The 57671-nt window shown below is 67.2% G+C and carries 44 protein-coding genes, 4 tRNA genes and 1 riboswitch (1 of these 49 running past the window's edge); of the genes, 25 read left to right on the top strand and 23 right to left on the bottom strand.

Translation table 11 applies throughout. The features are described from left to right. The 3 genes from ASE86_RS09730 to ASE86_RS09720 all read left to right on the top strand — a co-directional run. On the top strand, window positions 1-391 hold the end of the coding sequence (locus ASE86_RS09730; RefSeq protein WP_056425253.1) for a glycosidase. Its footprint begins 728 nt before the window's first position; only the last 391 of its 1119 coding nucleotides appear in the window; the start codon falls outside the window, past its left edge; it ends in the stop codon at window positions 389-391. Then, window positions 384-887 (top strand): 2'-5' RNA ligase family protein, encoded by a 504-nt coding sequence (locus tag ASE86_RS09725; RefSeq protein ID WP_056426975.1) that lies wholly within the window; start codon window positions 384-386, stop codon window positions 885-887. Before ASE86_RS09730 ends, ASE86_RS09725 begins: the two co-directional genes overlap by 8 nt. A gap of 43 nt (window positions 888-930) precedes the next feature. Next, a tRNA-Met gene (locus ASE86_RS09720) sits at window positions 931-1007 on the top strand. A 23-nt stretch (window positions 1008-1030) separates the two neighbouring features. Here the strand turns inward: ASE86_RS09720 and ASE86_RS09715 are convergent. Continuing rightward, window positions 1031-1495, bottom strand: coding sequence for an Lrp/AsnC family transcriptional regulator (locus ASE86_RS09715; protein WP_056425248.1), 465 nt, complete (start codon window positions 1493-1495; stop codon window positions 1031-1033). 181 nt (window positions 1496-1676) lie between these two features. On the opposite strand from ASE86_RS09715, the gene ASE86_RS09710 reads away from it, so the two are divergent. After that, window positions 1677-3398, top strand: coding sequence for a sensor histidine kinase (locus ASE86_RS09710; RefSeq protein ID WP_056425246.1), 1722 nt, complete (start codon window positions 1677-1679; stop codon window positions 3396-3398). A 20-nt stretch (window positions 3399-3418) separates the two neighbouring features. Beyond that, window positions 3419-4414, top strand: a complete 996-nt coding sequence (locus tag ASE86_RS09705; protein ID WP_056425244.1) for a hypothetical protein — start codon at window positions 3419-3421, stop codon at window positions 4412-4414. Between the two features lie 101 nt (window positions 4415-4515). Here ASE86_RS09705 and ASE86_RS09700 read toward each other — a convergent pair. Next, window positions 4516-4591: transfer RNA gene (locus tag ASE86_RS09700), tRNA-Ile, on the bottom strand. Window positions 4592-5131: 540 nt separating this feature from the next. On the opposite strand from ASE86_RS09700, the gene ASE86_RS09695 reads away from it, so the two are divergent. After that, entirely contained in the window at window positions 5132-5791 is a 660-nt protein-coding gene (locus ASE86_RS09695) for a hypothetical protein (RefSeq protein WP_056425241.1), read from the top strand. A gap of 66 nt (window positions 5792-5857) precedes the next feature. On the opposite strand, the gene ASE86_RS09690 is transcribed toward ASE86_RS09695, so the two are convergent. The 3 genes from ASE86_RS09690 to ASE86_RS15980 form a co-directional block, all read right to left on the bottom strand. Further along, window positions 5858-8467, bottom strand: coding sequence for a S8 family peptidase (locus tag ASE86_RS09690; protein ID WP_156347088.1), 2610 nt, complete (start codon window positions 8465-8467; stop codon window positions 5858-5860). Continuing rightward, window positions 8436-9581 carry an AAA family ATPase gene (locus ASE86_RS09685; protein WP_235524036.1) on the bottom strand — a complete coding sequence of 382 codons (1146 nt, stop codon included), beginning with the start codon at window positions 9579-9581 and terminating at the stop codon, window positions 8436-8438. The genes ASE86_RS09690 and ASE86_RS09685 overlap by 32 nt, the downstream gene beginning before the upstream one ends. 513 nt (window positions 9582-10094) lie before the next feature. Then, entirely contained in the window at window positions 10095-10343 is a 249-nt protein-coding gene (locus tag ASE86_RS15980; protein WP_156347087.1) for a hypothetical protein, read from the bottom strand. Window positions 10344-10715: 372 nt separating this feature from the next. On the opposite strand from ASE86_RS15980, the gene ASE86_RS09680 reads away from it, so the two are divergent. From ASE86_RS09680 to ASE86_RS09675, 4 genes are read left to right on the top strand one after another with little or no spacing between them, the layout of a single operon-like run. Continuing rightward, window positions 10716-13448 (top strand): DEAD/DEAH box helicase family protein, encoded by a 2733-nt coding sequence (locus tag ASE86_RS09680; RefSeq protein ID WP_056425231.1) that lies wholly within the window; start codon window positions 10716-10718, stop codon window positions 13446-13448. Between the two features lie 15 nt (window positions 13449-13463). After that, window positions 13464-14147, top strand: coding sequence for a restriction endonuclease subunit S (locus tag ASE86_RS15680; protein WP_082441772.1), 684 nt, complete (start codon window positions 13464-13466; stop codon window positions 14145-14147). Then, on the top strand, window positions 14144-14788 hold the full coding sequence (locus ASE86_RS15975) for an NYN domain-containing protein (protein WP_156347086.1): 645 nt from the start codon (window positions 14144-14146) through the stop codon (window positions 14786-14788). The genes ASE86_RS15680 and ASE86_RS15975 overlap by 4 nt, the downstream gene beginning before the upstream one ends. Continuing rightward, window positions 14785-16233 carry a class I SAM-dependent DNA methyltransferase gene (locus ASE86_RS09675; RefSeq protein WP_056425228.1) on the top strand — a complete coding sequence of 483 codons (1449 nt, stop codon included), beginning with the start codon at window positions 14785-14787 and terminating at the stop codon, window positions 16231-16233. The genes ASE86_RS15975 and ASE86_RS09675 overlap by 4 nt, the downstream gene beginning before the upstream one ends. A gap of 73 nt (window positions 16234-16306) precedes the next feature. On the opposite strand, the gene ASE86_RS09670 is transcribed toward ASE86_RS09675, so the two are convergent. Next, on the bottom strand, window positions 16307-17230 hold the full coding sequence (locus ASE86_RS09670; protein ID WP_156347085.1) for a hypothetical protein: 924 nt from the start codon (window positions 17228-17230) through the stop codon (window positions 16307-16309). Between the two features lie 430 nt (window positions 17231-17660). Between ASE86_RS09670 and ASE86_RS09665 the strand changes: the two genes are divergently transcribed. The 3 genes from ASE86_RS09665 (at window position 17661) to ASE86_RS09655 (ending at window position 20020) form a co-directional block, all read left to right on the top strand. After that, a complete protein-coding gene (locus ASE86_RS09665; RefSeq protein WP_056425220.1) occupies window positions 17661-18545 on the top strand; it encodes an exonuclease domain-containing protein in 885 nt (294 codons plus the stop codon). Window positions 18546-18749: 204 nt separating this feature from the next. Then, window positions 18750-19238 carry a hypothetical protein gene (locus ASE86_RS09660; RefSeq protein ID WP_235524035.1) on the top strand — a complete coding sequence of 163 codons (489 nt, stop codon included), beginning with the start codon at window positions 18750-18752 and terminating at the stop codon, window positions 19236-19238. A 122-nt stretch (window positions 19239-19360) separates the two neighbouring features. Beyond that, window positions 19361-20020 (top strand): MobA/MobL family protein, encoded by a 660-nt coding sequence (locus tag ASE86_RS09655; RefSeq protein ID WP_056425213.1) that lies wholly within the window; start codon window positions 19361-19363, stop codon window positions 20018-20020. Window positions 20021-20110: 90 nt separating this feature from the next. Here the strand turns inward: ASE86_RS09655 and ASE86_RS09650 are convergent, their stop codons facing one another. The 5 genes from ASE86_RS09650 to ASE86_RS09630 all read right to left on the bottom strand — a co-directional run bounded on the left by ASE86_RS09650 (window position 20111) and on the right by ASE86_RS09630 (window position 27035). Next, window positions 20111-22147 carry a hypothetical protein gene (locus tag ASE86_RS09650; RefSeq protein WP_056425210.1) on the bottom strand — a complete coding sequence of 679 codons (2037 nt, stop codon included), beginning with the start codon at window positions 22145-22147 and terminating at the stop codon, window positions 20111-20113. Window positions 22148-22255: 108 nt separating this feature from the next. Then, window positions 22256-22332 (bottom strand) — tRNA-Pro (locus ASE86_RS09645). A gap of 69 nt (window positions 22333-22401) precedes the next feature. Then, window positions 22402-24840: a zinc-dependent metalloprotease gene (locus ASE86_RS09640; RefSeq protein WP_056425208.1), complete on the bottom strand. Its 2439-nt coding sequence runs from the start codon at window positions 24838-24840 to the stop codon at window positions 22402-22404. Window positions 24841-24914: 74 nt separating this feature from the next. Then, entirely contained in the window at window positions 24915-26102 is a 1188-nt protein-coding gene (locus ASE86_RS09635; RefSeq protein WP_056425205.1) for a cation:proton antiporter, read from the bottom strand. A 42-nt stretch (window positions 26103-26144) separates the two neighbouring features. Further along, complete coding sequence (locus ASE86_RS09630) at window positions 26145-27035, bottom strand: LysR family transcriptional regulator (RefSeq protein ID WP_056425203.1); 891 nt, start codon at window positions 27033-27035, stop codon at window positions 26145-26147. Between the two features lie 89 nt (window positions 27036-27124). Here ASE86_RS09630 and ASE86_RS09625 point away from each other — a divergent pair, with 89 nt between their 5' ends. Both ASE86_RS09625 and ASE86_RS09620 read left to right on the top strand, forming a co-directional pair. Beyond that, the gene (locus ASE86_RS09625) at window positions 27125-29215 is read left to right on the top strand and encodes a malate synthase G (protein ID WP_056425200.1); all 2091 of its coding nucleotides are present in this window, start codon (window positions 27125-27127) and stop codon (window positions 29213-29215) included. Window positions 29216-29247: 32 nt separating this feature from the next. Further along, entirely contained in the window at window positions 29248-30264 is a 1017-nt protein-coding gene (locus tag ASE86_RS09620; protein WP_056425197.1) for a LacI family DNA-binding transcriptional regulator, read from the top strand. 16 nt (window positions 30265-30280) lie between these two features. Here ASE86_RS09620 and ASE86_RS09615 read toward each other — a convergent pair whose 3' ends face one another. After that, window positions 30281-31684, bottom strand: a complete 1404-nt coding sequence (locus tag ASE86_RS09615; protein WP_056425189.1) for a mannitol dehydrogenase family protein — start codon at window positions 31682-31684, stop codon at window positions 30281-30283. Further along, window positions 31681-33102, bottom strand: a complete 1422-nt coding sequence (gene uxaC, locus ASE86_RS09610) for a glucuronate isomerase (RefSeq protein ID WP_056426969.1) — start codon at window positions 33100-33102, stop codon at window positions 31681-31683. The genes ASE86_RS09615 and uxaC overlap by 4 nt, the downstream gene beginning before the upstream one ends. A 65-nt stretch (window positions 33103-33167) precedes the next feature. On the opposite strand from uxaC, the gene ASE86_RS09605 reads away from it, so the two are divergent. Together ASE86_RS09605 and ASE86_RS09600 are read left to right on the top strand one after the other, a co-directional pair. Continuing rightward, on the top strand, window positions 33168-34670 hold the full coding sequence (locus tag ASE86_RS09605; RefSeq protein WP_056426966.1) for a UxaA family hydrolase: 1503 nt from the start codon (window positions 33168-33170) through the stop codon (window positions 34668-34670). Between the two features lie 72 nt (window positions 34671-34742). Beyond that, a complete protein-coding gene (locus tag ASE86_RS09600; protein WP_056425183.1) occupies window positions 34743-36323 on the top strand; it encodes an aldehyde dehydrogenase (NADP(+)) in 1581 nt (526 codons plus the stop codon). Window positions 36324-36586: 263 nt separating this feature from the next. On the opposite strand, the gene ASE86_RS09595 is transcribed toward ASE86_RS09600, so the two are convergent. The 5 genes from ASE86_RS09595 to ASE86_RS09575 all read right to left on the bottom strand — a co-directional run bounded on the left by ASE86_RS09595 (window position 36587) and on the right by ASE86_RS09575 (window position 40941). After that, a tRNA-Glu gene (locus tag ASE86_RS09595) sits at window positions 36587-36661 on the bottom strand. A gap of 108 nt (window positions 36662-36769) precedes the next feature. Then, window positions 36770-38524 carry a single-stranded-DNA-specific exonuclease RecJ gene (recJ, locus tag ASE86_RS09590; protein WP_056425180.1) on the bottom strand — a complete coding sequence of 585 codons (1755 nt, stop codon included), beginning with the start codon at window positions 38522-38524 and terminating at the stop codon, window positions 36770-36772. A gap of 13 nt (window positions 38525-38537) precedes the next feature. After that, the gene (locus ASE86_RS09585; protein ID WP_056425178.1) at window positions 38538-39218 is read right to left on the bottom strand and encodes a prolyl hydroxylase family protein; all 681 of its coding nucleotides are present in this window, start codon (window positions 39216-39218) and stop codon (window positions 38538-38540) included. 74 nt (window positions 39219-39292) lie between these two features. Then, the gene (locus tag ASE86_RS09580; protein WP_056425175.1) at window positions 39293-40279 is read right to left on the bottom strand and encodes an RcnB family protein; all 987 of its coding nucleotides are present in this window, start codon (window positions 40277-40279) and stop codon (window positions 39293-39295) included. A 119-nt stretch (window positions 40280-40398) separates the two neighbouring features. Further along, window positions 40399-40941 carry a (2Fe-2S)-binding protein gene (locus ASE86_RS09575; protein WP_056425172.1) on the bottom strand — a complete coding sequence of 181 codons (543 nt, stop codon included), beginning with the start codon at window positions 40939-40941 and terminating at the stop codon, window positions 40399-40401. Window positions 40942-41051: 110 nt separating this feature from the next. Here ASE86_RS09575 and ASE86_RS09570 point away from each other — a divergent pair, with 110 nt between their 5' ends. Next, window positions 41052-41267, top strand: coding sequence for a hypothetical protein (locus ASE86_RS09570; protein ID WP_056425169.1), 216 nt, complete (start codon window positions 41052-41054; stop codon window positions 41265-41267). A gap of 86 nt (window positions 41268-41353) precedes the next feature. On the opposite strand, the gene ASE86_RS09565 is transcribed toward ASE86_RS09570, so the two are convergent. From ASE86_RS09565 to ASE86_RS09555, 3 genes are read right to left on the bottom strand one after another with little or no spacing between them, the layout of a single operon-like run. Then, the gene (locus ASE86_RS09565; RefSeq protein WP_056425167.1) at window positions 41354-42841 is read right to left on the bottom strand and encodes an efflux transporter outer membrane subunit; all 1488 of its coding nucleotides are present in this window, start codon (window positions 42839-42841) and stop codon (window positions 41354-41356) included. Further along, on the bottom strand, window positions 42841-46053 hold the full coding sequence (locus tag ASE86_RS09560; protein ID WP_056425165.1) for an efflux RND transporter permease subunit: 3213 nt from the start codon (window positions 46051-46053) through the stop codon (window positions 42841-42843). The genes ASE86_RS09565 and ASE86_RS09560 overlap by 1 nt, the downstream gene beginning before the upstream one ends. Continuing rightward, window positions 46050-47258 carry an efflux RND transporter periplasmic adaptor subunit gene (locus ASE86_RS09555; RefSeq protein ID WP_235524034.1) on the bottom strand — a complete coding sequence of 403 codons (1209 nt, stop codon included), beginning with the start codon at window positions 47256-47258 and terminating at the stop codon, window positions 46050-46052. Before ASE86_RS09555 ends, ASE86_RS09560 begins: the two co-directional genes overlap by 4 nt. A 99-nt stretch (window positions 47259-47357) precedes the next feature. Between ASE86_RS09555 and maiA the strand changes: the two genes are divergently transcribed. The 5 genes from maiA (at window position 47358) to ASE86_RS09530 (ending at window position 52837) form a co-directional block, all read left to right on the top strand. Then, a complete protein-coding gene (gene maiA, locus ASE86_RS09550; protein WP_321162986.1) occupies window positions 47358-47993 on the top strand; it encodes a maleylacetoacetate isomerase in 636 nt (211 codons plus the stop codon). Window positions 47994-48011: 18 nt separating this feature from the next. Further along, a riboswitch (cobalamin riboswitch) is annotated at window positions 48012-48198 on the top strand. A gap of 262 nt (window positions 48199-48460) precedes the next feature. Further along, window positions 48461-50314, top strand: a complete 1854-nt coding sequence (locus ASE86_RS09545; RefSeq protein ID WP_235524085.1) for a TonB-dependent receptor plug domain-containing protein — start codon at window positions 48461-48463, stop codon at window positions 50312-50314. Further along, the gene (locus ASE86_RS09540; protein WP_235524033.1) at window positions 50311-51129 is read left to right on the top strand and encodes an ABC transporter substrate-binding protein; all 819 of its coding nucleotides are present in this window, start codon (window positions 50311-50313) and stop codon (window positions 51127-51129) included. The genes ASE86_RS09545 and ASE86_RS09540 overlap by 4 nt, the downstream gene beginning before the upstream one ends. Then, window positions 51126-52100: a FecCD family ABC transporter permease gene (locus ASE86_RS09535; RefSeq protein WP_056425162.1), complete on the top strand. Its 975-nt coding sequence runs from the start codon at window positions 51126-51128 to the stop codon at window positions 52098-52100. The genes ASE86_RS09540 and ASE86_RS09535 overlap by 4 nt, the downstream gene beginning before the upstream one ends. Next, complete coding sequence (locus ASE86_RS09530) at window positions 52097-52837, top strand: ABC transporter ATP-binding protein (protein WP_056425159.1); 741 nt, start codon at window positions 52097-52099, stop codon at window positions 52835-52837. The genes ASE86_RS09535 and ASE86_RS09530 overlap by 4 nt, the downstream gene beginning before the upstream one ends. Here ASE86_RS09530 and hutC read toward each other — a convergent pair. Beyond that, a complete protein-coding gene (gene hutC, locus ASE86_RS09525; RefSeq protein ID WP_056425156.1) occupies window positions 52834-53541 on the bottom strand; it encodes a histidine utilization repressor in 708 nt (235 codons plus the stop codon). The genes ASE86_RS09530 and hutC overlap by 4 nt on opposite strands. After that, window positions 53538-54869: a formimidoylglutamate deiminase gene (locus ASE86_RS09520; protein WP_056425154.1), complete on the bottom strand. Its 1332-nt coding sequence runs from the start codon at window positions 54867-54869 to the stop codon at window positions 53538-53540. The genes hutC and ASE86_RS09520 overlap by 4 nt, the downstream gene beginning before the upstream one ends. Before the next feature lie 47 nt (window positions 54870-54916). Here ASE86_RS09520 and hutI point away from each other — a divergent pair, with 47 nt between their 5' ends. Beyond that, a complete protein-coding gene (gene hutI / locus ASE86_RS09515) occupies window positions 54917-56113 on the top strand; it encodes an imidazolonepropionase (protein ID WP_056425152.1) in 1197 nt (398 codons plus the stop codon). Next, window positions 56110-57636, top strand: a complete 1527-nt coding sequence (gene hutH / locus ASE86_RS09510) for a histidine ammonia-lyase (protein WP_056425149.1) — start codon at window positions 56110-56112, stop codon at window positions 57634-57636. The genes hutI and hutH overlap by 4 nt, the downstream gene beginning before the upstream one ends. Window positions 57637-57671 lie beyond the last annotated feature (35 nt).

Here is a 57671-nt window from a genome sequence, read left to right as displayed (position 1 = left end):
CTGGAAGCCGCACGACGCGCCGGGCATCCGCCCCCATGCCGCCACGCTGGCGACGGCGCGAATGGGCGGGGGCACGCCGCCGGTCCTGACCGATCGCGGCTGGCTGACGCTATGGCACGGGGTCGAGCCGTCGGGCGTCGTCGGCATCTACCGCACCTATTGGTCGATCCTAGACCGGGACGACCCATCGAAAACCGTCGCGAACGAACACAGCCCGCTGCTCGAACCCGCGCCCGCGCTGACCGACCCGATCCGCGACCTGATGTACCTCGACGGTGTCGTCTTCACGACCGGCATCGCCGATGGGGGCGCTCACTACGTCGTCGCAAGCGGCGAGGCGGACCTCGCCTGCCGGATCACGCATATCCCGAAGGAGGTTTTCGCTGTCTGATCCCATCATCGTCAGCGCCGTGTTCGGGCATGAGGACGCCGCCGCGCTCGACGGCCTGCGCCGCGCGCACTTCCCGCCGGAGCGCAATCATCTGGCTGCGCATCTGACGCTCTTCCACCATCTGCCCCCGTCGGTCGGTGACGAGCTGAAGCATCGGCTGTCGCAGCTTACCCGTGGTGTGGACTCTCCCCAGGCGTGGCTCGGCAGCGTGATGTCGCTTGGCCGCGGCACCGCGTTCCGGGTCGAATCACCCGAATTGGAGGCGATCCGTGCCGATCTGGCCGATGCCTTCGCCCCACTGCTGACGCCGCAGGATCGCGCCGGCTGGCGTCCGCACGTGACGATCCAGAACAAGGTCGCGCCGGCCGAGGCCAAGGCGTTGCAGGCCAAACTCTCGGCCGATTTCCGTCGCCGGCCTCTCCGGATCAAGGGGCTCGCCAGCTGGTGGTATCGCGGTGGCCCGTGGGAGCAACATTCGTTGCACAACTTCGCTTGACCGCTGCGTCTGCCCGACCTATTTGGCGCGCCTCACGGGGTTGGGCGAAGTAGCTCAGCTGGTTAGAGCAGCGGAATCATAATCCGCGTGTCGGGGGTTCAAGTCCCTCCTTCGCTACCACCGACCCCGTGATTTCTCCCCCGTCATCCACCCACCGGTATTCCCGGCAGCGACTTCGACGTGCGGATCGTCAGCGACGTCTTAACATGGCTGACATTGGGTGCCGGCGTCAGCTGTGTCGTCAGCAATTCCTGGAAGCTGCGCAGGTCGGTCGCGACGATTTTCAGGATGAAGTCGATCTCGCCGTTCAGCATGTGGCATTCGCGGACCTCGGGGATCGTCGCGACATGCTGTTCGAACGCGGTCAGGTCCGCTTCCGCCTGGCTTTTCAGGCTGACCATAGCAAAGACGGTGATCGTGTAGCCCAGGCTCGCCGGATCGAGGCTGGCGTGATATCCCTGAATCGCGCCCGCTTCCTCGAGCGCGCGCACGCGGCGCAGGCACGGTGGGGCCGTCAGCCCGACGCGTTCGGCGAGATCGACGTTCGTCATCCGCCCGTCGTCCTGAAGAAGACCCAAAATCTGCCGATCAATGCGATCGAACGCCATAGCCGCCCCATTTATTCTATCATTCGTTCCCGCCACGATAAGAATATTACGCCGGAACGCAATTGTCTCACATTCGGACGACCGCAAAATGTGCCCGATTTCGCTGTTTCCATTCGCGAGTCCGGGGGGTTAAAGATTCCTTACTGCCGACGCCGTCGCGCCGGGACCGGGATGTACCTCTTTGCGCTTCGACGACGTTCTCGGCACGGTTCGGACCATCGACCTCGCGAGCCCCTCGGCCGCCCAGGCGGCATGGCGGCAGATCGTCGATCTGGTCGGGCGGGGCCGGGTGCCGGCCGACGACTGGGCCCTGACGACCCTGCGCGACATTCGCGAGCGGGTGCCGGTGGCGGCGCGCGCGGCGAGTGCGCGGGCGCTGTATGGAGCGGCCACGCCGGCCGCGCTCGTCCGGTTGCTGGCAACCGACGACCTGGCGGTCGCGGCGCCGATCCTGCGGTTCGCCGTGCTGGACGATGCCGAATGGACCGATCTGCTGCCCGCGTTGTCGCCGGCTGGGCGCGCCGTTCTGCGTCATCGCCGCGACCTGAGCGCGTCGGTAATCCGCGCGCTGGAAAGCTTCGGGTCGGTCGATTTCGTGCTGTCGGGGGACGTCGCGTCGACCGACGAGCCGGCAGCAGCGCAACCCGCGCCCGAACCGGAGCCCGCGGCCACGATCCCGCCCGAGAGCGGCCCTTTCGTCTCGCTGGGCGCCATCGCTAAATCGCTGCCGATCGTCGCCGAGGCGCGCCGCCGCCGCGAGAACGACAACGAAGCGCCGGTCGCTGAAGGTGGGGTGTTCCGCATCGCCGATGTTGTCGCGCGGATCGAGGCGTTCCAGAAGCGCAAGGACGAGGCGCCGAACGTCGCACCGACCGCACGCGTGCCCGTGCGCGAAGGCTTCCGCTTCGAAACCGACCCGACGGGCACGATCCGCTGGGTTGACGGGACTGCGCGCGAAGCCATCCTCGGCACGACGATCGCGACGCCGGCACGCCCGGCGCAACCCGGCGTCGACGGGATCGCCGCCGGTGCTTTCCGCCGCCGTGCGCGCTTTGCCGACGTCCATCTGGTCGTCGGTGGCGCGGGCGAAGCCGCGGGGCGCTGGTTGATGACGGCGATCCCGCTGTTCGATAGCGCCAGCGGTCGTTTCACCGGCTATCGCGGCAGTGCGCGGCGTCCTGAACGGCACGAAGGACCGGCGACACCTGCCCGACCCGCACCGGCTGCGGATTCGCTGCGTCAGCTGGTTCACGAACTTCGCACGCCGACCAATGCCATCGCCGGCTTCTCGGAGATGATCGAGTGCGAGATGCTGGGCCCGGTCGAGCCGGTCTATCGCGACCAGGCCGCGACGATGCGCGACGATGCCCATCGCCTGCTGGCCGCGATCGACGATGTCGATGTCGCGGCGCGCGTCGTCGGCGGCGCGTTGCCGCTCGACCCGGAACCGATCGCGGTCGCGCCGTTGCTTCACCGCCTTGCCGGCGACCTGCATCTGCTGGCGGAGGCGCGCGGCGCACCGGTGCCGGTCATCGCCGACGATCTGACCGTGCTGGCCGATGCCCGCGCGCTCGACCGCATCGTCTCGCGCTTGCTGGGCGCGGCGATCGGCGCGGCGATGATGGACGAGGAGATTGCGGTGCACGCCGACGCCGAAGCCGGCGGGCGCATCGCCATATCCGTCACGCGCCCGCACGCGTTCGATGCCTATCCCGGCGACCGCATCCTGTCGGTCGATGACGAGGAAAGCCCGGCAAGCCTGCTCGGCATCGGCTTCTCGCTCAGACTGGTCCGCAATCTGGCGCGCGCGCTGGGCGGGGCGTTCGACATCGGCGATCGCGCGATGACGCTGCACCTGCCCGCCGCCGACGATGGCGCGATCGGGCATACCGCTTCGTCCTGAGGCGCGCTAAGCACGGCGGCATGAGCTTTCGCCCGCCCGTGCCGACGCCAGACCGCCATGTTCGTTGGCCGGTGGATTTCGGGCAGCGTTTCACGATCTTCGTCGATACCGAGGAAGAGTTCGACTGGTCGCGCCCGCTCGATCGCGACAACCGATCGGTCAGCGCGACCGCGGCGATCCCTGTGGCGACCCGGCGTTTCGCCGACCTGGGCGCGCCGCTGACGTTCCTGGTCGACCATCCGGTCGCGACCGATCCGCAGAGCATCGCGGCGATCGGCGCGGCGCTGGCCGGCGGCACAGAAGCGGCGGTCGGCAGCCAGCTCCACCCCTGGGTCAATCCGCCGTTCGAAGAGGCAGTGACACCGGCCAACAGCTATCCCGGCAATCTGCCCGACGAACTCGAGGCGGCGAAGCTCGACGCGCTGGGTGCGGCGATTACGACCGCGTTCGGTATCACGCCGCGGATCTATCGCGCGGGGCGCTACGGGATCGGGCCGAACACGCTGCGACTTTTGGCGGCGCGCGGCTATGCGATCGACACCTCGATGCGCGCGCGATTCGATTATTCGCGCCAGAGCGGGCCCGATTTCTTGGCAATCGGCAACGACGCGTTCGTCGGCGACCATGGGATCGTCGAACTGCCGCTGACGACGGTCGATACCGGGCTGTTGCGCGTCATGGGCCGGCCGCTCCATCGGGCGGCGTCGCGGGTGCCGCGCGGGCTGGGCGGACTGGCACGAACCGGTCTGCTCAACCGCGTTCCGCTCACGCCCGAGGGGATTCCGGTCGGCGAAGCACTGGAGGCGATCCGCGTGGCGGTCGGCAACGGACTGCCGCTGCTCAACTTCTCGTTCCATTCACCGACCCTGGTCGCCGGGCACACGCCCTATGTGCGCGATGCCGCCGGCGTGGCGGCGTTCTGGACATGGTGGGACGCGGTGCTCGGTCTGCTGGCACGGCTTGGCGTGCGAAGCGTCGATGCGGAGGACCTGGTGACCGCAGTGACGGGGCGATAGCTCGCGCCGCGGTACAGCTGCGTCCTCGGTCGTCGCCTGAGCGCCGCCGCCCGCAGCGCCGCCCGACGCTTGCAACAGCTTCTCTGTCTCTTGCGCGGCGCTGGTGGGCCCGGCAGGACTCGAACCCGCAACCTAGCCGTTATGAGCGGCCAGCTCTAACCGTTGAGCTACAGGCCCCCAGCGTGAGTTGGTCGGGGAGACAGGATTCCCAACCACTTTATCTTGCGCGATGAGGTACGGATTTCCACGGTTCGTGCAAGATTGCCGAGCCCCTGTGAATCATATTTGTGTATCTGTCGAGGGGACGGAAGTGAGCAGCGCAAAATGGTCTGCGGCTTTTGACGTTTGAAGCGTGTTGCCACCATTCTGCTGATCCCACGCACCACCGCGTTCGATTTATGACCGCAATGGGTGGACACTGGAATGGTCGGTTGGGAGCGGCAGCCTGAGGTAAGCGGAGATTCGTTGGCAAACCTCCAGACGGCAGCTACGCGCCCCAACCTCAGCCGTTCGATCGTTACCCACCTGATCCCAGAAGTCGCCATTTGGTCAGACCGTATCGCTGGGCGAAGATGGCAACTCAATTCAATCTCTCCGAGTCGTGCTTCGCGTGCTTTCGAGGGCTTGAGCGACTACGTCGTACCTGCGCCGGGACGACCCGTACTTTTATAAAGCCGCGCGGTGACAATTGAACTCGCGACGGGCAAGACGTGCTGAATGAAGGACATATGGACTGGATTGAAAGATGCGCCACTCTGGGCGTTGATCGCAGCAACGATCGTTGCTGTGGCGCTCTGGCAGGTCTCGCCGCTCAACGCCGCATTTCCGGCTGATTATCGCGGGTATCTTCCGCTCGCCGCGTTTGCACTCGCAATATTTGCCCTTGCGCGCATCGTAAGCAGCGCCACGTCGATCGCCAGCGCGCGTCGAGAGCGTCAGCGTAATCTCGCGAGCACGCGACTTACCAAGCTCTATCGCCCCATGCTCGCGCTGTTCAGCGATCAGCATTTGACCGCGAGCTCGGCCATTTTGGCTCCCTACGTTAGAAACCGCGTCAGCAATGCGTGGGAAGCTGTGCGACAACGTCGGGGGGTGATCCGAAAGGCCGGTGCTGCATGGCGGGCGCTCGGGGATAAGTGCATCTCGACCTCAGCGGAGATGGAATATGGCGGCATATTCCCACTCGATCAGATCAAGGCGCTTGTACGCGTTTCCGCGGACTGCGCCGACGGCACGTTGTTGAACCTGTTGAGACAGGCCGATCGATCACACTATGAAGATCAGCCTCAACATTCCGAGGTCACGGACGCAGAATACGCGTTGGCGCAGCACATCTTTGCAGAGCACGAGCGCTTGTCAGCACTGACCGATCGGTGAAACGTGGGTCCGAGTCTTTCTAATATCGGGCGGTACGACGCAGCTTCGTCGTCGGCACAGCGTCCGTTACCGAGCCGCGCCGGCAGTCGCTCGCACGGCCGGTTGCACCGCGTCGCGGACTTCGTCGTAAATCGGTATGCCGGAGCCGACGCCGGTCTCGATGCTGATCGCCACTGCGAAAGGCACACGATCGTCGAGCGGTCCCGCCTGTGCGCGGCAGGCAACGCGAAGCTTCAGCATTCCCCCGTCGAGAAACGCAACGGCGCTCTCGCCCTCAAATATCCCGTGCGACAGCGTCCCACGGTTGACTGCGAAGTGCGTGGGTTGGCCCGAGAGCCGCTCCACGGCCAATGAATAAGTCTTGTCCCCGGCCGGCAACATCTCGAGCGTTGCTGAGCGATACTGCTGGTGTCGAGCATTGACCGGCGTCAGCCAGGCCAACGTCATGGTTAGCCGGCGCAACTCGGTCGATCCCTCGATCGACGGCGGGAGCGGGATATCGAACTCGTCCTGAGTGTCCTGTTGGATGTCGCCGAAAGTGAACAGGGTCGCACGCTCGGCGGCGCAGTCGAGCACCCGGTCGATGTTGGGACGACCGTAGCCGAGAAACCGTGAGATGTTGTCGCGGTGACGTTGCCAGTCCCGACCGGCGGGGCCGAAGGCGCCGTCGAGTTTTTCGCCGGCATCGCCCCACGCTGCACCGTGAACCAGAAGCGCCTTGATCAGAACAGCGGCGTGAGTGCGCGGAATGTCATAACCCGCCTCGACCATCGAATCGTAAATGCGCGCGGCCGACCGCGTTAGCAGCGCGGTCGCGTTGCTCGTGCCAACCGTACGGCGCTGATAGTCGAGCCTGCCCGTCGCCCCGGCGTCGGGCGCCGCGGACATCTGGCCCGCATATGCGCCGCCGCCATCCACAGCCAACCACACATGACCCTCGTCTTCCGATGCGCGGACCAGCTCCCGACCGCCGTCAAAGAGCAAATCCGGCTTTACCGTTTGCCGAAAGCCCAGCCCGACGCCGGAACTCACGTTCGGCAACCCGCCGTTGGGAAATGGATCCTTCAAGTGAAATGCATCCGGTGCTGCGGCAAACTCGTCGGCATGCCACGCGCCGACCGCAATCGCGTTCAAACCTTCCGCCGGCGAGAGCAGTGTCCTGGCAGCCTTTTCGGAGTTGAGCGCGCTGATGATTGCAGCTTCGCGCGCCTCTGGAGACGCCGCCGCCCAGTCCGCCGTCGTCGCAAACTCCCTGATCGGCAGCCAACTGCGGACGTTGCCGGCGCTGACAAGAAACAGCACTCGGTAGCGGAAGGACAGCCAGTCCATCAGACGCGCCCAAGGGCTGATCCTGCCCGCGAACGGTCGATTGAGATCGCCCAGGGACAGGTTAATGACGACGACGCTCGGCGCTGACGCAGGCTCGGCCCCTTCGCCCTCGAGCAACCGCCGCACGGCGAGATACACGACGTCGAGTGGAAGCCGATCGGGCGGAGTCGTCTCGGCATTGCTTGCGGCATCGAACAGCATGACTGGCCGGACATAGAGCGGACGATCCAGCGGCTCTTCGCCGGCTTGCAGATCGCCATGGACGATCAGCGAGGCCATGCTGGTCCCGTGTGAGCGTTTCGCCGCCGGCGTGCGCGCGGCGAAGTCGTCGGGGTCGTCGAGGATGAGGCGTCCGGCTAGCCGCTGATGGTTCGCGAGCGGAACCCCGTCGAGCAACGCCGCGATCGGATCGCCCGCTGGGGCCGGCGCGCCACCAGCCTCCGATATTTCGCCATCGTCTTCTGGTTCGGCGATCGCGGCGACGGACTGCGGTCGCAAATACATAATGTCGTCGAGCCGGGCTAGCGTGACATCGGGGTGGTCGATCAGTTCCTCGACCCGCTGCGGCGGCAGATCGACCAGGACGCCGTGATAGCGGATCGGCTCAATGACCGCAGACGTAACGACCCTGCCACCAAGCTCGGCAAGCTGTCCCTCGATGTTCGCGATCGCCTTGGCGCGTCGCTCGGCCCGCTCGTAGAACCACATCTCCACTTCGAACCGGACGGGATCGTGCGGCCGATCCGCGATGCGCTCCCGCCAGTAGGCCAGCGTCTCGGGCAAAACGCGATCTTGCGGCCCCCAGGCGCGCAGGTCGCTCAGCATGTCGAATAGCGTGCGCCAAGGCGCAAAGCCGTAGGGCATGTCCTGACCTTGCCGATAGCGATCCCAGAGGCTGAGAATCTCGCGCAACGCCCGCATGTCGGGCATCGCCATGTAGAGACGACCGCCGACCGGCTTGTCGCCCCGTACCTGCTCACCTTGTTTGGTCTGCAACGTATGGAAGTCGTCGTTCGGCTCGAAGTCCGCGTCGTCCTCGAGAAGGAACTCAAGCCCCTGAATGCGACCGACCTGGCTGTAAAAGTCGCCGACGGAGCCGGCCACCTCAAAGACGAGGGCGCGCTCGGGTGCGATCCCATCAGGATCGGCGCGCAACGCCATGCTGGCCTGAGCCGCTGGCTGCGCTGCCACATCCCTGAGACGATCGAATCGCGGGCCAAGGCGCTGCGACTGGCGATCGACGCCCGGTTTCGCGATCTTCGCGTTCGGGTCTATCGGTACAGGCGCACGCTTCTCGCGTTCGTTACGGGTCGCCTCAGGTATCTGAAGGAGGGGTCTCTCCGCCACGTCTCTCGCTCTTCTTTTTGCCCGGTGCGCTCACACGGGATCGCCAAACCTTCAGCTCGTGCTCGACGATCTCGTTTGGGCGGCCCTCCCCCAGTGACAAGACGAAGCGACGAAGAATATTGGTGCAGAAGTCCTCGACTTCGGCGAGACTCGATCCCCGCAGGGCTCGCGCGAGCTGGTCCGGCGACTTGCCAAGGTCCCCCGGCACAGGCCGCGCCTGGAAATACATGCCGATGAAATTTGCGATCTGCCGCTCACCGGGTGCCGGCAGGTCGAGCCGCAACTGGAAGCGCCGCCAGGCAGCACGGTCGAGAAGTTCGGAATGGTTGGTCGCCGCGGCGATGACCGTCCAACTCGGCAGGTCATCCATTTGCAACAGAAGCGAGCTGACAACGCGCTTGATCTCGCCGGTCTCGTGAATGTCGCCGCGCTCCTTCCCCACGACGTCGAACTCGTCGAAGAAGAGGACGCTCGGAGTTGTCCGCGCAAAGTCGAACACCCGCCGCAGCCGGCTGGCCGTTTCCCCAAGAAAGCTCCCGATCACCGCCTCGTAGCGCACCGTCAGCAGCGGCACGCTCAGCGACTCCGCGATCGCCTCTGCCAACGAGGTCTTTCCGTTACCCGGCGGACCCGCGAGAAGAATTCGATGCCGTGGCTCGAGGCCGTGGGCGCGCAGAAGGTCTGCACGGCGTTGCTCCTCGATTAGTTCCTCGCACGCCTCGCGCGTGACAGGCGGCAACAGCAGATCGGAAAGACGACGTTGCGGCACCCGGTCGACGAAGAGGTCTCGGGTCGATGGCCCGCGTGCCGGCTGCTCCACCGGCGCGGTCGTCGGCGAATGGCTGCCGTTGGCGTTGGTACGGAGCGCCGCAGTCAGCCGATCGGCGAGAATGGTATGTTGCTTGGCTTTCTCGTCAGCGATCAGAGCTTCTGCGGACGTACGCGCGAGGTGACGGTCGCCGGTCGCGCCCGCCTTCACCAGAGCCACTAGGAGATCACTTCGCGCCATCCGCTTCTTCTTCTTGACCGGCTTTACCGGTTTGTCTTGCACCTTCGGACGGGTCGGTCCGCGCGCAGCTTCATCCTGCCCGAACAAGTCCACGTCCTTCTCCATCCATCGCCTTGGCGACCGTTCCTTGCAGCGCCTTGTGCAAGGCCGAACGGTGGTCGCCCAATGTCCGCAAAACCTCGGACACCGTCGATTCGGAGTCTTTGAGCAGTCGCTGGGTCACCCGCAACCTTTCTGCACTGAGCTTCGGGGGGCGTCCACCTTTTCGACCTCAAGCCCTCGCGGCCCCGAGGCCGGCGACCGTCCGCTCGCGGATGAGCTCTCGCTCCAATTGCGCAAGCGCACCGAGAAGACCGGTCTAAAACGCTTCTCATCTTTGGCGTCATGTCCTGGCTAAACGCATGCTTGATCCTGGTGGCGGTCGAAATGAACGAACGTCGGGTTTGGGGTTGGCGGCGAAAACGGCTTGAACGACCGGAGTTGGGTTTCTCTTCGTGACCGCGGCCGCCATCTACGACCAGCCCATCGCCACTCTTAGCTCATGGCATATATTAGAGATTGCAGCTGTCGCGATGCATAATGGTAACCAATTAATTTGATCACGACCTAGAGTATATTCTATAGAATCTTCAAGGATTCAATAAATTTATTGACTTCGACCACCGCATCCCGGCAACCTGCTATACACAGTTGACAGCTAAAGACAATATTATCGTCGGCAGCGTTATTGCCTATTTCATCGGCAATCAGCTTAAGCGAGTGCTCTGTAAAACTTTCTCCGCAACCATCGCAGCGATCAAGCAAGGTTCGAAACCGGCGCTGGCCATCAGTGTACGTGACTTCACGCGCGATCGGAAAATTGTGCATGGGATACCTCCGAAACCGAATTTTGGTCTAATGAAGATAACCGCGGCACCAGCCAGCCCGGTCGAGCCCATTTCCTGGCTCTTGAGGGCCGCCTACTAACGAGCGGCTGCCAGGTGCAGGCCGATTGCACCGGACATCGGCGCGACTGGTTCGCGCCTTATTGTCGACTCACGCCACCCGGTCGCTCCCGGCTCGACGGCGTTCTCGACGCAGCGGCATATGCCGCTTGAAACATATCGGTGCTTAATAGACGGTCTGCAAGGGAAGCCGATATCTCGTCTGCCTGGTTCGTCTTCAAATCCCCTTCAAGCACAGTGCCGACCTGCATCAAACGCTTTACGTTCAAGCGATTGTTCACGCATACGGTCTGCTGTGAACACGACACCCGAGGCGCGCGTGCGTCAGGTTATCGACGGGCAGTTGGCTGCCGCCGGGTGGGCGGTGCAGGACCGCGCGAGCATGAACCGCATGGCTGCGCTCGGCGTTGCGGTGCGCGAGTATCCGATGGCCACCGGCCCTTGCGATTACCTGCTCTTCGTCGGGGGCAAAGCCTGCGGCGTCGTTGAAGCGAAGCCCGCGGGAACGACGCTTTCGGGTGTTGCGGAGCAGGCCCGCGGCTATCAGCCGCAGTCCGGCCAGCCTCTCGCGCGTTGGAGCGATCCGCTTCGCTTCGACTATCAGGCGTCGGGCACTGAGATTCTGTTTTCAGACCGGGTCGATCCGTTGCACCGATCCCGCCGCGTCTTTTCATTTCATCGGCCGGAGACGCTGCACGAGTGGCTGAAGGCGGGATCGTCGCTCCGCGCTCGACTCTCCGAGATGCCGCCGCTTGTCACCGACGGTCTGCGCGACTGCCAGGTCGAGGCGATCGAGGGGCTGGAGGCGTCACTCGGCAATGACCGTCCGCGTGCCTTCGTGCGCATGGCGACGGGCGCCGGCAAGACCTTCACCGCGGCGACCCTGGCCTATCGCCTGCTCGCCCATGCCGATGCGCGGCGCATCCTGTTCCTCGTCGATCGCAACAACCTTGGGCGGCAGACGCTGAAGGAGTTCCAGACCTATCGCCCGCCCGGCACTGGCCGTCTGTTCACCGAGCTGTACAACGTGCAGCGGCTGGGTGCGGCCGGGCTCGACCCGCCGGCTAAGGTCGTCATCTCGACCATCCAGCGGGTGTTCGCGCAGCTGACCGGCACCGAGCTGTCGGAGGAGGACGAGGAGGCGAGCGACTTCGAGCGCGGCTGGACGCCCCCGCCGAAACAGGTCGCCTATAGCGCGACGATGCCGCCGGAGACGTTCGACATCGTCGTCGTCGATGAGTGTCACCGCTCGATCTATGGCAGCTGGCGACAGCTGCTCGATTACTTCGACGCGCAGATCATCGGGCTGACCGCAACGCCCACGGTGCAGACCGCCGCCTTCTTCGACGAGAACCTCGTCGCCGACTATCCGTATGAGAAATCGGTGGCCGACGGCGTCAATGTGCCGTTCGAGATCTTCCGTATCCGCACCCAGATCGGCGAGCATGGCGGGCGGGTCGAGAAGGGCTACACCGTCCCGGTCCGCGACCGGCACACGCGCGCGCAGACCTATCGGCTGCTCGACGACGACCTGACCTACAGCCCGCAGGACCTCGACCGCAGCGTCATCGCGCGCAACCAGATCCGCACGGTGCTGGAGACGTATCGAGACACGCTGTTCACCGAGCTTTTCCCCGGCCGGAACGAGGTGCCGAAGACGCTGATCTTCGCCAAGGACGATCATCACGCCGAGGAGATCGTCCAGATCGCGCGCGAGGTCTTCGGCCAGGGCAACGACTTCGCCAAGAAGATCACCTACAAGGTCGGCGCGAAATATGCCGAGACGGTGATCGCCGAGTTCCGCAACGCCTATAATCCGCGCATCGCCGTCACCGTCGATATGATCGCCACCGGCACCGACGTGAAGGCAATCGAGGCGCTGATCTTCCTGCGCGACGTGCGCTCGGCGGTCTATTTCGAGCAGATGCGCGGTCGCGGCGTGCGGACGATCGACCCCGCCACGCTTGCGACCATCACGCCGGGCGCCGGGGTGAAGGACCGGTTCGTCCTCGTCGATGCGGTCGGCGTCACCGACAGCCTGAAGACGCAGGCGATCCCGCTGGAGCGCGAGCACGGCGTCGCCTTCGCTAAGCTGCTGGATCAGGTCGCCGCCGGTCGCAGCGACGAAGATGCGGTCTCGACGCTCGCCGGTCGCCTTGCTCGGCTCGACCGCAAGCTGGACGATGCCGGCCGGGCGAAGATCGAGGCGATCGCGGGCAAGCCCCTGTCGGCGCTTGCCGGCGAGCTGATCGACGCGATCGATGCCGACAAGATCGAAGCGGACGCAAAGGCGCGTCACGGCGCCATTGTCACCGATGCCGAGATCGAGGCCGTCGCCGCCGACCGGCGCGAGGCGGCGCTTGCTTCCTATAACGACCCGGCACTGCGCCGCGTGCTGATCGAGCTGAAGCAGGCGTCCGAGGTCGTCATCGACGATATCAGCCGCGATGTCGTCGTCTCCTCCGCCTGGGACGAGGCGGCGGCGACGAAGATGACCGCCGACTTCGGCAAGTTCCTGGAGGAACATAGCGACGAGCTGACCGCGCTGCGCATCCTCTACGGCCTGCCCGCCGCATCGAAGCGGTTGAGCTATGCCAGCCTCGAGGAGCTGCGCGACGCGATGATGCGCCCGCCCTGGCTGCTCGAGCCGCTGGCCTTGTGGAGCGCCTATCGCCGGCTGAACGCCGACAAGGTGCGGGCCAACCCGGCGCGGACGCTGACCGACATTGTCGCGCTGGTCCGCTTCGCGACCGGCCGCGCCGACGCGCTGGCGCCGCTGTCGTCGGATATGGCGGGCCGGTTCAACCTGTGGCTTGGCCGCGAACAACGCGCCGGGCGCAGCTATACGCAGGAGCAGCTCGGCTGGCTGGAGGCGATCCGCGACTATATTGCCGCCAATATCGAGGTGACGCCGGGCGAGATCCAGGACCAATTCGAGGGTCGCGGCGGCATCATCGGCGCACGCCGGGCTTTCGGTCCCCGGCTCGACACGCTACTCGACGACCTTCAGGACGCGCTGGTGGCGTAGTTGGGGGCGCGGGTTATGGCGAAGACGATGGCGGCGACTCGGCCTATCGAAGGGCCATGGGATTTGCCGCATGGATGGAGTTGGGAGCGTATCGATGCCGTTGCCCCCGTTAATCCGCGGCGGGCGCCGGACGGGTTGCCTGGGGATACCGAGGTCCCCTTCGTGCCGATGGCCGCAGTGCAGGCAAAAACGGGCGGGATCGACGTATCGGCACGTCGTTGCGTTGATACGGTTCGCAAAGGCTTCACCCGCTTCGCGTCTGGCGACGTGATCTTCGCTAAGATCACGCCATGTATGGAGAACGGTAAGATCGCCGTCGTGCCGGCTTTGCCGCATGGCGTCGGATACGGTTCAACCGAGTTTCATGTGCTGTCTCCGCGCGACGTATCGTCGCGATACCTTTATTACTGGGTAAGTCAGCGTGGATTCCGGGAGACGGCGGAATTCAATATGACTGGGACCGCTGGCCAAAAGCGTGTGCCAACAGAGTTCATGCGCGATGCCCTCATACCGGTTCCTCCTGTTGAGGTGCAGGATGTGATTGTCACCCGCGTCGACGAACTTTTTGTTGACATCGATGAAGGTGAAGCGGCGCTCTCTTCATGCTGGGCGGGTTTGGACAGTCAAAAACTACTTGGCCTTGCGGCCACACTTCGCCAATCCATACTTGCCGCCGCCTTTCGTGGGGAACTAGTGTGAAGATGGATGCACACATATTCATTGACAATTATAATGTCATTGCCGGTGCGCAGGAAGCGGCCAAGATAAGAGAGAATGCGCCTTGGCCCGCCGTTCGCATCCACTGGCGAAACTTTTTTAAACTCGTTGAAGGCGATTATAGTCCTATCACACGCATGTTCGCTGGCTCGCTTCCGCCGGGCAATGAAGCCTTGTGGCAATATGCCAAAGATCACGGTTACGATACCTCGTTGTTACAGCGTGTTGTTCGCGAAGACGGTAGATCCGGTGAGCAGGCCGTCGACGAGGTCTTACATGCCAAAATTGCCGGAGCCTTACTCGACTTTGATGCGCCACAGGCGCTTGTCATGGTGACAGGCGACGGACAGGCAGGCGAATTTGGAACAAGTTTCCTTCAGCAAGCCGAGCGTGCACTTCGAAGGGGCTGGAACATTGATATATGGTCATGGGAAGCACAGTTAAGTGGTAACTTTAAAAACCTAGCGGGCCGAAACTCAGACAAAATGAAAATTTTTTTGTTTGATCGTTTCTACGAGGCGATCACCTTCTTACGTGAAGGTGAGTTTCATCACGGCGATGGGAATCTGATCCGGATTTCTGAGCGTAGAGTTTCGGCACTTCCGGTAGGGACGTCGCGATGAACGAACAGGCGCTGGTCGCGAAGGTGTGGAACTATGCGCACGTCCTGCGCGACGACGGCGTGTCCTATGGCGACTATCTCGGCCAGATCAGCTTCCTGCTCTTCCTCAAGATGGACAAGGAGCGCGCCGACCTGCTGGGCGAGGCGTCGGCGCTGCCCACCGATGCCAACTGGGATGTGCTGGCCGGCCGCGCGGGCGAGGACCTAGAGCGGACCTATGCCCGCATCCTCGATACGCTCTCGAAGCGCACCGACATCGTCGGCACGCTGTTCCTGAAGGCCGAGAACAAGATCGGCGATCCCGCCAAGCTCCAGCGCCTCGTCACGCTGATCGGTGCCGAGACGTGGATGGGCCTGAACGTCGATGTGAAGGGCACGATCTACGAAGGGCTGCTCGAGCGTAACGCGGGCGAGGTGAAGTCCGGCGCCGGCCAGTATTTCACCCCGCGACCGCTGATCGAGGTCATCACACAGCTCGTCGATCCGGAGCCGGACGATACCGTCCACGATCCCGCGGTCGGCACCGGCGGCTTCCTGCTCGCCGCGTACGAACACATGAAGGCCAAGCCCGCGGCCAAGGACCGGCGGGTTGCCGCGGCGCTGCGCGCCGAGAAGCTGTCGGGCACCGACATCGTCGCCGAGGTCGTGCGGCTGTGCGCCATGAACCTCTATCTGCACGGCATCGGCGGCGCGGTGTCGCCGGTGCAGCAGCGCGACGCGCTGCTCGATCGCGGGGACCGCGCGTTCGACGTGATCCTCACCAACCCGCCCTTCGGCAAGCGCCAGTCGTTCCGCATCGTCCGCGAGGACGGCGGCATCGACAGCGAGCGGCAGGATTATGTCCGCGACGACTTCACCGTCACCACGGGCAACAAGCAGCTCAACTTTCTCCAGCACATCATGTCGATCCTGAAGGTCGGCGGCAGCGCCGCCGTCGTCATGCCGGACAACGTGCTGTTCGAGGGCGGCGCGGGCGAGACGCTGCGCCGCCGCCTACTCGAGGAATTCGACTTCCACACGCTGCTGCGGCTGCCGACCGGCATCTTCTACAGCCAGGGGGTGAAGGCCAACGTGATGTTCTTCGACCGCGCGACGCCCGGCACCGGCGTCGCGACGAAGGACCTGTGGGTGTACGACCTGCGCACCAACCAGCGCTTCACCCTGCGCGAGCGCCCGCTGAAGCGAGCGGACCTCGACGATTTCGTCGCCTGCTACGGCTCGAAATACGGGCGGACGAAGCGGCAGGAAACCGAGCGCTTCCGCCGCTATGGCTATGACGAGCTGGTCAAGCGCGACAAACTGAACCTCGACCTGTTCTGGCTGAAAGACGCCAGCGCCACCGACCCGGACACGTTGCCGCCACCCGCCGAGATCGCCGCCGAGATCGTCGACAGCCTCGAGACGGCGCTCGAGAAGTTCCGGCTAGTCGCGGCGAGGCTTAAGTAGCGGCATCAGCACAACCTTGGCACGTGTGCCGTCCAAAGCCCGTCGTTACGCGCGCCAACGGCAGGGGTGCCGTCTACTCGACCGGTAACTTGACCGCACGCACCGCCTTTCCGGCTTGCCAAGGGGAAACGAATATCATGTCTGGCTGGGCGACCTCCGGCACGATGTCGCTTGTTCCTCTCAATCGATACGAAAGGAGCAGGGCCCATCCCCAAGCTGTTATGCCGCTGATCGGGTTCCCACGCTTTCTGGCCCACTGATCCACGACCTTGGCGTATTTCTTCAACGTATCCGAGGAAGCCAATTGCCCCGCGATATCCGCCTCGTCCTCGGCATACATTTCGATTCCGCAGAGCGGCGGTAGCGGGACCAGGTCGTCATCGGAACCGAACCCCGGCCGATCGTCTGTGTCGACCAGCTCGTATCCAGCGAATGCTCGCGGCAGATCGGACCATTGATGAATCGGTCCTTCGGCGAATTCGACCCTCTCGTCACCAGCGGCGCTTGCGGTCAGGGCAGCCTTCACCCGCTCTGCCTTTGGCCTCGTGGCCGGATGCAATAGATCCTGACCCACGCCCACCGCCTTTAACGCATCGAAGAACCGGCGTGCATATGTAGGCAATGCCGGCTTCGTCGCGACGGCAGATATTAGTGTTGCCTGCAAATCGTCGCGCCGCGCGGCAACGGCTGCTGCCATCAGCTCAAGGCGCGATGTAAGGAAAGCGGCGTCGCGGTAGTTCAGGGCTGCCCAGGCGACCTCGTCCACGGCGGTGAACTCGGTATCAGCGGGGGGCGCCATACCGAGCGATTCGGTTTGCCCCTCCAGCTCGCTCAAGGCGTTCAAAAGGTCATCGAAAGAGGCCTCGCCGCTGATCCAGCCATCGAGCACATCCGTAGCCGCCTGCGCGAACGACGGTACCCGCGCTTCCGCGATGCGACGCTTGATAGCACCATGTTGCTCCGGCCGCCGGCCACGCTTCTTTCTTTCGCCAGTCATCGTCTGTCCTGCATTTTATATGATGCATTTGCCCGGCGACAGATAGGGCTATTCGAGCCAAATTTACACCATAAACAGCGAGGATAGGCTAGCAATCAAGATTTTATATAGCTGCGAACGAGGCCGCTAGATTCAGGCGCAATACCTCAATCGTTACGCACTGCGTGCGGTAACGATTGATCCACGCGGCGTCCGGCTGACGCCAATGGTGATCGCCGTACCCGGCTCTGGCTGCCCGCTGCGCGAACCCTTCGGCGATGCGCATGCATCGCCGGTGAAACCCATGGGCTGCCTGCCCCAGGTGTGATCATGCCCTGCCGCGTGGCCGGCGATCAGTGAAATGGAAGGGGAGAATCCCCCTCGGGGGGCTGCGCCGACCGTCACGATCCGCGAACCCACCCGGGGCCGCGTTCTCTGTCGGGAAACCAACATGAAACTATACGACCAGCCGTGCGCAAGCGCGGCAATGCGCCTGCACGTCCAAGCCCTTGAAGCTCGGGCCGAGGATTATCGGGTCCTCCATCGCCTGCCACACGCCGACGAGATCTGGCTGTCGCCAACCCCGTCGACTGGGACCGTAACGATCGGGGTCGTCGATGTCGAAACGACCGGACTCACCGAGAACGACCAGATGGTCGAGCTCGCCCTTGCCAAAGTCGTCATCGGCGACGGCCAGATCGTCGACCTGAAGCCGCCGATCAGCATGCTGGAGGATCCAGGCCAGCCGCTTTCCGATGCGGTGAAGCATGTGACCCGCCTCGAAGATGAAGACCTCCACGGCCAACGGTTCGACGAAGACCTCCTCGCCGTCGAAATGGGCGACGTCGACGTCCTCGTTGCGTTCAACGCCGCTTTCGACGCTCGCTTCGTGCGCGAGCGTTTCCCCGGCATTCGTCATCCATGGGTTTGCGCGCTTCGCGATTTCGACTGGGCTGGTGCTGGTTATCACAGCCGGAACCAAGGCGGCCTTCTCGCCGAGCTAGGGCACTTCTACACCGCGCACAGGGCGGCGGCCGATGCGTGGGCGCTGCTCGTGCTCATCGCTAACTCCGCACCGGACGGCCGCGCCATCGCTGCCCACCTAGTCGAGCGGGGACAGCGAACCGATGTTCGCCTGTCCGCTTCCGGCGCGCCTTTTCAGGTGAAGGACGACCTGAAGGCCGCCGGCTATCGTTGGCAGGCGGACCGGCGGGTCTGGCGGATCGATGTGGCCGAGGCGGATGCCTCCGCGCAGGTCGACTTCCTGCGCGCGCTGCACCCCTCGATCCGCCCGGTCGTCGAGGTGGTGGACTGGTACAACCGCCATTGCTGCTAAACCATTTGCGCGCTCGGGTAGCCCTGCGTCGCTGATCGCTCGATCCGTGGGGGCGGGCGCGACGAAGCGAGCCTGATCCACACGATGAAACGGGTGCCCCGCCTGAGGGGAAAAAAACCTGAACCAAGCGGCTGTCGGCCGCAGGAGACACTAATGACGACGATCCTACATCACCAGAATCTGATGCTCTCGCTCCGTCAGGCCATGGGCTGGCCGCTCTACAAACCGCAAAATGACTGTATCGCCTGGTGCTCGGGCAAGGTCCTCGACTTCGACGACCATCTCGAACTCGGCCGGATCTGCCGCATGGTCGGCAAGGATCTCATCTATTACGGCTGGGCTAGCGTTGAAGCGCCGGTGCCAGCCGGCTTCACCGTCGCCTATCGGACGATGATGACGGTAGATGTCGCTAGCGGGATCGTGCCCTTTGCCGCGAACGACCTTGATCCCATCATTCTCGTCGACCCCCGCCTCGACCAGCATTTCGTCATCAACCAGCGCGGCACGCTCGTTCGGCATTTCGGGCGACCCAAAGGGGTCGCCGCGGGGCACCGGCGCGCCATAAAGCGCATCGAGTCCGCCGCACGCACGATGGGCGACAAGGTTCTCGCGAACAACCGCCGCGTGGATTGGAACGCGACCGAGATCGAGCCGGACATCATGCCGACCGACACGATCGTCCGCTTCGGCTGACACCATCCCTCTCGGCAGGCGCACCGCGCCGAAGCCTCCGCGACGCCGCCCCTCTCCGGGCGGCGTCGCTGTTTCAGGATACGCACATGACCTAGCAGTTCACAAAAGCCGACATCGACGCGATGAAGCGCAAGCTGTTCGCACAACCACGGGACCGCCGTGCAGGACAGGTCGACTTCAAGGTCCGCCCAATTTCCCAGGAATGGCGTTACATCAACCGCCTGCCCGCATATAAAACGGCGGTCGCGAACGTGGCGTATATCTGGCGTGATTCCGACGTCGCCGACCGGTTCGGGTCGATGCCTGCCTCGTTCGCCCAGCGTCGATATGAACTTCACGGGGCCGGTCTCCTGCTGCCGGCCAGTTCGCCGGTCTGGGCTGCCCAGAAATACACGATCTGGGCGGAAGCCGACGCCGCGACGGCGGCCACCGGCGATCCCACCGCCGTCAGCGCTTGGCACGTGCTGCTAGAAATCCCGGATCGGATTACGCCGGCTTACTGGACCTGGGTCGTGAACTCGTTCGTCGAGCGGGAGCTTGTCGCCCGCGGTGCAGCGGTCGCGTGGGCAATCCACGCGCTGGAAGGCGACGACGGCTGGATCGTCACCCCGCACGCGCACTTGATCGTGACCGCGAGACACTGGCGACACGATGGCCGTCACGGACAGCGGCATCCGGCCTGGATCGGATCCTGGGCCGGGCAGAAGCGGTTAGAACATGCTTGGCTACGGCGGGTCGCCCTTCCACAGCGTTTCATACGATGGCGTGACGTGGCCGCGTGATCTTCTGAGACCAGTAAGCACGCGATCGCTGAATGCGGGCGACCAGCCGTGGGAAAGGGGGGCGGCAGCTTTGACTGCCGCCCTTGACTGTCAGCGCTGCCGCGACGTGCCGGTGCCCGCATCGCTCCGGCGCTTGCGCGGAAGGGGCGATCCCACGCGCGAGCGTTCCTCGATCGGCAGCAGCCGAACCGGCCACGGCTCGATATGACCGGTCAGGATAGGGACGTAGCGTTCGATGAAGGCCAGCCGCTCCTCAAGAACGACGTTCAGACCCTCTGTACTCTCCCGCTTCGAGTAATGTCGCGCGTTCGTCCCCTCGCGCGCATGGCCGAAAAGGTCGGCGCGCAGGATCGCATTGACGCCATCCACCTCGTAGAAACTGGAACCGAGCGCCCTGATGCTGTGGATGTCGGCCGACTTTCCCGCCGCGTTGACGGGAATGTCCATCTGCTGGCCGATATAGGCTGTCATATGCCTCCACGCTCGGTCGTAGAAAAATCCCCCGCCGCGCTTCTCCGCTGACACGAAAAGCTCGGGGAACAGGGCTTGGTGCCCTTCTGCGCGGATCGCGTCGACGTATTCGATAAACCCAAGGCGCCTTAGTTCCGGATGGATCGGGACGCGGCGACGCCGGGCTAGGCGCTTCTCGCCAGCCTTTTCACCGTCCTTCCCCCGGGTTGCATTATCGCGGATGTAGATGTGCGCCACCGGGTGGTCGGTGACCACGTCGGCGACTTCGAGGCCGCAGATCTCTTCGCGGCACGCATGGGTGTAGAACCAGAGCAACGGGGCGAAGTACGCCGCATCATGCCACACCCGTGGTGACGAATTCCCCGCTCGAAGCCGGCGAAGAGCGCCGTCGCCCCCTGCATAGATCGGCGAATGAAAGAGCATCGACAGATGCGTGCTGGTCCATGGCGGTCGAGTGTCGATGTCGGGATCGGCCTTCACCGCGACCCGCGCCCCACCAAAGTCGAGAATGACCGCGCCAGCAAGGCGTGATTTCCATGACGTCTTCGCCAGATGGCGCGCCACCGTCGCCATCGTCGACAGGTCGCGATTGGTCGTTTTCGCGCTACGGCGGTCCCCAGGTGCCAGCGGGGGAAGTTCGGCCAAGACTTCCCGGAAGGGACGCGACATCGCGCCAGCGGTGAATGAGCCATAATCAAACCGTTTCGGTAGCTGCTGCAGACCCTGCTTGAAGGTCTCAACATCGAGGTGGCCGTAGCTGCCGAGCGGCTTGTCGCCGGTAATCCAGGCGAACGTCTCCATGATGTGGCGTTGCTGGCGAAGGTCGCCCTTCCAGACGCCGTCCGCCCTCAACGACCTCAGGATCTGATCAATCACCTCGCTGAAGCGCCGGCGATCGAACGCCAAGAACATTCCGTCGGCGGGGCCGGCGACCGCGGGCGGAAGGGCAGCAGGAATCGGCTTTTTCAGCAGCGCCTGAACTTCGTCGGGCACCGGGCCGAGGTGCGCCATCAGCGCCTGGATCGGATCGGCCGCATCCATGACGTCTGGATCGAACACGCGCTGCGCCTGCGTCGTCGCGGCGGCAGCCGCGCGGATGAGATGCGTTCGCGCCGCCTCGATGGTTTCTGGATGGACCGGGGCGCCGATCACGCGGAGACGACGCGTGACACCAGCGTCGTCGAACACCTCGCGGATCTGCTGGGCATATTCCTCGATCATCGAGATATCGCGTTCGAGGCCACGTCGCATCAGGGCGTCGCGATCCTCCGGCAGGAGGCCGCGGCGTCGGCCAGGCAGGCGAGCAATGCGATAGGCCTCCGCTTCCCAAGCGGCGACCTCGGGTACCGAGTCCGACCACGGCGCATCCTCATAAGCGCTGTGAACGTAAAACTTGAGCTCCGCCTCGAGTTCGGCGCGGAAGAGTGCCTCGATCTCGGTGCCGGTCATCCGGCGGCCTTGCTCCATGTCCATCTCGACGCTCGCCTTCACCCGCACGAAGCACGCCGACAGGAGCGACGCCTTGTAGCGCGCGACCTTCGGATCGGCGGTCCCAAGGGCGACGGCTACAGGGCGCGAGATAAGATTTCGGAAATGGATGCGGCGCCGGAAGACGTAGCGACCGTTGCGACGGCGGGTGTGCGGGATGCGGCACATGGGCTGATTTCCTCCAGCATGTGCGTCATCGATGTGTGTCGGTCATGGGACCGGCGCGCATCGTACGCCCATGCAAAGTGGCGGAAATCCGTCGATCTGGAGATAAAGTGGTCGGGGAGACAGGATTCGAACCTGCGACATCCTGCTCCCAAAGCAGGCGCGCTACCAGACTGCGCCACTCCCCGACGCGGGGGCGGCCTAGCGGAGGTGGTCGGGTGGCGCAACCGTCCGGCGAGATAAAGACTTCGGCCATCCTATCGTCCGAGCGGGCCCATCCAGTCGGTGTCACCGATCGGATCGCCGGGCGGGACGTCGGGCGTGCGCGGGCGTTCGGCGATTAGGGTCGCGAGCGTCTGCGGATCGAGCAATTGGCGGGACAGGCCGGCAGCCCAGGCGGCTTCGTCGCCAGTGGCGACGGGCTTTGCCAGACGCGTGGCGACGCGGTGGACGCGGTCGCTGAGCATGGCGGCGGCTTCGGGCGGAGTTGCGCCGTTGTGCGAGGCCTGGGCCATCGCGATCACCGCGCGGGTCGCGATGCGGCGGCTGAGGGGGGTGGCGTAGGTGCGGAGCGTCGCTGCTTCGATCGCGTCCAGCAATCCAGTGACCCCGGGCATCGTCGGGTCGATCGCGTGTTGCGCCTCCAGGCGCTGCAACCGGCCAGGCGCCAGCAGCGTGCCGAGCGTCAATTGCGTCGCGGTGTCGGCCGCGACCAGCGGGTCGAACACCGGGCCGCCGGCGGTGTTGAACAGCTCGATGTCGAATTGGCGGTTGCCGGTGCCGTTGCGCGGGGCCGACAGCAGGAGCGGCAGCGCGGGCGGCAGGCGCAGCGCGTCGGGGCTGATGGTGCGCAGGACGGCGGCGATGGCGGCGCGTTGGGTGGCGGCCGGAACCGCCTTTGGCGCGCCGCGCGGATCGCCCTTCACCGTATAGGCGAAATCGACCCCGCCGACCGACTTTGCCGCCGCGACCAACTGATAGCGGTGGAGCAGGTAGATCGGCACGAAGCGGCGGCGCAGCGTCGACACCGGCTCACCGGGCAGCAGGTTGCGTTCGCCGAATCGGTCGATCGCGGCGCGACGGACGGTCATCAGCCGATCAAGCTCGGCGACCGGATCGGCGCCATCGTCCCACAACCCGCCCCACGGCTGCGCGGTGTCTGCGCGGCGAGCATTGTCGTCGGGGACGTAGCGCCAGCCCTTCGCGGCGATCGCGGCGGCCTTTGCCTCGGCGGTCGCATCGTCGCCGTACAGCCAGTCGACGGTCGCCATGTCCCACCCGCCGAGGCCCGTGCCGTACGCGTCGGACAGGTCAGGCTTGCCGTCGACCAGCCCGATGCGGGGCGGGGGATAGTCCATGACCGACGCGCGGCCCTGCGTGCTGGCGGCGAAGTTGTGCGCGAAGCCGATCGAATGGCCGACCTCGTGCGCGGCGAGCTGGCGCAGGCGGGCGATGGCGACCTGCGCGGGGTCGTTAGGGCCCCCGGTGCCGGTCAGCGCGGCGTCGACCAGCCCCTGGAAGATCTGGATGTCCTGCCGCGCGCGTTCGGAGCCGAGTACGACCATGCCGCGCAGGATCTCGCCGGTGCGCGGGTCGGTCACCTGCTGCCCGTACGCCCAGCCGCGGGTGGCGCGATCGACCCAGGTGATCATGCTGTAGCGGGCATCCAGCGGATCGGCGCCATCCGGCAGCACGCGCACGTCGAACGCATCGATGTAGCCGGCGGCGTCGAAGCCGGCTTTCCACCAGCTGGCCCCTTCGATCAGCGCGCTGCGGATCGGTTCGGGCGCGGCGGGGTCGACATACCAGACGATAGGCTGTTTCACGCGCGAGCGCAGGGCGCCGGGATCGGTCTTTTCCAGGCGAAAGCGGTTGGCGAGGTCGAAGACGACGTCCTGGCCGAGCGGCACGCCGTAATCGACCGCCTGCGTCGCGAAGCCGGTCACGCGCGGGTCGGCGCGGCGGGGGACGTAGCCTGGCTCGGGCAGGGCCATGAAGCTGTGGTGGACGGCCAGCGTGACGCGGCGCGGCTCGGGCAGGATGTTGCCGACCTCCGCACCGGGTGTGTCGGAGGTGAAGGTCTGGAGCGAGTCGATCTCGACGTTGCGCGGGAATGCCTTTGCCGATGCGGGGTCGGCGGCGGACAGCGCGGCGTCGAGCTTGAACCCGCGGCCCGCCCCTTGCGCGGCCCCACCGCCCAGGCTGCCGCCCTCTTGCCCGAGCGCCTCGGCGACGCCCAGCGTGTCGCTGGCGAGGAACGGGGCGATGTCCACGACGATGGTGCCGTCCGGATTGGTGTGGTCGATCTCGCCCATCCAGACGACAGAGGTGGCGAAGTCGGGCGAGCGCACGTCGGGGCGGTTGGGCACGCGGAAGCGGGGGTTCTCGTACTGCACCGCGATTTTCTTGCCGATGCGGCGGAACGCGATGAGCTGGGTCTCGCCGATCTTGCCGCGGTCGAGCGAGGTCGGCGCGGCGCCGAGCCCGGATCGCAGTGCCGGGGTGTAGAGATAGCGCCCGGCGACACCGTCCGCGTCGGGGCGGGGCAGGGTGAGCAGGATCCTGCCCGTCGCCTGATCGGCATCGATCCGCAGCAGCGGCGCATCCCGCGATACAGCGACGGACGAACGATCCTGCGCGACGGCGGGCGCGGTGAGGGCGAGCGCCAGGAGCGAGACCGATATCCTGAAAGCCATGCCCGCCCGTTCCCGCTTGTCGTTATGCGTCGCAGACTATGGCGGCGGCGCTCCGGGGCGGCAAGGCGCGGCGGCTATCCTTCGCTGCGCAGCCGCCGCAACATCGGTGTGACGATGGGCGTCGTCAGCATCGTGCTCACCACCGCCATCAGCAACAGCGCGGTGAAGGTCGCGCTGGTGATGATCCCCTTGTCGAGGAGGATGTTGGCGAAGATGATCATAATCAGTGCCTTGGTCTGCAACAGCCAGCCGATGATGTGCGTCTCGCGCCGCGGCCATTTCAGGATGCGCCCGGCCAGATGGACCCCGGCAAGCTTACCGCCGACGCTGGCGGCGAGCAGCAGTGTGGCGGCGGCGAAAACGACCGGGCCGCCTGTTTCCCAACTGGTCTTCAGCCCTGTCGAGAGGAAGAACACCGGCATCACGACCAGCAGGATGTTCGCGCGGAACGCGTCCATCGCCTTCAGCTCGAACCAGTCGGCATCGAGTACCGCACCCGCCAAGAACGCGCCGACCATGTAGTGCAATCCCGACCAGTCCGCGCCGAACCCGCAGGCGGCGAGCCAGATCACGCCGACATACCAGCGGTCGGCCTTGGCAAGGCGGCGCATCAGCATCCGTATCAGCACGGCGGCGACCGCAAAGACGATCAGGAAGCCGAGCTGACGGCCGATCCGGTTCCAGTCGAGCAGGATGAGCGCCAGCACGCCCCAGATCGCGATGTCGTCGGCGCTGGCATAGCGCAGGATGCGCTGGCCGAGCGGCTCGCGCAGGATGTCCAGCTTTTCCATCAGCAGGATGAGGATGGGGAGCGCGGTGACGGCGCACGCCATCCCGATGCCGAGCACGACCTGCCAGCTTTGCGCGGTCGGCCCCGCCCAGCCCGGCCAGCGCAGCAGGACGACCGCGGCGGCGGCGCCAGCGATCAGCGGCGCGCCGAGCGCCAGGCCCGCGGTGATGCTCGTCTCGCGCCGTTTCGCCCATGCCTGGTGCAGGTCGAGCTCGATACCGGCGACCCACACGAACAGCATCACCGCCCACCACGCAATGCCGTTCAGAGCGGCGATGACCGGGGCGGAAAAGACGTGCGCATAGGCCGAGGGAAAGGCCGCGCCCAGCACGCCGGGGCCGAGCAGGATGCCGCACAGGATCTGCACCACGACCAGCGGCGCCCAGTAATCGGTCCGGCCGACGCGCCAGATCAGGTACGGCACGCTGAAGATCACCAGGATTGCGATCAGGAAAATCTCGGTCGTGTTCATGCGTCCCCCCGGCGCTGTTCTTTGCGTTTCGCGGTCGTTCGATCAAGCGGCTTCCCATGGCGGCGGGTCGAACGTCTCGCGCAGGAAGTCGATGAATGCAGTTACCGCGGCCGGGACGGACGGCGCGCGGGGATGCAGCGCATAGATGGCGAGGTCGTCCGGGCCGGACCAGTCGGGCAGCACGCGAACCAGGCGACCGTCGGCCAGCGCCTCACCGACGTCCCACAATGATCGCAGCGCGATACCGACGCCGCTGAGCGCAAGTTCGCGGACCAGTTCGCTCGAATTCGTCTCGACCACGCTCGCGACATCGACCGTGCGGCGCTGGCGGCCGTGGGCGAGGCGCCAGGGCGACTGGCCCGCAGCGGCGAGCAGGCGGTGCCGCGCCAGATCGGCGATATCGTCGGGCGTCCCATATGTGGCGAAATAGGTCGGGCTCGCACACAGTAACCGGCGGTTGGCGGCCAGGCGGTGCGCGACGACGCTGGCCGGCACGTCGGCGGTGATCCGCACCGCCAGGTCGATGCGCCCGCCGAACAGGTCGGCGGCCGCATCGGTCAGGTCGACATGCAGGTCGACGCTCGGGTAGCGGGCGAGGAACCGGTGGAGCGACGGCGCGATGTGCAGCCGCCCGAACGATGTCGGTGCGGACACGCGCAACGGGCCGCTCGGTACGTCGCGAATGCCGGTCAGCCGCTCCTCTGCCGTGCGCATGGCGGCCAGGATGGCGATGACATCCGCGTGAAAGCGCTCGCCGGGCGGGGTGAGTGCCAGCCGACGCGTGGTGCGATGGAGCAGGCGGACGCCCAGTCGTGTCTCCAGCCGCGCGAGCCGCTTCGACACCATCGCCGGGGAAATGCGAAGCGCCCGCGCCGCAGCGGACAGGCTGCCGCTGTCGACGACGGTGGCGAACAGGGCGTAGTCCGGGTTCATTGTTTCTTCTCGGGAAAAACTTTGTGAACATCTTCGTCGCTACCGCAACGGTGGCTGGTAGTCTATTTCTGGCCGCGAAGGAGACGGTGATGGACGGGTATCGGGATTGTGCGGGGCTGAAGGTCGCCGAGCCGCTCGCCGCGTTCCTTGAGGACGAAGCGCTACCGGGCACCGGTGTCGCGCCCGACCGGTTCTGGTCCGGCGTGGCGGACGTTTTCGCTCGCTTTGCGCCCGAAAACCGCGATTTGCTCGCGACCCGCGACCGGATGCAGGCCGCAATCGACGATTGGCATCGGGGCCGTGCCGGCACGCCGGTCGATGCAGCGGCCGACCACGCGTTCCTACGCGACATCGGTTATCTGGCCGACGAGCCGGCGGCGTTCACCGTCTCGACCGGCGCGGTCGATGCCGAAGTCGCGACGCTGGCAGGGCCGCAGCTGGTCGTCCCGATCCTAAACGCCCGCTTCCTGCTGAACGCCGCCAATGCGCGCTGGGGCAGCCTGTACGATGCGCTGTACGGCACCGACACGATCGATCCTGCGCCGGCGAGTGGCAGCTACGACCCGGCCCGTGGGGCAAAGGTCATCGCGTGGGCAAAGGCGTTCCTCGATCGCAGCGTCCCGTTGGCGAGCGGGTCGTGGGCCGCCTGGACGGGCGGTGATTTCGAGCTTGCGGACCCGAACCAACTGGTCGGTCGTGCGGGCGACACCATCCTGCTGCGCCATCACGGCCTGCACATCGAACTGGTCATCGATCGCACCCACCCGATCGGCCGCGACGATCCTTCCGGGCTGGCCGACGTCGTTCTCGAATCCGCGCTCAGCACGATCGCCGACCTGGAGGATTCGGTCGCGGCGGTCGATGCCGAGGACAAGATCGCGGCGTACGCCAACTGGCTGGGCCTGATGCGTGGCGACCTGACCGCGACGTTCGACAAGGGCGGACGACGGGCAACGCGGCGACTGGCCGAGGACCGGCGCTACACCGCCCCCGATGGCAGCGAGATCGTGCTGCCCGGCCGCAGCCTGATGTTCGTGCGCAACGTCGGTCACCTGATGACGACGCCCGCCGTCCGGCTGGCGGACGGCAGCGAGGCACCGGAGGGCATCCTCGACGCGATCGTCACCAGCCTGATCGCGCTCCACGACCTGCGGGGCGCCCGGGCGAACAGCCGCGTCGGCGCGATCTACATCGTGAAGCCCAAGATGCACGGACCCGAAGAGGCTGGGTTCACCGACCGCCTGTTCGATGCGGTCGAGGATCTGCTCGACCTGCCGCGCCACACGATCAAGGTCGGCGTAATGGACGAGGAACGGCGCACATCGGCCAATCTCGCCGCCTGCATCCATGCGGTCCGCGACCGCATTGTCTTCATCAACACCGGCTTCCTAGATCGCACCGGCGACGAACTCCACACATCGATGCTGGCCGGCGCGATGCTGCGCAAGGGCGACATGAAGGCGGCGGACTGGATCGCGGCCTATGAGGATCGCAATGTCCAGATCGGCCTCGCCTGCGGCCTGTCGGGCAGGGGGCAGATCGGCAAGGGCATGTGGGCGGCACCCGACCGGATGGCCGATATGCTCGCGCAAAAGATCGCGCATCCGACCAGCGGCGCGACGGCCGCCTGGGTGCCTAGCCCGACAGCGGCGACGCTGCACGCGACGCATTACCACGCGGTCGATGTCGCCGAACGCCAGCAAGCACGGGCGAGCGAACCCGTCGCGTCGCTCGACCGGTTGCTCACGATCCCGCTGGCCGCCGGGCGGAGCTGGAGTGCTGAGGAGGTCGCCGCCGAACTCGACAATAACGTTCAGGGCCTGCTCGGCTATGTCGTCCGCTGGGTCGATCAGGGCGTCGGCTGCTCGAAGGTGCCCGACATCCACGACGTCGGTCTGATGGAGGATCGTGCGACGCTGCGCATCTCGTCGCAGCATATCGCCAACTGGTTGCTGCACGGCGTCGTCACGCGCGACCAGGTGCTGGCGGCGTTCGAGCGGATGGCGGCAAAGGTCGATGCGCAGAACGCGGGCGACCCGGCATATCGCCCGCTTGCCGGTAGCGACGGGGTCGCGATGCGCGCGGCAAAGGCCCTGGTGTTCGACGGGCTCGACCAGCCCAACGGCTACACCGAACCGTTGCTGCACCGCTATCGTGCCGAGGCGAAGGCGGCGGCTTGACGGCGGGGCGGGGGGCGGTAGCACGGTTGGCGATGGCTTCCCGTCCCGCCTCCGGCTCGACCATTCGCGATGTCGCGGCGTCTGCCGGCGTGTCGATCCGCACCGTGTCGCGCGTGCTCAACCGGTCGCCAAAGGTGAATGCGGAAACGCGCGAGCGGGTGGAGGAGATCATCGCGTCGCTCGGCTTCCGCCGCAGCGCGCGGGCGCGGGGGTTGGCGACAGGGCGGTCGTACCTGATCGCGCTGCTGCACAACGATCGCAATGCGCTGGTGCTCGACACGTTGCAACGCGGGGTGGTCGAGGCGGCATCGGCGCGCGGCTATGAACTGGTCGTGCATCCCACCCCCGCCGAAACGGCCGAGGTCGTTGACGACATCCTCGATTTCGTCGCGCGGTCGCGGGTCGACGGGCTGGTGGTGATGGCGCCGGTGTCGGGCATCCCCGGCCTGGCCGACCACCTGGCCGTCGCGGGCATCCCGGCGGTCGCGATGGCGGCGGTCGAGATCGCCGGCTTTCCCGACATGCTGGTGTCCGACGAACGCGGGGCGGCGGCGGAGGTCGCGCGGTATCTGCGGGGCCTGGGGCATCGCCGGGTCGGCCTGGTGAATGGCCCGCTGGATGCGCAGTCGGCGCAGGAGCGGCGGGCCGGGTTCCTGGGAGCGGCACAGGGCCTGGAGGTCATCGAAGCGGCCGGCGACTATGGCTTCGACGCAGGACATGCGGCGGGGGTGTCCCTTCTGGACAGCGATCCGCGACCGACCGCGATCTTCGCGGTGAACGACGTAATGGCGGCGGGCGTGCTGAAGGCGGCGGCGGCGCGGGGGATCGTGGTTCCGCGTGAGCTGTCGGTGGTCGGCTTCGACGGCAGTATGCTCGCGCGGATGCTGACGCCGGCGCTGACATCGGTCCATCGCCCGCTCGCCGACATGGCCGCTTCGGCCACGACGAGATTGCTCGACATCATCGAAGGTGGGGGCGACGACACGCCGCTCACCGCGCGGTTGGTGTTGGTCGAGGGCGAGTCCTCGGGACCGGCGCCTTCGGCCTGACCGGATTGTCGTGCGTTCAGTAACCGTTCGGATCGGCCAGCGCCGCGTGCGCCTTTTCCACCGCCGCCACGAACCGGGAATCGCTCGGCAAGTCGCCGAAAACCTCGCGCATTTCCAGGATCGCGTGCCAGTCACCCCCCGCCGCCATTAGTCGGTCGGCCAGCGGATCGGTGATCCGCTCGCCCGCCGCCGCCGCGCGCTCGATGAAGCGCAGCCATGCGGCGATCGGAACCGCGAGCCGGTCGATCGGCCGCCCCGCCGCCAGCGCGTCGCGGGTCGTGTCGAGGATGCGGTAGGGCAGCTTCTGCGATCCGTCCCACGCGATCTGCGCCAGCGTGTGTTCGATCGCGGGGTTGGCGAAGCGCTTGAGGATCGCCAAGATATAGGCGTCCACGTCCAGTCCCACGGGCGGCGTCAGCGATAGCGCGATGTCCTCGCGCATCAGCCTCTCGACGAAGGCCGCAAGCTTCGGGTCGGCCATCGCTCCGGCAACGCTCGCGTGGCCCACGCCGAGCCCGAGATAGGCAAGTGTCGAATGCGGGCCGTTCAGCAGGCGCAGCTTGGCGGCTTCATAACCGTGCACCTCGGTGGTGAAGGTGGCTCCCGCGCGGTCGAGTTCGGGGCGGTCGCCCGCGAAATCATCCTCGATCACCCACTGCGTGAAACCCTCGCGCTGGATCGGCCAGGCGTCCTCCAGCCCGATCGCGGCGCTCACGCAGGCGCGCAGCGCGTCGTCGGTTGCGGGGGTGATCGAATCGACCATCGCGTTGGGGAAGCGGACGTGATCCTCGATCCACCGCGCGGTGTCGCCATCGCGGGCCTCGGCAAAGGCGCGGACCGCGGCCTCCAGCTTGCGGCCGTTGCCCGATAGGTTGTCGCACGACAGCACCGTGACGCCGGGCAGGCCCTGCCGCTTGCGCTCGGCGAGCCCGGCAACGATCCAGCCGATCGCCGTCGTCGGTATCCCGCCCTTCAGGTCGCGGACGATGCCGGGATGCGCCATGTCGAGCGTACCGTCGCCGGCGAGGCAATAGCCCTTTTCGGTCACCGTCAGGCTGATGATCCGCGTGTCCGCGCCGGCAAGCGCCGCCAGCACCGCAGCGTCGCTGTGCGCGGTCAGGATATGGCCGATCGATCCGATGATCCGGTACGACACCTCCTCGTCGAGCAGCGCGAGCGTGTAGAGCCCGTCCTGCGGGTTGAGCGCGTCGGCGACCGACGTCGAATTCAGGCTGACCCCGGTGATGCCCCAGCGCGGATCGTGCGCCAGCAGCGCGTCGAACGCTGCGGCCTGATGCGCGCGGTGGAAGGCGCCGGGACCGAGGTGGACGACACCCGCCTTCACCGCCGCGCGGTCGTACCCCGGCGTGGCGACTCCTGCCCGAACCTGACCGATCGTCGCGTTCGACAGCCGAGTCATGCCGGCGTCTCCAGCCCGTAGGCCTTGCGGACAAGGCCGTTGGTCAGGTCGTAGGCGAGCTCCGCCGCTTCCCAATCCTCCAGCCGGTGTTCGGCGACGAGGCGCGCCAGGAAACCGCAGTCGATCCGGCGTGCCACGTCGTGGCGGGCGGGGATCGACAGGAAGGCGCGGGTGTCGTCATTGAAGCCGACCGTGTTGTAGAAACCGGCGGTTTCGGTCGTCATCTCGCGGAAGCGGCGCATCCCCTCCGGGCTGTCGTGGAACCACCATGCCGGCCCCAGCTTCAGGCACGGGTAATGCCCGGCGAGGGGGGCCAGTTCGCGCGCGTACGTGCTCTCGTCCAGCGTGAAGAGGATGATCGTCAGGTCGCGTTCGGTTCCAACCACGTCGAGCATAGGCTTGAGGGCGCGGACATAGTCGGTGCGCGTCGGGATGTCGGCGCCCTTGTCGCGGCCGTGGGTCGCGAACAGGCCGGCGTTGTGGTTGCGATACGATCCGGGATGGATCTGCATCGTCATCCCGTCGTCGACGCTCATCTTGGCCATTTCGGTCAGCATCTGCGCGCGGAACAGCTCGGCATCCGCGGCGTCGGCGGTGCCGGCGATGATCCGGCCGAACAGCGCCTCGCACTCCGGCGTCGACAGGTTCGCAGTCTGTGCGGTCGCAAAGCCATGGTCGGTCGCGGTTGCCCCGGCGGCACGGAAGTCGGCGCGACGCTTGGCGTGCGCGGCGAGATAGCCCGACCAGCCTTCGACGTCCTCGCCGGTCAGCTCGGCGAAGCGGGCGAGGGCGGGGCGGAAGGCCTCGTGCTCGGCGTCGATCACCGAATCAGGGCGATAGGTGGTGACGACGCGGCCCTGCCAGCCCGACGCCCGAATTGCAGCGTGATGCTCCAGCGGGTCGTCGGCGCCCTCGGTCGTCGCGAGCAGTTCGATGCCGAAGCGGTCGAACAGCGCGCGCGGTCGGAATGCGGGCGTTGCCAGCGCCTCGCCGACGCGGTCGAAATACAGGTCTGCGCTCGCTGGCTCCAGCGCCACGTCGATGCCGAACACGGTCGCAAAGGCGTGGTCTAGCCACATCCGCGACGGCGTGCCGCGGAACAGATGATAGTGCGCGGCAAACGTCGCCCATGCTGAGCGCGGATCGGTCGCGGGCGTGCCGCCCTTGTCCGGAACGCCCAGCGCATCCAGCGACAGCCCCTGCGAATACAGCATCCGATAGAGGTAATGGTCCGGCGCCAGCAGCAGCTCGGTCGCGTTGCTCCACGGCGCGTCGGTCGCAAACCAGGCGGGGTCGGTATGGCCGTGTGGGCTGATGATCGGCAGGTCGGCGACGCTGGCGTACAAGTCGCGCGCGATCGACCGGGTCGTGGGGTCGACAGGCAGCAGGCGGTCGGGATTCAGGGTCAGCGGGCGCACATCACTCTCCTCGGCGGTCGGGGTATCGACTTGTGCCAGCGGTGGCAATGGCGTATTTCCGCCCCATGATCGACGAATTGGATCGGCCGCGCGCCGTGCGCGTGGCGGCAGAGGACGACGTGGCGGTGGCGTTGGAAGCGTTGCCGGCGGGCGAGGCGGTACGGGTCGGGGAGGACGCGATCGTCCTGCGCGAAGCCGTGCCGGCCGGGCACAAGTTTGCGGTGCGCGCGGTGGCGACTGGCGCACCGGTACGCCGTTACCGCGCGCCGATCGGGGTTGCCACCCGCGACATCGTAGCGGGCGATCATGTCCACAGCCACAATGTCGCGACGGCGCTAACGGGCGAGCTCGATTACAGCTTCACCGCGCCGGCGACGCCGCGTCATTCCGACGTCTACGCTGCCAGGACGTTTCGTGGATACCAACGTGCCGACGGCACCGTCGGGACGCGCAACGAGCTGTGGATCGTGCCGACCGTCGGCTGTGTCGGCCGGCTCGGCGAGCGACTGGCGACCGCGGCTGCGGCACGGGCGGCGGGCCGTGTCGATGGCGTTCACGCCTTCAATCATCCGTTCGGCTGTTCGCAGCTGGGTGCCGATCTCGACGGGACCGCAGCGATTCTGGCGGCGCTCTCGCAGAACCCCAATGCAGGCGGCGTGCTGGTGCTGGGTCTGGGGTGCGAGTCCAACCAGCTCGACGACCTGCTCGCGCGCATCCCGGCCGAACGCCATGACCGGCTGATCGCGGTCCGCGCGCAGGGCGAGAGCGACGAATTCGCGGCCGGCATGGCGGCGATCGACCGGCTGCTCGGCATCATGGCGACCGATACGCGGACGCAGGTGCCGCTGTCGGCGCTGCGCCTGGGCGTGAAATGCGGCGGGTCGGACGCGATGAGCGGCCTGACCGCCAATCCCCTGATCGGCCGCATGGCGGATGCGGTGACGCAAGCGGGTGGTACGGCGATCCTGACCGAAATCCCTGAGATGTTCGGCGCGGAAGGACTGCTGCTCCAGCGAGCCGAAAGCGAGGAGGTGTTCGATCGGCTGAGCACCGTCGTGAACCGCTTCAAACGCTATTTCCTCGACCACGGCGAACCCGTGTCGGAGAACCCGAGCCCCGGAAACATCGCCGGCGGGATCACCACGCTGGAGGAAAAGTCACTCGGCGCCGTGCAGAAGGGCGGCTTGGCGACGGTCGCCGACGTGATCGACTACGGCGGCCGCGTGACGCGTGCCGGGCTGACGATCCTGGAGTCGCCGGGCAACGACGCGGTGTCCACGACGGCACTTGCCGCGGCGGGCGCGACGATCACCCTGTTCTCGACCGGCCGGGGCACGCCGCTCGGCAGTCCGGTGCCGACGATGAAGATCGCCTCCAACGCGGCGCTGGCCGAGCGTAAGGTCAACTGGATCGACTTCGATGCCAGCGTCGTACTCGACCAGGGAATGGAGGTCGGGGCCGCGACGCTGCTCGATCGCATCCTGGCCGTCGCCAGCGGCACGCCGACCCGTAACGAAACCAACGACGAGCGCGCGATCGGCATCTGGAAGCGCGGCGTCACCCTATAACTCAGACATGATTGTGGACAGGCCGTCGGCGCGCCCGCTAGAGCCGCGACGGACGAGTTCGGGAGATTGCGCGTGATTGACGGAAGCATGCTGATCGGAGCCACGGCGCGCCAGGCGCCCGTGCGGTTCCAGGCGATCGACCCGAGCGTCGGCGAGACCATTTCCGGCGACTTCTCGTCCGCCACGCCGAAGGACGCAGCGGAAGCCTGTGCGCTCGCCGAAGTCGCCTTCCCGGCCTATGCGGCGACGACCCCCGAAGATCGCGCGCGCTTCCTCGAGGCGATCGCGGAAGACATCCTCTCTATCGGCGATCCGCTGATCGCGCGTGCGATGCAGGAATCCGGTCTGCCGCGTGCCCGGCTGGAGGGGGAGCGGGGACGTACCGTCGGCCAGTTGCGCCTGTTCGCCGATGTCGTGCGGCGCGGTGATTATCTGGACGCCACGATCGACCCCGCGATGCCCGATCGCGCGCCGCTGCCGCGCCCGGACATGCGGCGCGTCAACCTGGCCATCGGGCCGGTCGCGGTGTTCGGGGCATCCAACTTCCCGCTCGCCTTTTCGGTCGCCGGTGGCGACACTGCCTCGGCGCTCGCGGCGGGTTGCCCGGTCGTCGTGAAGGGCCACCCCGCGCACCCCGGGACCGGCGAACTGGTCGCGCGCGCGATCCGTGCCGCCGTGGCGCGCTGCGGCCTGCCCGAGGGCACATTCTCCTACCTGCCGGGCGAGACCAACGATCTGGGCAGTGCGCTTGTCGCCGACCCGAACATCCGCGCGGTCGGCTTCACCGGCTCGCGCGGCGGCGGGCTGGCGCTGGTCGCCATCGCCAATGCGCGCAAGGAACCCATCCCGGTCTATGCCGAGATGTCGAGCATCAATCCGGTCGTCCTGTTCCCGGCCGCACTGGCGGCACGTGGGACGGCGCTGGCGGAAGGTTTCGTTCAGTCGCTGACGATGGGGGCGGGGCAGTTCTGCACCAACCCCGGGTTGCTGCTCGCGATCGATTCACCGGAACTGGATGCGTTTGTCGCCGCGGCGGGCGAGGCGCTGAGCAAGAGCGCGCCCGCAACCATGCTGACGCCCAGCATCCACAACAGCTTCGATTCCGGCGTCAAGGCACTGGCCGATCACGACGCGGTGCACACGGTTGCGCGCGGGTGCATCGGCGACGGCGTCAACCAGGCGGTCGGCGCGCTTTTCGAGACGACGGGCGAGGTTTTCCTGGCCGATGCGGCACTCGGTCATGAGGTGTTCGGATCGTCCTCCGTCGTCGTACGGTGCCGCGATATGGACGAGATCGCCCTCGTCCTCGGCGCCATCGAGGGCCAGCTGACGATCACGCTGCAGATGGACGTCGGCGATACCGCCGACGCGGCGCGGATCGTCCCCGTCGCTGCCCGCCGTGCCGGTCGTGTCCTAGCCAACGGCTGGCCGACCGGAGTCGAGGTCGCGCCGGCAATGGTCCACGGCGGGCCGTTCCCGGCGACAAGCGATGGCCGCACGACCAGCGTCGGCACTGCCGCGATCGAACGCTTTGTGCGCCCGGTCTGCTTCCAGAACCTGGCGCAGGACCTGCTGCCGCCTGCGGTGACGGATGCCAACCCGTGGCGCTTCACCCGTCGCATGGACGGGAGCCGCGAGACCGCACCACGCTGATCCGTGACCGCGCGACGCGGCCGACATCGACGGGTCCTAGTCGTTCCTCGCGTCCACTGGCTTGTGGACGCGGTCGTCGCGACCTCGTCCGGTCACCTGCCGCTACGCACGGATTGGCTATGTTGGCGGTGAGATTAAGACGCTTCTCAGCGAGGACGGTCGACACAATCGTACCCGCCAAACCTGGGCGTAACAACGGCTCGCGCTGATCGGCCACGCGGTCAATCTGACGCGAGCTGATCTCTAACCGCCATTTCAGAAAATGGTGACCCCTACGGGAATCGAACCCGTGCTTCAGCCGTGAAAGGGCCGCGTCCTAACCGCTAGACGAAGGGGCCACGTCGCCGTGGGCTGCGCTCCGTTAGGCAAGGACGCGGCGGGGGTCAACAGTGTTTGTGCGGCTTTTGTGCGCCATCGCGGTCAATCGGCGGGGCCCGTCGGCGGGGTCAGTCGGCCCAGGCGGCGTCGTCGATGTGGAGCTCGGCTGCGCGGCTGCTCGACCAGTCGTCGATCTTGGCGCGGCCGGCGAGCCACAGGCGGCGGTGGGGCGGGGCGCCGAGCAGGGCAGCGCCGAGTGCGGTGTCGGCGGCGCGGAAGGCCATCGCCTTCAGGCTGCGGCCGTCGTTCCCGGCGACGATCGCGCGGACGTGGCCGTTACCCACCACGCTCGCCTTCACGATCCGTACGGGCCCGGCGGCGACGCGGGGAGAGGGCCAGCCCATGCCGTAGGGGCCACCGGCCTCCAGCGCCTCGACCAGGTCGGGTGACACGCCTGCAGGCGCGAGGACGGCGTCGAGCAGGAGCGCGCGGTTCTCGGATGCGCGGACGACTGTTTCGGCCAGGCGCTCCTCCAGGAAATCGGCAAAGGCGGGGACCTTGTCGGCGTCGATCGTCAGACCCGCTGCCATGGCGTGCCCGCCGCCGGCCACGAGCAGGCCGTGCTCCCTGGCAGCCATGACCGCGGCGCCAAGATCGACGCCGGGGATCGACCGGCCCGAACCCTTGCCCACGCCGTGTTCGTCGAGCCCGATGACGATCGCGGGGCGACCGAGCCGCTCCTTCAGGCGCCCGGCGACGATGCCGATGACGCCGGGGTGCCACCCCGCGCCCGCGACGACCGCGACCTGGCGATCGTGGCCGAGCAGAGCGTCGGCATCGGTCTGGACGCCGAGCTCGATCGCGCGGCGATCCTCGTTCAGCCGGTCGAGCTCCTCGGCAATCGCGCGGGCTTCGTCCGGGTCGTCGGTGGTGAGCAGGCGGACGCCGAGGTCGGACTTGCCGACGCGGCCCCCGGCATTGATCCGCGGCCCCAGTGCAAAGCCCAGGTCGGTCGCGGTCGGTGCCCGCGTCAGGCGCGAGGCGGTAATGAGCGCGTCGATGCCGGGGTTGCGGCGGTTGGCCATGACCTTCAACCCTTGCGCGACGTAAGCACGGTTCAGGCCGCGCAACTGCGCCACATCGGCGACGGTGCCGAGTGCGACGAGATCGAGCAGGTCGAGCAGCTTGGGCTCGGCGCGGTTCGCGAAAAACCCGCGATCGCGCAGCGTCCGGATCAGGCCTGCGCCGAGCAGGAAGGCGACGCCGACCGCGGCGAGGTGACCGTGCGCGGCGCCTTCGCCTTCGTCGAGGCGGTTGGGGTTCACCAGCGCGTGCGCGACGGGAAGGGCGGAGGCGCATTTGTGGTGATCGACCACGACGACGTCGATCCCTGCGTCCTGCGCGTCCTGCAAGGCCTCGAACGCCTGCGCGCCGCAATCGACAGTGACGATCAGGCGGGCCCCCTGTTCGCCGAGCCGCCGAAGGGCGACGCCCGATGGGCCATAGCCCTCGATCATGCGGTCTGGGATATAGGCGGTGGGCGACAGGCCGAGATCGCGCAGCAGGCGAATGACGAGTGCCGCGGACGTCGCACCGTCGACGTCGTAGTCGCCAAACACCGCCACCGCTTCGCCCGCCTGCACGGCGTCGGCCAGCCGCTCGGCGGCGCGGTCCATGTCGCGGAAGATCGACGGGTCGGGCATGAAGCCGCGGATGCTGGGGTTGCGGTGCGCCTCCAGCGCCTCGCGCGGGCAGCCGCGCGACAGCAGCAACTGCGTCACCAGGTCGTCGGGCACAAAGCCGCCGCCGACGTCACCGGCCAGCCCCCGCCAGCGCCACGGCTGGCCGAGGATCGACCGGTCGATGTTCAGGACCGGGCTCACGCGCGGGCGCCGATCACAGGTACCACGGCTGTTCGCGAAACCACTTGGTGACGACGTACTTCGTGCCCTCCGTGACGGTGGTGCCTTCGTGGAGCGTCATCGGGTTGGGGCTGCCGTCGGGGGTCATGTTATTCCACGCGAGCAGCATCCGGCGTCGCGGCGGGATCTTGATGCCGGCCTGCGGAAACCAGGTCGCGCCGCCTTCCTCGACCTCGTTCAGGTACAGCATCGCGGTCCAGGTGCGCTGACCGCCTTCCTGCGTCATGCGCTGCCAATAGGGCTGGCTGCCCTGGAAATAATCATGGTGGGCACGAAACTGCTGGCCCGGTGCATAGCGCTGGCCCTGCATCGTTTCGCCATGTGGCGGATCGATGCCGAGCAGGTGGGCGATGCGTTCGTCGATCGGACGGACGAGCGGAGAGAAGCGATCCATGTCGCAGCTCTCGCTGGTGCGATATTCGGGATCGGGCGCGTCCGACAACAGGGTCGAGGGGCGGCGATGGCGGTCGATCAGCCCGATCAGCGCGTCGCATTCCGCGTCGGTCACGAAGTCGAGATGGTAATAGACCTGCGCGGTCGGCAGCGCGACCTGCTCGACCGCCGGGTTGGCCGCCAGCCGTGCGGCGACCGATCGGCCGATGGCGGCACGGGCGCTCGAGGGACGGTCGGGGTTGTCGACGGGAAGGCGGGCCATGCCGGGCAGATTGCGTGCGCGGCCGGCAAAAGCAAGGGGCCGACCGTCGCCGGCCGGCCCCTGTTTTGCGTGGCTTACCAAAAGATGTCGTAGATCACGTCCACGACCTGGCCCGAGTCGATATCGACGAGCATCGCGTCGTTATAGTACCGCACCCACCGATACGGGCCGTATGCTGGCGGCAGGCGGTAATCCCACGGATCGTTGATCCAGTAGTTCTGCTGGAACAGGATCGAGCCGAGCGTGATGCCGACGCCGAAGCGCTGGTAGCCGTAGTTATAGCCCCGCGGCGGATAGTAACGCGGCAGGCGATAGGCGGAGCGGTTGCTGCCGCGCCAGCCCTGCCAGTCGTACCGGCGGTCGTTGCGCCAGTCGCGGTTCCAGCGCTGACCGGTGCGATTCCAGTCGTTGCCACGGTCCCGGGTGCCGCCCCGATACCCGTCGTTCCGGCGCGTATCGCGATTCCAGTCGCGGCGGTCGTCCCGGCGTTCCTGGCGGAAATCCTGGCGATCGTCGCGGCGGTCTTGGCGATACTGCTGCGGCGTCACGCGGCCCTGCGCCAGGTCGCGACGATCCTCACGGCGTTCCTGTCGATAGTCCTGGCGGTCGTCGCGGCGATCCTGGCCGTAGCCGTCCGGGCGTTGGAAAGCGCCGCCGGTCGCGCGCGCCGCCTCGCGCTGGGCGCGGAACGCCTCGCGGTCGAAGCTCGGGCGCTGGACCTGACCCTGGACCTGCACCTGTGCCTGGGCACGAGCGGCGTCACGCCGCGCGCGGAAGGCGTCGCGATCGAACGTCTGGCCGCTCGCCTCCGCCTGCACCCGCGCCGCCTCGCGCTGGCCGCGCATCGCGTTGCGGTCGAAATTGCCGCCCTGCGGACGTTCGGGCCGCTGGAACGAATCCATGCTGCGTTCGGGGCGCTGGGACGGGGCTGGGCGATCGGCCTGCGGTGCACCATCGCCGCGAGCGGCACCGCCGCGACGGCCCTGCCACTCCTGCGCGCTCGCCAGGACCGGCGATAGCGCGGTCGCCGCGACCAGCGCGGACAAAATGAACTTCTTCATGGACCAACTCTCCACTCGCCGGTCCCCCGGCCCATCGTCGATGATGCCGGATTAGGGCAGGGGAGGTGAGCCGTGGCTGAATTGGGCTGAAAGCATATTGTCAGGAAACGCCGATGCCGTCAGCGGACAACGGGTGACAGCGCCGGCACGTCACGCGCCGCCTCGGACGGATCGATGTCGGGCGAGGGGACCGCGTCCAGCGTCTCGTCCCCGCGCGCGATCGCCGCGGCTTGCAGGACCGCATCGACCAGGCGCGGATAAATGCCGCAGCGGCACAGTTTGGTCAGGCCGCGCCGGATGTCGTCCTCGGTCGGGTTGCGGTTGGCGCGCAGCAGCGCTTGGGCCGCCATGACGACGCCGGGAATGCAATATCCGCACTGGACGAGGTTGGCGGCGAGGAACGCCTGTTGCAGCGGATGATTGCGGTCGCGCGACAGCCCTTCGATGGTGGTGACGAAGCTGCCCTCCAGCGCGCCGATCTGCACCGTGCAGGACCGCACGGCGCGCCCGTCGATATCGACCGTGCATGCGCCGCAATCGCCGCTGCCGCAGCCGTATTTGGTGCCGGTCAGGTTCGATGCGTCGCGCAGCGCGAACAGCAGCGGCGTCGTCGGATCCATCGCATACTGGATCGGCTGGTTGTTGACGGTGAAACGGGTCATCGCAAGACGCGTCCTACCGCCTCGCATCTGCGCGCGAAAGGCGGAACGCGTCGCGCGATACGGTGTTTGTCGAGCCTAGCGAAGAAACGTCCAAGCGAAGGAGGCCGACGATGCCGAAGGTGCTGAGCCAGTTTTCCATTACCCAGGAAGCCGACGGCTATGTCCTGCATGTCGAGGACGAGGACGGCGACACGACCGAGTACAGCGCGACGCTGGACCAGATCGACGACATCGCGATCGCGATCGAGGACCTGGACGTCGTCGATGAGGATGATCCCGCGCTCCTGGACGCGGACGACGAGGAACGGACCGAGGACGAGGATTGATCGTCAGCGGTTCGTCCCGGGTACCGTCGGGGGACACGCCATCTGGCTCGCGTCCCCCGACGTCGTTCGGGACGAACGGAGCAATCCTAGCGCGGAGCCACCGCCGGCTCGGGTGACAGCGGCCTCGGACCCTGTGCTGTCGTTTCCAGCAACGCGTCGCCGCCCAGAGTCCGGTACAGTTCCGTCAGGTTCTGTGCCTGCGCCAATCGGGTGCTGACCAGCGAGCGTTCGGACGAATAGAGCGAGCGCTGCGCATCGAGGCTCTGGAGGAAGGTGTCGATGCCGCCGCGGTAGCGAGCGTCGGACAGCACGTAGTTGTCGCGCGATGCGACGACCAACGCAGTCTGGGCCCGCACCTGCTCGCCGATCGTCCCGCGTCGTGCCAGGGCGTCGCTGACTTCGCGGAAGGCCGTCTGGATCGTGCGTTCGTAGGTCGCGAGGTCGCGGTCGAACGTCGCCCGCGCCTGATCGACCTGCGCACGGCGGGCACCACCTGCAAAGATGTCATAATCGACGCCGCCGCTGGCGCTCCAGGTAAAGGCATCGCCGTTGAACAGACCGCCGAGCGCGCCGCTGGCCAGCCCAAGCAGCCCGGTCAGGCTGATGCGGGGGAACAGCGCCGCGCGTGCCGCGCCGATCCGGGCGTTGGATGCGCGCAGGTCATATTCCGCCTGCACCACGTCCGGCCGTCGCAGCAGGATGCCCGAGTCGAGCCCGGCGGGCAGTTCTGCCAGGGTCGGCACGACCGCCTCGATCGATTCGGGCAGAAGTGCCGGATCGACATCGGCCCCGACCAGCAGGCGCAGCAGGTTGGCGTCCTGCGCCAGCGCGGTGCGTTGCTGGGCGAGGTCGGAATTCGCCTGCGCCAGCACGAGTTCGGACTGACGCAAGTCGGTGCGTGGCGCGATGCCGCCGGTCAGGCGCGCACGGGTCAGGCGAACGCTGGTTTCCGCGCTGCGCGCGGTCCGCTCGGCGATCAGCATCAGGCTGCGATCGGCGGCGTAGGTAGTCCACGCGTCGGCGATATCGCCGACCAGGGCCAGCCGGGTCGCGCGCGCCGTCGCCTCGGTCGCGAAATAATCCTCCTGCGCCGCCCGGCTGAGCGCGGCGAGGCGGCCGAACAGGTCGATTTCGAACGCGGTGATGCCGACACTGGCCGAGTAGCTGTCGTTTACGCCGCCGCCGGTGGTGACCGCGCCGGTTCCGGCGCCCGCCCCTGTGCCGGTCGTCGTGGTCGTCGTGCCGCGGCGGATACTGGCGCCCGCCGATGCGCCGATGGTCGGGAACCGTGCCGCGCGCTGGATGCGAAATTCGGCGCGGGCGATCGCGATGTTGGCAGCGGCGATCCGCAGGTCGCGGTTGTTGGCAAGGGCGGTTTCAATCAGCTGCTGAAGTCGCACATCGCGGAAGATGTCGCGATAGCTGACGGCGGGCAGCGCAGCCTCGCTCTGGCGCAGATAGGCGGCACCGATCGGCCAGGACGGCGGGACCGGCGCGACGGGCCGATCATAGGTCGGCGTCATCGAACATCCCGCAAGCGTGGTCGCGGCGAGGAGGGTCAGGGCACGGCGCATCAGGCGTCTCCCTCCACCGGCCTGGCCGGACCTTGGTGCCCGGTCGGCTTGCCGCGCAGCTTGGCCAGGCCATCGCGGACGCCGCGACGGACAAGGACGAAGAACAGCGGGATGTAGAAGATCGCGAGGATCGTCGCCGTCAGCATGCCCCCGATCACCGCCGTGCCGATCGCGATGCGGCTGTTGGCGCCGGCCCCGGTCGACAGCGCGAGCGGCAACACGCCGAAGATGAAGGCGAGGCTGGTCATCAGAATGGGACGCAGCCGCAGCTTGGCCGCTTCCAGCGCGGCGTCGATGACGCGTGCACCCTTCTTCTCGGCCTGTTCGGCGAATTCGATCATCAGGATCGCGTTCTTGGCGGCAAGACCCATCGTCGTCAGCAATCCGATCTGGAGATAGACGTCGTTCTCCAGCCCGCGCAGCGTCACCGCAAAGACCGCACCGACGAGACCGAGCGGAATGATGAGCAGCACGGCCGCGGGAATCGACCAGCTTTCATACAGTGCGGCGAGACACAGAAAGACGACGAGCAGCGACAGCCCGTAGAGCAGCGGGGCCTGGCCCGCCGACAGCCGTTCCTGATACGACAGGCCGGCCCACGCGACCGACGTGCCGGGCACCTGCGCGGCCAGCTCCATCATCCGGTTCATCGCTTCGCCCGAGCTGACGCCGGGTGCCGCCTGCCCGGAGAATTCGAACGCGGGCACGCCCGAGAATCGCGACAGCGTCGTCGGTGCGGTCGACCAGCCGATCGTCGCGAACGCGCTAAACGGCACCATCTGGCCATCGCTGCCGCGGACGAACCATTTCGAGATATCCTCGGGCGACGCGCGATACTGGGCATCGCCCTGGACGTAGACGCGCTTCACGCGACCGCGATCGATGAAGTCGTTGACGTAGCGGCCGCCCCAGGCGGTCGACAGCGTCGTGTTGACGTTGGCCTGGGTCAGGCCGAGCGCCGACAGCTTGGTCTGGTCGATATCGATCTTGAGCGTTTGGATGTCGGGCAGGTCGGTCAGGCGGACGGCACGCAGTTCGGGGTCGGCCGTTGCCGCCGCGAGCAGTGTCTCGCGCGCGGCGACGAACTGTTCGCGGCTCATTCCGCTCGAGTTCTGCAACTCCATGGTAAAGCCGCCGGTCTGGCCGAGACCGCGGATCGAGCCGGGGACGAGTGCGAACACCTCCGCATCGCGCAGCCCCTTGAACGCAGCGCTGGCGCGGTCGGCAATCGCGTCGGCGCCGTTCTCCACGCCTTCGCGCTCGGCCCAGTCCTTCAGGTTGAGGAAGCCCTGGCCGGTGTTCTGCCCCGACGCGCCGCCGCCACCGCCGCCTGCGCTGGTCAGCATGACGTCGACGTTCTTGCCCTCCGGACCCAGGAAATAGTCGATGATCTGGTTCTGCACCTGCACGGTCCGCGCCTGCGTCGCACCCGCGGGCAGGCGGAACTGGATCTGGACGCGGCCTTGGTCCTCGGTCGGCAGGAAGCTGGTCGGCAGGCGGAAGAACAGCACGACGAGGACCGCGACGATCCCGGCGTAGATCAGCAGGAACAGCCACTTGCGGTCGATGACCTTGCGCGACGCGCTGACATAGCGGTCCGACGTGCGGTCGAAGAAGCGGTCGAACTTGTCGCCGGCCCCGCGGACGAACCCGGCGACGCGCGGGATGCGGCGGTCGGCCCACGTATCGCGGCCATCGCCTTCGCCCTTCTGCTTCAGCAGATTGGCTGTCAGCGCAGGGCTGAGGATCAGCGCGACGACGACCGACAGGATCATCGCCGACACGATGGTGATCGAGAACTGGCGATAGATGACGCCGGTCGACCCGCCGAAGAACGCCATAGGCAGGAACACCGCCGACAGGACGAGCGCGATCGCGACCAGCGCGACCGTGATCTCGTTCATCGACTCGATCGTCGCATCGCGCGGCGACATGCCCGGGTTTTCCTCCATCAATCGCTCGACGTTCTCGACGACGACGATCGCGTCGTCGACGAGCAGGCCGATGGCGAGAACAAGACCGAACAGCGTGAGCGTGTTGATCGAGAAGCCGGCGACCGCGAAGACCGCAAAGGTGCCGAGCAGCACGACCGGCACCGCGATCGTCGGGATCAGCGTCGCGCGCCAGCTTTGCAGGAACACGAACATGACGATGACGACCAGGATGACCGCCTCGATCAGCGTCTTCACGACCTCTTCGATCGACAGCTTGATGAAGGCGGTCGAATCATTGGGATAAGCGTAGGCGAGGCCCGGCGGGAAATTGCGCGCGGCGTCGGTCATGAAGGCGCGCACCGCCTCCGCCGTCGCCAGCGCGTCGGCGCCCGGCGCCAGGTTCACTGCGATGCCGGCGCCCGGGTGGCGGTTCGTCTTGCTGATCGAGGCGTAGCTCTCCTGCCCCAGCTCGATACGACCGACGTCCGCCAGCCGGACGGTGGCGCCGCTCGGCTGGGTCTTCAGGATGATCTTGGCGAACTGCTCGGGTGTCTGGAGGCGCGACTGCGCGGTGACGGTCGCGTTCAGCATCTGCGTCTCGGCGTTCGGCACGCCGCCGACCTCGCCCGCCGCCACTTCGGTATTCTGGTTCTGGATTGCGGTGATGACGTCGCCAGGCATCAACTGCACTGCGGCCAGGCGCGCAGGGTCGAGCCAGATCCGCATCGCATACTGCGATCCGAAGACGTTGGTCTCGCCGATGCCCGGGATGCGGCCGAGCGAATCCTGCAGGTTGGAGACGAGATAGTCCGAAACGTCGGCGTTGCTCATCTTGTCGGTCTGGTCATAGACCGACACGATCATCAGGAAGTCGGGGTTCGACTTGGTGACGCGGACGCCTTGTTCCTGCACCTGCTGCGGCAGGCGGCTGATCGCCTGCTGGATGCTGTTCTGGACCTGCACCTGCGCGATGTCGGGATCGGTACCCTTCTCGAACGTCGCCGAAATCGTCACCGACCCGCGCGAGGAGGACGAAGAGGTGAAGTAGAGCAGTCCGTCGATGCCGGTCAGCTGTTGTTCCAGCACCTGCGTGACGCTGTTCTCCAACGTCTCGGCCGATGCACCGGGGAAGGTCGCGCGGACGTTGACCTGTGGCGGCGCGACGTCGGGATATTGCTCGATCGGCAGCGTCATCAGCGCGCCGACGCCGGCGAGCATGATGATGATCGAGATCACCCAGGCAAAGATCGGGCGATCGATGAAGATGCGGGAGATCACGATGTCTTCTTCGCGCTGTCACTCTGTTGCGCATCGCTGCGGGGCGGGGCGACGCGCTGCACGGCCCCGGCCGGGACAGGACGGATGTCCGCCCCCGGTTTCAGCTTGCCGAGGCCTTGCGTGATGATCTTGTCGCCTGCGTTCACGCCGCGGGTGACGACCCAATACGCGCCTTGCGTGCGCGGGGCGGTGACTTGGCGCTGCACCGCCTTGTTGTTCTCGCCCACGACATAGATCGTCGCGGCGCCCTTCGCATCGCGCGATACTGCCTGCTGCGGGATCAGGAACGCGTTGGGCTCGATCGCCTGGTTGAACTGTGCGCGCACGAACATGCCAGGCAGCAGCAGGCCGTTGGGATTGGGAAAGCGGGCGCGCAGCGTGACGGTCCCCGTCGTCTGGTCGACGGTTACTTCTGTGAACTGGACCGTGCCGGCATAGCCATAGTCGCTGCCGTCCTCCAGCTTCAGCCGGACCTGGGCGCTGGCCGGCATCACGTCGCCGCGGGCGAGCGAGCGGCGCAGCGACAGCATTTCGGCCGCCGACTGCTGGATGTCGACGAACATCGGATCGAGCCGCTGGATGATCGCCATCGGATCGGTCTGGCTGCTGGTCACGAGCGCACCGACGGTCGCCAGGCTGCGGCCGATCCGTCCGGTGATCGGCGCGGGCACCTGGGTAAACGCCAGGTTAACCCGCGCTGTGTCGAGCGCGGCGCGGTTCTGCGCGACCTGGGCGGCTGCCTGGCGTTGGGTCGCGATGGCGTCGGTGTAGTCCTGCTTGCTGACCGCTTCCATCTGCGCGAGCGGACGGTAGCGTTCGGCGCGGACGCGGGCGGCTTCTTCGGTCGCGGCGGCGGCGGCGACGTTGGCGCGGGCCTGGTTAGCGGACGCTTGATAGAGCCGCGGGTCGATCTGGTAGAGCGTCTGCCCGGCGCGGACCAGCGCGCCTTCGGTAAACAGGCGGCGGCGGACGAGGCCGGTCACCTGCGGACGAACCTCAGACGTCTCGAACGCTGCCGTACGCGCGGCGAGTTCGGTCGGCAGCGGAACCGCGGTCGGCCGCGCGACGACATAGCCGACCTGCGACGGGCCGCCACGGCCACCCTTGGTAGCGCCGGTTTTCGAGGCGTCCTTGTCTCCGCTGCCGCAGGCGCTGAGGGTCAGGGCAAGGGCGGCGGCGACGGCGCGCGATGGAGTGATGTGCACGGTGAGGGTTAACCGATAGCAAGAGAATTGGTTGCGCGGGCGGTACGATGTGTCGGCTGGCGGACACAGCCGCGATATGGGATGGGGACGCAAGGGAAAATGACCATGATCCTTCACGACTATTGGCGATCGTCCGCCGCCTATCGCGTCCGTATCGGGCTGAACCTGAAAGGGCTAGGGTTCGAATCCGTTTCGCACGACCTGCGAGCGGGCGAGCAAAGGCTGCCTAGCTATCGATCTGTCGCACCTCAAGGGCTTGTGCCGGCGATCGAGCAGGATGGCGTCGTCCTGACCCAGAGCCTGGCCATCCTCGAATGGCTGGACGAGGTGCATCCGACACCTGCGTTCCTGCCCGCCGACGCGGCCGGACGCGCCCGTGTCCGCGCGTTGGCGTACACGGTGGCGATGGATATCCATCCGGTGAACAACCTGCGCATCCTGAAGACGCTGAAGACCGATTTCGACGCCGGGCAGGACGCGATCGACGATTGGGTACGCCGCTGGATCGCCGAAGGATTCGCCGCACTGGAGGCGATGGCAGGCGCGGGCGACTATCTGTCGGGCGCGACGCCCGGTCTCGCCGATATCTGCCTGGTCCCGCAATGGTATAACGCGGAGCGGTTTGCGCTCGACACCGCGCCCTATCCGAAGCTCGCCGCAATCGTCGCTCGCGCCAACAAGCACCCGGCCTTTGCCGCCGCGCACCCAGGCCGCCATCCGCACGCGACGGATTGACGCGCCCGCCAGCCAAGCCTAACCGCCGCCGCAGATGGTGCCCGCAAGGGCGAAGAGGGAAGCCGGTGCAAATCCGGCGCTGTGCCCGCAACTGTAAGCCGGGAGCCGAGGGTCAATATGTCACTGGAAGCATCCGCTTCCGGGAAGACGACCCGAAGGTGACGATCGGCGAGCCAGGAGACCTGCCATCGCGTCGTTCGCCGCCTGGCCGGGTCCAGCCATGCGCGTCGGGGAATGATCCCTTCGTAACGACAGCCATGTGGCCGTAGTCGCGTCGCCCGATCCGGGCGGCGGGCCGTGAATGTCGTTATTGCTTCCGTTCGGTTCGACGCCGCGCGGGGTGGGGACTATTCGTGACCAGAATTCAAACCTCCGTTCGCACTGAGCTTGTCGAAGTGCTGTCCTTCCTGGCGAGAAAGGGCAGGGCTTCGACAGGCTCAGCCCGAACAGTATTATTGTTGAGCGCGGTGCTTTCCTCGCTGCCCGCCGCCGCCCAGACCACCGCCGTCCAGGGTGACGACGTCGTCGTCACCGCCAACCGTACAGAGCGCGCGGTCGACCAGGTCGGCCAATCGGTCACCGTCATCACATCGGAAGAGATCGCGGCGCGCCAGACCCAAGCCGTCGTCGATCTGCTCCGCACCGTGCCCGGCGTCAGCTTCACCCGCGCCGGCGGCATCGGCACCGTTGCGTCGGTCAACATCCGCGGTGCCGATCCGCAGCAGACATTGCTGCTGGTCGACGGCGTCAAGCTCGACGATCCGGCAAGCCCGGGCGGCGGTTACGACTTCGGCAACCTGCTGGTCGGCAATATCGACCGGATCGAGGTCGTCCGCGGCGCGCAGAGCGTCATCTGGGGCAGCCGCGCGATCGGCGGCGTGGTGAACGTCATCACTCGCGCGCCGAGCGACGACTCGGAGGTCACCGCCAAGGGCGAATATGGCTGGCGCGACACGGTCAACACCACTGCCAATGCCTCGGGCAAGCTTGGCCCGGTATCGGCAAGTCTTGGCGGCCAGTATTTCCGAACCGACGGCTTTTCCGCCTTCAACGAAGCGCGCGGCGGGCGCGAGCGGGACGGCTATCGCCAGTATGGCGCGAACGCCAAGCTGGCGGCCGACCTGACCGACGCCTTCTCGCTGGAAGCGCGCGGGCGGTATTCGGATGCGAAGATCGACCTCGACGGCTTCCCCGCACCGGCCTTTGCGCTTGCCGATACGGCTGATTATTCGACCAACACGGAACTAAGCGGCTATGCCGGTGCGCGCCTGGCGCTGTTCGACGGCGCGTTCCGCAATCGCCTGGGCGTCGCCTACAGCCGCATCGACCGGGCGAACTTCGGCGCGACCGGCCCGGCCACGTTCGATTCGCGCGGGCTCAATCGCCGGTTCGAATATCAGGGCGTCGCCCAGACCGGCATCGCCCAGGCGACGATCGGCGCGGAAAGCGAGCGGTCGCGGTTCGACACTGTCAGTTTCGGCACGGCGGCGCGCGCCCGCGCGCTGATCAACAGCGTGTACGGCGAACTGACGCTGACGCCCGTTACCGGCGTCGCGCTGACCGGTGGCGTGCGCCACGACGACCACAGCCGCTTCGGTGGCGAGACGACCGCGGCGGGCAACGTTGCGCTCAGCCCCAACGGCGGGCGTACGGTCGTTCGTGCCAGCTACGGCGAGGGCTTCGGGGCGCCGTCGCTGTACCAGCTGTTCGGCGATTACGGGAATCAGCGTCTGGTGCCGGAACGCGCCAACAGCTGGGACGCGGGCGTGACCCAGAAGCTGCTGGGCGAGGCGGTGCAGGTCCAGGCGACCTGGTTTCACCGCGACACGCGCAACCAGATCGACTTCGTGTCGTGCTTCGGCGTGACCAGCGGGATCTGCGTCAACCGGCCGTTCGGGACCTACGACAACATCCGCCGCACGCGCGCGCAAGGTGTCGAGGCGACGTTGGTGCTCCAGCCGGTCGAGCCGCTCCGCGTCGCCTTCGCCTACACCTATCTCGACGCGACCAACCGCGATACCGGCCGCGAACTCGCACGCCGGCCCCGCGAGAGCGTGAACATGGTGGCCGATTATCGCTGGGACTTCGGTCTGTCGGCAGGCGCGACGATCACGCACGTCGGCGACAGCTTCGAGAATGCGAGCAACACGCGCCGTCTCGATGGCTATGTGCTGGTCGACCTGCGCGCGAGCCTGCCCGTGGGCGATCGGTTCGAGGTGTTCGGCCGCGTCGAGAACCTGTTCGACGAGGCCTATGAGACAGTCTACCTCTACGGCACGCCGCGGCGCGCGGCGTACGGCGGGGTGAGACTGAAGCTGTGATCCGCTGGCTGGCGATGCTGTCGGTGCTGGTGGCCGGATGCGCTCCGGCCCCCGTTTCGCTGCGCACGGGGCGCCCGATGCGCATCGTCAGCCTGGATTATTGCGCCGACCAATATGTGCTGAAGCTGGTCGGGCGGGACCGCATCACTGCGGTTTCGCCCGATGCGGCTGCCGAATTTTCGTACATGCGCGCGGCGGCGCTAGGTCTGCGGCAGGTGCGCCCGCAAGCAGAGGACGTGCTGCTGCTGAAGCCCGACATGGTCGTTCGCAGCTATGGTGGCGGACCGAATGCAGCGGCGCTGTTCGAACGCGCCGGGGTGCCGGTCTTGCAGCTTGGCTATGCGCCGGACCTGGCCGGCATCCGTACGGTGCTGCTCGATACCGCGACCGGGCTTGGCGAGCGGGCACGGGGCGAAGCGATGGCGGCGGCGTTCGATGCGCGGCTGGCGGCGTTGCGGCGCGCATCGACGGGCAAGTCGGCGCTGTATGTGACCCCGGGGGGCGTGACGACCGGGCCGGGTTCGATCGTCGATGAAATGCTGCGCGCGGGCGGGCTGGTGAATTTCCAGACGGCCGGCGGGTGGGGGCCGCTGCCGCTGGAACGGCTGGCCTATGCCCAGCCGGATGTCGTCGCGGCAGCTTTCTTCGACACGCGGTGGAACCGGCCCGATCCGTGGAGTGCCGCCGCGCACCCGGTCGTCGGGCGAGCACTGAAGGGATTGCCGACGGCGGAATTGCCGGGCGCGTGGACGGCGTGCGGGGGGTGGTTCGTGCTGGATGCGGTCGAGAAGCTGGCGCAGGTCGGCCGGCCATGAGAATTTCAGTCACGCTCGCTGCCGCAGCACTGGTCGCGATCGTTGCGGCCTGCTTCCTCGGCTCGACGCCGCTGCCGGCCGACCGCCTGTTCGCCGCGCTGATCGGCCAGGGCCTGCCGGGCGACACCATCGTGGTCTGGATGATCCGCCTGCCGCGCGCGCTGGCGGCATTCCTGGCCGGCGCGGCGCTGGGCATCAGCGGCGCGGCGCTGCAAGGCCTGCTGCGCAACCCGCTCGCCGAGCCGGGCGTGCTGGGCGTCTCCGCCTGCGCGACGCTCGCGGCGACCGTCGCGCTCTACTACGGCGTCGTCGGTGCGTCGCCGATCGCGCTTCCCGCCGCATCGATCCTCGGCGCACTTGCCGCGACTGCCGTCATCGCCGGCGTGGCGATGCGGACCACGTCGGTCGCGACGCTGATCCTGATCGGCGTCGGTCTGTCGAGCTTTGCCGGGGCGATCATGGCGCTGTTGCTGAACCTCGCGCCCGATCCGTTCAGCCTGGGCGACATGATCAACTGGACATTGGGATCGGTCGCCAATCGCAGCTTCGGCGAGATCGCGGGCACGCTGCCGTTCATGGTGGTGGGCGCAGCGCTGCTGTTCCTGACCCGGCGCGGCCTTTCGGCGCTGACCCTGGGCGAAGAAGCCGCCGCGGGCATCGGCCTGGACCTGCGCCGCCAGCGGATCGCCGTGGTGCTGGGCGCGGGGCTGGCGACGGGGGCTTCGGTTGCACTGGCCGGCACGATCGGTTTCGTCGGCATCGTCGCGCCGCATCTCGTGCGGCCGTGGGTCGGGCATGATCCGGCGCGCAGCGTCGTGCCGTCGGGCCTGTTGGCCGGACTGTTCCTGGTGCTGGCCGACATCGGCGTCCGGCTGATCCCGACGACCGCCGAGCTGCGACTGGGCGTCGTCGCAGCTCTGGTCGGTGCGCCGTTGTTCGTCGTCATCGCCGCGCGGAGGCGGGGGGCATGATCCGGGCGGAGGGCTTGCGCTACGGCGCGATCATCGCCGACGCCGGGCTGAGCGTCGGGCCGGGCGAACTGGTCGTGCTGCTTGGGCCCAACGGGGCGGGGAAGACGACGCTGCTGCGGCTGCTGCTCGGGCTGCTGGCGCCCGATGCGGGGAGCACGACGATCGACGGCATCCCTGCGACAGACGTCGGGCCGGCCGAGCGCGCGCGGGCGGTGTCCTATCTGCCGCAAGCGCGTCCCGTCGCCTGGCCCGCCCGGGTCCGCGATATCGTCGCGCTCGGGCGCTTCGCCTACGGCGCCGGCGGTCGATTGCGCGGGCAGGATGCCGCGGCCGTTGATCGCGCTATCGCCGCCTGCGACCTCGACGCGCTTGCGACACGTGCCGCCGACACGCTGTCAGGGGGCGAAGCGGCGCGGATGCATCTGGCGCGCGCACTGGCCGCGGAGGCGCCGGTCATCGTCGCCGACGAACCCGTCGTCTCGCTCGACCCCCGGCACCAGCACCGCTTGCTGGCGCTGCTCGCAAATTTCGTGGCCTCGGGCGGCGGGGCGCTGGTCGTTCTGCACGACCTGGACCTCGCCGCGCGCTACGCCGACCGGCTGGTGTGGATCGCCGACGGGCGTATCGTCGCCGACGGATCGGTGGCGGAGACGATGACCGCGGATCTGATCGCCCAGGTCTACGGCGTCCGCGCGCGGGTGACGGCGGACGGAGTGATGGTCACCGGCACGCTCTAGCGCGCGGCCGGTCCAAAGCGCGCCGACAGGTCGTACGCCGCGCCGATGAACAACTGGCGGACATAGGTGATCGGCTCGCCGCCGCGCCACGTCCGGCGTTCGATCGCCAGGCAGGCGGTGCCCGTGGCCACCCCCAGCTGCCGCGCGCTGGCGCCATCCGCACCCATTGCCGCGATGCGGCTTTCGGCCTCGGTCCAGGCGACGTGTTCGAGCAGCCACGCGCCGGGCGAGGTCTGCGCGAAGTCCGCCGCTTCGGCTTCCGGCACCGCGACCAGCGCGACCAGCCGGTCCTCGATCGCGAGCGGTGCCCCGTCCGCCAGATGCGTCCCGCTCAGGTGCAGCAGAGCCCCGCCACGCGCGATCTCGGTCGCGACCGGGTCGGTGGGGTCGGCGGCGCGGACCGTCCGTGCCTCCAGCCGAAACGCGTAGGCCTGACCACGATTGCGGACCTCGACCGCCAGATCCGGGATGTCGAGCACCATTGAGTGCACGCGCGGCCGCGTGACGAAGCTGCCCGCGCGCTTGCGGCGTTCGATGAACCCGTCCGCGGCGAGCGCGGCCAGCGCCTTGCTGACAGTCATCCGCGAGCAGCCGTACTCGGCCATCAGTTCGTGCTCGACAGGGATGCGCGATCCCGGCGCGCGCGTGCCGGCGAGTATCTCGCGTTCGAGGTCGCGGCGGATGCGGTCGTGGAGCGGAGTCATGCGAGCAGCCGTTCCAGCGCGTGGCGATATCTCGCGGCTATGGCTTCGCGGGCAATATGCCGGCCGCCCGCGACCACCTGTCTGCCCCGCCGCCACACGCCGTCGATCGCGCTGCGCCCTGCGGCAAAGACCAGCGCGTCGAGCAGCGCGTCGCCGCTTCGCCCGACGAGTGCGGGATGGTGCGGGTCGAGCGTGATGAAGTCCGCCGCATCGCCCGGTGCGCTGAGCGCCTGCGCACCGCCGGCCAGCGCGCTGCGGTACAGCCGCGCCCCGCTCGATCCGCCCGGCGCCAGCGGGTTGCGCACTCGCCGGGTCAGCCGCTGGCCATAGTCGAGCAGCCGCAGTTCCTCGGTCGCATCGATCAGCACGTTCGAATCCGACCCGACGCCAAACCGTCCGCCGGCGGCCAGCCACTCGATAGCGGGGAAGATACCGTCGCCCAGATTGGCCTCGGTGATCGGGCATAGTCCGGCGACCGCCCCGGTCCGCGCGGCGCGGTCGGTTTCGGCCGGCGTCATGTGGGTCGCATGGACCAGGCACCAGCGCGGATCGACCGCGGCGTGATCGAGCAGCCATTCCACTGGCCGTGCACCGCTCCAGGCCACGCAGTCGTCGACTTCCTTTACCTGTTCGGCGATGTGGATATGGACCGGTCCGGCGGTCATGCCGGGCAGGGCGGCGAGATCGTCGGGCGACACGGCGCGCAGGCTGTGCGGGGCGATGCCGGCGACCGCGTCGGGCAGCCCCGCGACGGCGCTGGCGCTGGCGTCCAGCAGGCGCGCGAAGCCATTTCGATCGGTGACGAACCGGCGCTGCCCCGCGCTCGGCGCCGCACCACCGAAGCCCGACTGCGCGTAGAAGACGGGCAGCAGTGTCAGGCCGATCCCCGTCTCTCCGGCCGCTGCGGCCAATGCGGCGGCCATCGCGGCCGGGTCGTCGTAGCGCTGTCCGTCGGGGGCATGATGGAGGTAGTGGAATTCGCCGACCCGGGTGAATCCGCCCTCCAGCATCTCCACCTGCGCCATCGCCGCGATCGCGTGGAGGTCGTCGGGCGTGATGCGATCGACGAAGCGGTACATCGCGTCGCGCCAGGTCCAGAAACTGTCTTCCCCGATCGATCCCCGCTCGGCGAGCCCCGCCATGCCGCGCTGAAAGGCGTGGCTGTGGAGATTGGGCAAGCCCGGCAGACCGATCGCGTGCCGTTCGTCGGTGGGGCCCGGTGACGCGTGCGGTTCGACCGCAGTTACTCGGCCGTCCGACACCGCGACACGGGTAGCGGCAAGCCAACCGGCATCGCCCAGCCACTGATCGAAGAAGAACGTCGGCATGTTGATAATGTCTATACATTAAACATGGCTCATGCCAAGTCGCTGCCATGCTCTGCGGCACCCTCTGGCGCAACGCGCGACTCGCGACGATGGTCGGCGCCGGGATCGGCGTCGTCGAGGATGGCATGGTCGCCGCAAAGGATGGCCGCATCGTCTATGCCGGGCCTTCGCCCGGCGCTGTTTTCACTGCGGAATGCACCGTCGATCTCGGGGGCCGCTGGATCACGCCCGGTCTCATCGACTGCCATACGCACCTGATCCACGGCGGCGACAGGGCGGCAGAGTTCGAACAGCGGCTGGCCGGCGCAAGCTATGAGGAGATCGCACGCGCCGGCGGTGGCATCGTCGCGACGATGCGCGCGACGCGAGCAGCGAGCGAGGCCGAACTGGTCGAGAGCGCCTTGCCGCGGCTCGACGCGCTGATCGCCGAAGGTGTCACGACGGTCGAGGTGAAGTCGGGCTACGGTCTGTCGACAGCCGATGAAGCCAAGTCGCTGCGCGCGGCGCGGGCGCTCGGTATGCGGCGCGATGTCGGCGTGACGACGACGTTCCTCGGTGCCCATGCGCTGCCGCCGGAGTGGGCCGGTGATGCGGACGGGTACATCGCGCACATCTGCGACGCGATGCTGCCCGCCATCGCGGCCGAGGGGCTGGCCGACGCGGTCGATGCGTTCTGCGAGGGGATCGGCTTTTCGCCCGAACAGGTCGCGCGCCTGTTCGCAGCGGCGCAGCGGCACGGTCTGCCGGTCAAGCTCCATGCCGAGCAGCTGTCCAACCTCCACGGCGCGCGAATTGCTGCGCAGCATGGCGCCCTGTCGGCGGATCATCTGGAGTGGCTCGACGCCGCTGGCGTCGCCGCGATGGCCGCCAGCGGGACGATCGCGACACTGCTGCCCGGCGCTTTCTACGTCACGCGCGAAACGAAGCTGCCGCCGGTCGATGCCCTGCGCGCCGCGGGCGTACCGATGGCGGTCGCGACCGACTGCAACCCCGGCACGTCGCCGATGACGTCCATCCTGCTGGCGATGAACATGGCGGCGACCTGTTTCCGCCTGACCGTCGACGAGTGCCTGCGCGGCGTCACTGTCAACGCCGCGTGTGCGCTGGGCCTGCAAGACCGCATCGGCACGCTGGAACCCGGCAAGGCCTGCGACCTGGCGATCTGGGACATCGAGCGCCCGGCGGAGCTGATCTATCGCATCGGCTTTAACCCCCTTCACCAACGGATACGAAACGGCCGATGATTACGCTGACCCCCGGTACCGCCACGCTCGCCGACTGGCGCGCCGTCTATCGCGGAGCGGCGCTGTCGCTCGACCCTGCCTGCCGCGATGCGATCGCGGCGAGTGCCGCCGCGGTCGATCGGATCGTCGCGCGCGGCGCCCCGGTCTACGGGATAAATACCGGCTTCGGAAAGCTGGCGAGCGTGCGGATCGAAGCGGACGACCTCGCGACGCTCCAGCGCAATATCGTGCTGAGCCACGCCGCCGGCGTCGGCGCACCGTCCCCGCGCGCCATCGTGCGGCTGATGATGGCGCTGAAGCTGGCCAGTTTCGGGATGGGGGCGTCGGGCGTGCGGCCGGCGACCGTCGCGATGATCGAGGCGATGCTGGCGGCCGACGCGCTGCCGGTCGTGCCGTGCCAGGGCTCGGTCGGTGCAAGCGGCGACCTGGCACCGCTCTCGCACATGGCCGCAGCGATGATCGGGGTTGGCGAGATCGATATCGCCGGGCGGGTGCTGCCGGCCGCCGAGGCGCTGCGTGAGATCGGTTTGGCACCGCTCGATCTCGGCCCGAAGGAAGGCCTGGCGCTGCTCAATGGCACCCAGTTCTCGACCGCCAATGCGCTGGCCGGGCTGTTCGAGGCGGAGGCGCTGTTCAAGGCAGCGCTCGTTACCGGTGCGCTGTCGACCGAAGCCGCCAAGGGCTCGGACGCGCCGTTCGATCATCGTATCCATGCCCTGCGCGGCCACGCCGGACAGATCGCGGTTGGTGATGCGCTCCGCGCCTTGATGGCGGGCTCGGCAATCCGCGCGAGCCACCGCGTGGACGACCCGCGGGTGCAGGACCCCTACTGCCTGCGCTGCCAGCCCCAGGTGATGGGCGCCGCGCTCGATGTGCTGCGCCAGGCGGGACGGACGCTGGAGGTCGAGGCGAACGGGGTATCGGACAACCCGCTGATCTTTGCCGACACCGATGAAGCGCTGTCGGGCGGGAATTTCCATGCCGAGCCGGTCGCCTTTGCCGCCGACATGATCGCGCTGGCGATCTGCGAGATCGGCAGCATCTCCGAACGCCGCATCGCGATGCTGGTCGATCCCGCGCTGTCGGGCCTGCCCGCATTCCTGACGCCGCGCCCGGGGCTGAATTCGGGGTTCATGATCCCGCAGGTGACGGCGGCGGCGCTGGTCAGCGAGAACAAGCAGCGCGCCTATCCGGCCAGCGTGGATTCGATTCCCACCTCGGCGAACCAGGAGGACCATGTGTCGATGGCCGCCCACGGCGCGCGGCGGCTGCTGGAGATGGCGGCGAACGCGCAGGCCGTCGTCGGGATCGAGTTGCTGGCGGCGGGGCAGGGGTGTGACTTCCATGCGCCGATCCTGTCGTCGGACGCGCTGGAGCGGGCGCGGGGATGCCTTCGGGAGCGGGTGCCGACGCTGGAAGAGGACCGGCATTTCCATCCGGATATGGAGGTGGCGGCAGGACTGGTGCGGTCGGGGGCTTTGGTCGCGGCTGCTGGCGCGGACCTGCCGGGAGTGTGCGCATGACTGAACATCCTCCCCGGTACGGGGAGGGGGACCGT

This window comes from Sphingomonas sp. Leaf33 (assembly GCF_001421785.1).
Taxonomy (GTDB): Bacteria; Pseudomonadota; Alphaproteobacteria; order Sphingomonadales; family Sphingomonadaceae; genus Sphingomonas.
The sequence above is the reverse complement of the archived record's forward strand: the minus strand, read 5'-3'. Positions and strand labels throughout refer to the sequence as shown.

Bases quoted from the DNA above. Each gene is read 5' to 3' on its own strand.
- ASE86_RS09620 (WP_056425197.1), top strand. From the start codon at position 29,248: ATGGCTTCCCGTCCCGCCTCCGGCTCGACCATTCGCGATGTCGCGGCG.
- ASE86_RS09665 (WP_056425220.1), top strand. From the start codon at position 17,661: ATGAAACTATACGACCAGCCGTGCGCAAGCGCGGCAATGCGCCTGCAC.
- ASE86_RS09630 (WP_056425203.1), bottom strand. From the start codon at position 27,035: ATGAACCCGGACTACGCCCTGTTCGCCACCGTCGTCGACAGCGGCAGC.
- ASE86_RS15680 (WP_082441772.1), top strand. From the start codon at position 13,464: ATGGCGAAGACGATGGCGGCGACTCGGCCTATCGAAGGGCCATGGGAT.
- ASE86_RS09660 (WP_235524035.1), top strand. From the start codon at position 18,750: ATGGGCTGGCCGCTCTACAAACCGCAAAATGACTGTATCGCCTGGTGC.
- hutC (WP_056425156.1), bottom strand. From the start codon at position 53,541: ATGACTCCGCTCCACGACCGCATCCGCCGCGACCTCGAACGCGAGATA.
- ASE86_RS09615 (WP_056425189.1), bottom strand. From the start codon at position 31,684: ATGACTCGGCTGTCGAACGCGACGATCGGTCAGGTTCGGGCAGGAGTC.
- ASE86_RS09535 (WP_056425162.1), top strand. From the start codon at position 51,126: ATGAGAATTTCAGTCACGCTCGCTGCCGCAGCACTGGTCGCGATCGTT.
- ASE86_RS09585 (WP_056425178.1), bottom strand. From the start codon at position 39,218: ATGGCCCGCCTTCCCGTCGACAACCCCGACCGTCCCTCGAGCGCCCGT.
- ASE86_RS09685 (WP_235524036.1), bottom strand. From the start codon at position 9,581: ATGGAGAAGGACGTGGACTTGTTCGGGCAGGATGAAGCTGCGCGCGGA.
- ASE86_RS09675 (WP_056425228.1), top strand. From the start codon at position 14,785: ATGAACGAACAGGCGCTGGTCGCGAAGGTGTGGAACTATGCGCACGTC.
- ASE86_RS09580 (WP_056425175.1), bottom strand. From the start codon at position 40,279: ATGAAGAAGTTCATTTTGTCCGCGCTGGTCGCGGCGACCGCGCTATCG.
- ASE86_RS09605 (WP_056426966.1), top strand. From the start codon at position 33,168: ATGATCGACGAATTGGATCGGCCGCGCGCCGTGCGCGTGGCGGCAGAG.
- hutI (WP_056425152.1), top strand. From the start codon at position 54,917: ATGCTCTGCGGCACCCTCTGGCGCAACGCGCGACTCGCGACGATGGTC.
- hutH (WP_056425149.1), top strand. From the start codon at position 56,110: ATGATTACGCTGACCCCCGGTACCGCCACGCTCGCCGACTGGCGCGCC.
- ASE86_RS09530 (WP_056425159.1), top strand. From the start codon at position 52,097: ATGATCCGGGCGGAGGGCTTGCGCTACGGCGCGATCATCGCCGACGCC.
- ASE86_RS09625 (WP_056425200.1), top strand. From the start codon at position 27,125: ATGGACGGGTATCGGGATTGTGCGGGGCTGAAGGTCGCCGAGCCGCTC.
- ASE86_RS09640 (WP_056425208.1), bottom strand. From the start codon at position 24,840: ATGGCTTTCAGGATATCGGTCTCGCTCCTGGCGCTCGCCCTCACCGCG.
- ASE86_RS09705 (WP_056425244.1), top strand. From the start codon at position 3,419: ATGAGCTTTCGCCCGCCCGTGCCGACGCCAGACCGCCATGTTCGTTGG.
- ASE86_RS09670 (WP_156347085.1), bottom strand. From the start codon at position 17,230: ATGACTGGCGAAAGAAAGAAGCGTGGCCGGCGGCCGGAGCAACATGGT.
- ASE86_RS09520 (WP_056425154.1), bottom strand. From the start codon at position 54,869: ATGCCGACGTTCTTCTTCGATCAGTGGCTGGGCGATGCCGGTTGGCTT.
- ASE86_RS15980 (WP_156347087.1), bottom strand. From the start codon at position 10,343: ATGCACAATTTTCCGATCGCGCGTGAAGTCACGTACACTGATGGCCAG.
- ASE86_RS09575 (WP_056425172.1), bottom strand. From the start codon at position 40,941: ATGACCCGTTTCACCGTCAACAACCAGCCGATCCAGTATGCGATGGAT.
- ASE86_RS09570 (WP_056425169.1), top strand. From the start codon at position 41,052: ATGCCGAAGGTGCTGAGCCAGTTTTCCATTACCCAGGAAGCCGACGGC.
- ASE86_RS09695 (WP_056425241.1), top strand. From the start codon at position 5,132: ATGAAGGACATATGGACTGGATTGAAAGATGCGCCACTCTGGGCGTTG.
- ASE86_RS09650 (WP_056425210.1), bottom strand. From the start codon at position 22,147: ATGTGCCGCATCCCGCACACCCGCCGTCGCAACGGTCGCTACGTCTTC.
- ASE86_RS09565 (WP_056425167.1), bottom strand. From the start codon at position 42,841: ATGCGCCGTGCCCTGACCCTCCTCGCCGCGACCACGCTTGCGGGATGT.
- maiA (WP_321162986.1), top strand. From the start codon at position 47,358: ATGACCATGATCCTTCACGACTATTGGCGATCGTCCGCCGCCTATCGC.
- ASE86_RS09715 (WP_056425248.1), bottom strand. From the start codon at position 1,495: ATGGCGTTCGATCGCATTGATCGGCAGATTTTGGGTCTTCTTCAGGAC.
- ASE86_RS09635 (WP_056425205.1), bottom strand. From the start codon at position 26,102: ATGAACACGACCGAGATTTTCCTGATCGCAATCCTGGTGATCTTCAGC.
- ASE86_RS09655 (WP_056425213.1), top strand. From the start codon at position 19,361: ATGAAGCGCAAGCTGTTCGCACAACCACGGGACCGCCGTGCAGGACAG.